Below are 57,671 nucleotides of genomic sequence, written 5' to 3'. Positions count from 1 at the left end.
TTGAGAATAAAAAACTTGCTTTAGTAGATAATATCTATAGCAGTTTGTATCAAAATATTTCAAAAAAAGCAGATAAAAAGACGAAAAAAGATTTTAAAGCTATTTCAAAAAAGATGATTAAAGAAAGAAAAATTTGTATAAAAAATATGCAAAATACAAAAGCAGGGGAAAATCCTATTTTACCTTTACTCAATGCAAGTGATTGCATGCAAGAAGCTTATATTAAGGCTTTATTAGAGCTTATGCAAAGAGCAAAAAAAGATATAAAGACTAAAGAAGTTTTAGAGCAAATTTTTAAAAATAAAGTTGATAAATATGAAAATTTACTCACTCAAAGTTTAAATACCAATAAAGATTTGCAAGATTTTATAGACAGCTTGGCTAAAGAAGATTTGATTGATTCTAGGGCTAAATTTAAGTTTTAGGGCTTAAATTGATTGCAAATTTAGCCGCTTCAAAATAACTTTTAGTGTTGATTTTAGCATTTTTATAGGCCTTGTCAAAGGCCGTGCCATGATCAACACTGACGCGTATGATGGGTAAATTTAAACTCACATTGATGCTTTTATCAAAATACAAGGCCTTTAAAGGAGCAAGGGCAAGATCGTGATACATAGCCACTAAACGATTGCAGTTTTTTAAACCAGCCTTAGTAAAAGCAGTATCAGCTACTAAAGGATAGGGTAGATAAACACCCTTGCCTTTAAAATTTAAAAGCAATTCTTTTTGCAAATTTTCATCTTTTAAGGCTTTTTTGAAAAATTTTTCATCTTTTTTAGAGTGTAAAAAGGCATTAACAAAGGCTATAGCTTTTTCCATGATCTTTTCTTCTTTTCCGCCTATAACTCCATAATCTCCAGCGTGAGGGTTAAAACCTAAAAGCCCCATTTTTTTAAAATGCGTTTCTTTGTAAAAATCTTTTAAAAAGATACTTAAATTTTTAAAAGTGATTTTTTTACTCACCTTAGCTAAAGGTATATGTTCGCTAAAAAGCCCTACAAAAAGTTCTTTACAACCTAACATCATAATGGCATTTTTTTTAAAAAAATCCCTTAAAGCATCGGTGTGTCCTTTGTATTTAAGTCCTGCATCTTCCCAAGCTTTTTTGTGTATAGGTAGAGTAAGTAAGGCATGTGCGTGTTTTTCATAGACAAAATAACTTGCCGCCTTAAAGCTTAAAAAACCATAAAGTCCACTTTTTGCATCTATTTCTCCGGCTTGGATTTCAAAATTTTCATCCACTTTAAAGCCTAAAGGAAGGCAAAAAGAGTAAATTTCAAGAGAATTTTCTTTTTTTATAAAATTAAACTCATAGTCTTTGTCATCTTTAAAAGCTACGATTTTTGCATTAAAAAGTTTTAAATTTAAAAGTTTTAAAGCTTTATTAAGCAAGTTTTCGTGGATAAAATAAAAAGGTGTGCAGATTTTGCTTAGTTCTTCATGAGAACGCACTAAAATTTCAAGTCCTATGCTGTTTATATCGCCTATACTAATGGCTAGTTTTTTCATCTTTTAATAAGTTCTTTCATTTCTAAAATAGCGTTTTGAAGTCCTGTAAATACAGATCTTGCTACAATGCTTTGTCCTATATTTAGCTCACAAATTTCTTTAATTTTTACTATGGATTTTACATTTTTGTAATTTAAACCATGTCCTGCAGCTACTTTTAAACCAAGCTCTATGCCTTTTTTGGCACAGAGTTCTAAATTTTGTAATTCTTTTTCAAATTGAGCTTGTAGGTTTTTTTTATCTTGACCAAGTTCTTTTAAGGCAAAAGCAGTATGAGAGATATTACTAAAAAGTGCGTTGTGTAAATTCGCATAATGTCCTGTATGAAGCTCTATGAATTGGGCTTTTAAATTTTTTGATTTTTCTATATCTTCTAAACTAGGATTGATAAAAAGTGAAACTTCAATGTTTGCATTTTGAAGTTTTTCTATGCTTTGTTTTAATTTAGCATGATTTAAACAAAGTCCCCCTTCTGTAGTAAGCTCTTCTCTTTTTTCAGGCACTAAAGTAACACGGTGGGGTTTGAGTTTAAGAGCTAAATTTAAAATTTCATCATTTAAAGCACATTCTAAATTGATAGGGCTTTTGCAAAATTTTATGATATTTTCCAAGTCAAAATCCTGAGCATGACGGCGATCTTCTCTTACATGCAAAGTGATTTGATCTCCGTGTTTAGCTGCTATAAAAGCAGCCTCTAAAAGATCAGGATCATTTACCATTCTAGCTTGTCTTAACACTGCGATATGATCGATATTTACACCTAAAAGCATATTTTTCCTTTAGAACTTTTTTGCTATTATACTATAAAATCAAACAAGGAAAGTCATGTTAGGTATAGATCTTGGTTCAAATACTTTAAGAGCAGTGCAAATAGATGAAAAATTAAATAAATTAAAAGAATATGAATTTGTTATTGGAGCAGCGAAAAATTTAAATCAAAGTGGAGAAATTTCTAAAGAAGCCATACAAAGATTAAAAAATGCTTTGAGTATTTTAGCTAAAGAGCAAGATTTAAGCAAAGCAAGAGCTGTGGCGACTGCAGCTTTTAGAAAAGCAAGCAATACAAATGAAATTTTTGCCCATTTAAAAGAAGAATTTGGGATTGATTTTAAGCTTATAGATGCTAAAAGTGAAGCTAAGATCAGTGTTTTAGGCATGCAATCAGGTTTAAGAAGGCTTAAAATTTGGGGAGAGTTTGCGTATTGTGATTTAGGAGGGGCTTCTTGTGAGCTTTCTTTTAGAAAAAGTTTTAAAAGTTTTGATTTTGGTATTATTAGTTTTTATGAAAAAAATCGCTATTCTTATTGTAAATCTTGTATTTCTTATAAAAAATTGATAAAAAAATATCCTAAATTTATCATCAATATTAAAGATAAAAAACTTAAAATTCATTTTTTAATTGCAAATCCCTATTTAAAGCATCTAGCTTTTAGGGCTTTTGATGAGGTGGTTATGATTAAAAAGGAACTTCGTTCTTTAGGGGTTAAAACGGTGGTTTTAAATTCCGGAGTTCCTACTACACTTGGTGCATTAAAACAAAATATAAGCTATGAAAAGTATGAAGCAAGTAGAGTAAATGGTAAAAAACTTTGCCATAAGGATTTTTTAAATTATGCTATTAAACTTTTTCATATGGAAGAAAAAAAGGCCATAAAAGAAGTAGGCATGATGAGAAAAAATTATTTGAGTGCAGGTTGTTTGCTGTTTTATGCTTTGTTTGATAAACATAAACTTCTAGTCATTGATGAGGGTTTAAGGGAGGGAGTTTGTTTGGCGAGTATGAAAAATATCAAATTTTAATTTTTTTGGAATTCGAAAAAATGAAATTTTTCATCAAAATTAAAAAATAAAATTTTAGCTTGAGATAAAAAACTTTCGTAAGTTTTAATGTTTTTATTTTTTGTGTATTCTAATAAATCTTCAAAACCAAAATCCATTAAAGCAAGACTTTGTTTTTTAAAATTTAAAGGTTTAAAATCATATGCTTTGATGAGTTTTTGAAGATGGGTAAAATTAACATTATAAGTTAGATCGCTTTTGCCGAAAAAATCTTTTAAAGATACTTCAAAAGGGCTAAAAACTTCGTGCTTTTGATAGATTCTTAAGCTAAAATTTTGTACATTAAAAGTTCCATAGTCAAATCCTGCAAATACAAATCTATCGCAAGCTTGATCTAAATCTTTAAAAAAATTTTCAAGTTCTAAGCTGAGTTCGCCTTTTGTAAAATTTAAAGCTTTGCATTTTGTGATTAAATTTTCATCCATATTTTTAAAAATAAGTTTAAAATTTTCTACAAATGCCATTTTATCATGATTTATAAGTTCGCAAGTAAAACTATCAAAAAGTTCATTGCAAAAGAAAAAAGCGTTCTTAAAATGGCATTCTTTAAGGTTATTTTTGTGAGTAAATTCCACTCCTTCTAAAGTGTTTTTTTGTAAAGCTCTTAATTTTTCATGCGGTTCTATGACGAAAAAAGAAATTTGAGAAAAAATTTCAGGTCTTAATTCAAGCAAAGCGGATAAAAAATCACGACTTAAATAGCCTTCATTAGCGCCTATTTCTACAAGTTCTAAAGGGAGTTGTAAAATTTTTTTATCTATTAAATTTAAAAAATGCTTGGCTAAAAGTGTGCCAAAAAGATTTCCTACGCTCACAGCAGTAAAAAAATCTCCGTTTTTTCCTATACTTACAGCATTTTTATAATAGCTCTCATGGAGCCAAGCATGGAAAAAGTCACTAAATTTCATTGAAAAATAGCATTAAATTTGGAGACAAAATCCAAAGGATCGACTTGTTTGCCTCCAGCTAAAATTCCAAAATGCAAATGCGGCCCACTTACCCTACCTGTAGCCCCGCTAAGTCCTATAAGCTCACCTTTTTTTATCTTTTGTCCTACTTTAACATCGATTTTAGAAAGATGATAGTATTGTGAATAAATTCCAAAACCATGATCAATAACTACCGAATTTCCTGCAAAATAACGATCTTTTGCAATTTTTACTATGCCTGAATTGGCTGCATAAATAGGCGTTCCTGTGGCAGCTCTAAAGTCTGTTCCACTGTGATAACTTGCTACTTTTTCATTAAAAGTTCTTGCTTTACCAAAATCACTTGTGATAAAAGATTTTAAAGGTATATTAAAAGCACCGTTAAATAAAGCTTTTGGAGTATAAGAGCTATAAATCGCATTGGCTTCTTTTAATTCTTTAGCGATGCGTTCTTGTACGGTTTTTGGCGGAAAAATCTTTTTGTTTTCAACTTGCAATTTTTCACTTTTATAATTACCTTCTAAAGTTTTTATGAAAATTTCTTCTTTTTTATTTTTATAAAATGCGATAAGTTTTGTATTTTTCGGGGGATTTTTGTAAGGTAAGGAAAAAATAGCTAGAATTTTTTCTTGATTTTTAGGATGTGCAAAGGTGAGAATATTTTTATCATTATTTTTTAAAGATAAAAAATCTTTCTTATCTAGCTCCAAAAATAAAGCTTGACCTTTGATGAGTTCTAAATTTTGAGCTCCAAAAAGCCAAAGAGCAAGGCTTAAAAAAAGCCATAAGGCTTTCATAGGCTTAACTCTTTAAGATCGGCGATTTTTAAAAACTCCGCATAAATTTCATAAACCAAAGCTTGGCGATTATTTTTAAGTTTTTCATCTTCAGCATTAATCATTACTTGATTAAAAAACTCGTCGATAAAAGGCTTGAGTGCAAAAAGATTTTCAAGTTTTTCTTGTAAAGAGTTGGCTTTAGTTTTTTCTTGAAAAGCTTTGTAAAGTTTGCTTTCTACTTCTTGAGTAAAAAGACTTTCATCAACTTTATGAGGATTTTTAGTGGCGATATTGGCCAGTCTTTTAAAGGTTGCAAAATTTTCATTAAAATTATCTTTTTTGCTAAGTTTTATAAGAGCATTTACGCTTTGATTGATATGAATAAGATCTGTATTTTGTGAGCTTAAAACCGCTTTTACAAAAGAAGCATTGACCGTATAAAAAGTATAAAGTCTTTCAAAAATAAAATCTTTTAAAATTTGCATATCAAAGCTTTTATAATGACTTGAAAGTTTTTCTAATAAAATTTGGATATCAAATTCTTTATTTAAATTTAGAGCGATTTTAATGATCCCATTGGCTGCTCTTCTTAAGGCATAAGGATCCTTTGTTCCGCTTGGAATTTTTCCTATACTAAAAAGTCCTATAAGGGTATCAAGCTTGTTTGCAAGGGCTACTATGCTTGAAAATTCTGTGCTTGGAAGTGGAGCTTGTTCAGAATTAGGAAGATATTGTTCTTTGATGGCTAAGCAAATTTCATAATCTAAGCCCATTTTTTGCGCATAATAATTTCCCATAATGCCTTGCAAATCAGTAAATTCATAAACCATTTGTGTGGCTAAGTCAGCTTTAGCATATTTTAGCGCTGTGCTGATATTTTCGATTTTATCATTATGAAGCATTTGACATAAAATTTCAGCAATTTTAATCTCTCTTAAACTTTTATCTTGCATTGTGCCTAAACCTTCAAGATAGGTCATTTTGGCAAGTTTTTCAGGTTTTAAGCCACTTTGTAAATCATTTTGATAAAAAAACATTGCATCGCTAAGTCTTGCACGCAAAACTCTTTCGTTTCCATGTATGATTTTTGAATAATCCTTACATACTGCATTGCTTACTACTATAAAATGATTACTTAAGCCTTTGTCGTTAAAAACCGCAAAATAGCGTTGATTTTCTCTCATTGAAGCGATGATGACTTCGCTAGGAATTTCTAAAAATTCTTCTTCAAAGCTTCCTAAAAGTGCATTAGGATATTCTGTGATAGCAACTACTTCAGCTAAAAGCTCCTCATCTTCTCCAATTTGTATATTTTTTTGACTTTCTATGAGTTTAAATTGTTCAAGTATTTTTTCTTTTCTTTTGATTGGATCAAGGATGATATAGTTTTTTTCTAGTAGTTCAAAATATTCTTTTGCATTGTTAAAATCTTTCAAATCATAACTTACACTTCTGTGAATGAAAGTTTTTTTAGCACTTTTTACCCCATAACTTTGAAAATCAACAAGTTCATCATTTAAAATGCAAGTTATAGAACGGATCGCACGAATGAATTCAAAAGAATTTGCACCCCAACGCATACTTTTGCCAAAACTAAGACTTTTTAGAAATTTTTCTACCATTTCTCCTAAAATTTCTTGACTTTGCAAACCTTTGATAGCTTTTTGATGATATAAAACTTCCTTACCTTTGATTTCTTTAAAAGTGAGTTCATTTTCACTGATCCCTGCTTTTTGCAGGAAGCTTTGTCCCGCAGGAGTTAAAACTCCATCTTTATAAGCAACATTTTTAGGCGCTCCTATAAATTCAGCAAAACTATCTTCTTGTTTGTCTGCAAAATTTTCATGAAAAAAAACTAAACGACGCGGAGTATAATAAAATTTAAAATCACTTACCAAGCGATATTCTTCTAAAACATTTTTCCATTTTTTTTCTATATTAGCTAATTCTTTTAACAAAGGAATAGCAGGTAATTCTTCTGTGCCAATTTCTATTAATAATTCACTCATAATTTACTCTTTTTAAAATTTGTTTCTAATTTTAACTAAAATTTCATTAAAAAACTTATAAATACTTTTGCAAAAAGCCTTTAAGTTCACTAGCGTTGCTAAATTCATTTTCTTTTAAATCTTTTTGATACCATTTGGCATGAAAATAAGGCAAATTGGCATTTTTAGCACATTCTTTATCTTTTTGACTATCTCCTATAAAAACGCTTGTTTTATGTGGAGCCTCGCTTTTTAAAAGCTCTAGCATCATAGGATGAGGTTTGGGTTCTATGCCTAAACTTATGCCTAAAATTTTATCAAAATAAGGAATGATATCGTGTTTTTTAAGTATGCTTGAAAGTGAGCTTTGAGGGGCGTTAGTGGCAATAGCTAAAAAACAATTTTTGCTTTTTAAAAATTCTAAAAGTTCCTTCACTCCTTCAAAAAGCACCACGCTTTGTTCATAGTGTTTGACAAAATATTTTTCATAGCCTTCTTTAAAACTAGAATGATGGAAATTTTCTATATTATAAAGTTCTTTTGCCCAGTCAATATTGGGAGTATTGATGGTTTGCATAATGATTTCTCTTGAAAGTGGGGCTAGGTTTAAATCCTGCCTTATTTCATTAACTGCACAAGAAATGGCATTTGCACTATCGATTAAAGTTCCATCCATATCAAAAAATATATTAATCATTCATAATCCTTTAAATAATTTTTATGTTTTTCTTTTTTCTCACCTTGTTTTTTTTGCTTATCTAAAGCATTGGCAAGATTTAAAAGTTCGCTTTTTTCTTTGGAAAAATCTAAACAGGAATTGACAAAAAATTCAAGATTTTTTGCGTAGGTTGAGTTAAGATTTACCGCGGGATTTTTTTCAAAAAATTTAGCATTTTTTAACATTCTTTCTTCAAATTTAGTTTTATCAAAATCTTCTTTTTTAAGTGCAGATATAGCGCCATTGAAAAATTTTTCAAGATTTCTTAGGTATTTTACGCGTAAGGCTTTTTCTTCGTTTTTTGTCAAAATTCTTCCTTAGGTATTTTTATGAATGCGGCATTCTAGTGCTTCTTGAACTAAATTTCTAGCGATTACTTTTTCAGAGCGAATGATGCGTATATTTTCATCTATGCTAGAAAAAAGCATCTTTTTCAAAGTTCCATTTACATGAATGATAGTATCTATAGGTTTTGGATAATTAGCTAGCACTTGACATAAAATTTCAAGTTTAGCTTCATTTGTAACTGTGATAATAGCTACGGCACATTCTTCTATATTGGCAATTTTTAAGGTTTCTTCTTGAGTAGCATTAGCAAAAACGACATTTTCACCTCGACTAACTCCAAGTTCTACTAAATTTAAATCACTTTCTAAAACAAGGTAAGGTACACCTGTGTTTTTGATTTTTTGTACGACTTCTTGACCTAAACGTCCGTAGCCAAAAACAACAAGATGATTTTTAAGCTTGATATTGCTGTCAATATTTTGCACGGCGTTGGTATTAAGCGCTATATCTTCTACAGCATTGGTAATTTTTCTTATATTGTTTAAAATAAAAGGCGTGATAATCATGGTTAAAATAGAAACAACAATTAAAATTTGTGAAGTTTTGATATCAAGCATATTTTTTGCTTGCAAAAGAGAAAAAATTGCTAGCGCAAATTCGCCAATTTGCGCTATGGCAAAAGCTGTTTTAAGCGCTACTCTTTTTTTGGTGTAAAGAAATAAAAAGCCAAAAACTATGCCAAATTTTAAAGCCATTACAAGAAGGGTTAAAACTATGATTAAAAACCAATTTTGCGCCACTACATCAAGTTGAATTTGCATGCCTACAGTTATGAAAAAAAGCCCTAAAAGCAAATCTCTAAATGGGATTAAGTCTGCTTCTATTTTGTGTTTATATTTTGTTTCTGCTATCAAAGCACCTGCTATAAAAGCACCCAAAGAATAAGAAAATCCGAAATAATTTGCTAAAAAACTTGCTCCAATAACCATAAATAAAACAGTACTAATAAAAATTTCTTGAGAAGAAGTGTGGATAATGAGTCTAAAAATTCTATCCACTAAATATTTACCTATGAAAAATAATAAAGTGATTAAAATAAGTGCTGAAATTAAAGTGGTAAAAAGGAGTTTTTCTATGTTTTGATTGTTGGATGAAAAAATATCTACAAGCAAAAGCAAAGGAATAACGGCTATATCTTGAAAAAGCAAAATTCCCAATGCTTTTCTGCCATATTGCTCATTTATATCGCCATTATCATTTAAAATTTTAAGCACCACTGCGGTTGAAGAAAGTGCTAGTGCAAAGCCTGCTATGGTAGCGCTTTTATCTCCAAGTCCCAAAATTCCTATAGCAAGTAGCATAAAAACAAAGCCACAAGTAAGCATCTGCAAAGAGCCGTTTAAAAAAACTTCTTGTTTCATTGCCATTAAATGCTTAAAAGAAAATTCAAGTCCTATGGTAAACATTAAAAACACTATACCAAATTCGGCTATATGGGTAATTTCGCCTTTGCCACTTAAATGATAAATTTCAGAAATGATTTCTCCAGCAGCTATATATCCAATGATAGTTGGAATTTCAAATTTTTTAAATATGACATTTAAAACTATAGCTATAGCAACGGTGATTAAAAAAATTTCTAAAAAATTATCCATTATTTTTTATTTTTTCTCATAAAAAATCAAATCAAAGCTATTTTTATGCTTGACAACGGCTTTACTAGCCGCTTCTTTATCTTGTTGTTTGCTTAATTCTAAGCGTAGTTCATCAATTAAATTTTCAAATTCGTGAAGTTGGTTTTTCAATTTTAAGATAACATCTACCCCAGCAAGATTGATTCCCATGTCTCTTGTTAAACGCAATATAAGTTTAATACGGTCAATATCTCTTTGAGAATAAAGTCTTATTTTGCCATCGGTTCTACTTGGTTCTATCAATCCTTCTCTTTCGTATTGCCTTAAGGTTTGTGGATGTATGCTTAAAACTTTAGCCACAACACTGATTAAATATACAGGTTCATCATAATGGTGTTCCATATTTTATTCCTTCTTTAAGGTAATTTTTCTTTTAGGAGTTCTATAAATTTTTCATCAAGAGCATCTAAATTTGGCAAAACAACATTTAAAATCAAATACATATCCCCATAAATATCACTTTTTCTATTTTGCACCCCATAACCTTTTAAACGAATTTTTTGGTTATTTTTTGAATTAGGTGTTATGTTAATTGTCGCTTCTTCCTTGCCTTCTTTGAGTGTTTTTATATTTATTTTTCCACCAAAAAGTGCAGTTTTTAGAGAAATATCAACCTTTTGATATAAATCATCATCTTCTCTTGTGTAAATAGGACTTTCTTCTATTTTTACAATAATGATTAAATCGCCTCTAGTTCCATTTCTGCTTTGTTTTCCTTTAGAGCGAATTCTTAGTTTCTCGCCTTCTTTTATACCGTGTGGAATTTTAAATTTAATGGTTTCGCCTTGAAAATTAAAACTATATTCCCCGCCTTTAACAGCTTTTTCAAAAGGAATGTGAAGCTCTAGATTGCTGTCTAAATTTTCTTCTTCAAAACCTCCAAATCCTCCAAAACCACTGCTAAAGCCTTTTGAAGAAAAGCCGTTAAAACCCCCTCTTGAGCGTCCACCAAAGCCTCCTCCAAAGAGATCTTTTAAAATATCGTCTAAATTTACCCCACCAGTATTTCTTGAAAAATCATGAAAACTTTGTCCACCAAACATAGAATCGCCGTATTGGTCATACTGAGCTCGTTTTTTTTCGTCACTTAAAATTTCATAAGCAGCATTAATTTCTTTAAATTTTTCTTCTGCACCTTTTTCTTTGTTGATATCAGGATGGTATTTTCTAGCTAGGCGACGGTAAGCTTTTTTTATTTCATCTGCACTAGCGTTTTTGCTAACTCCAAGAGTTTCGTATAAACTATTCATGTTATATTTCCTTAAAAATTTTTACTTGATTATATAAAGGATTAAATTATAACATAAACTTTAGCCTAAGTCAATCAAGTTTTATAAATTTTTATCACTCAAGGTTTTATTTACAATTTTGTAAATTTTCGGTTTTATACTATGAAGACAGTAAAATATTTTACGAGATAATTTATCTTTAAGAATAAAAGGAAATGAAATGAAAAAGATTTTTTTATCATTAAGTTTAGCGAGTGCTTTATTTGCTGCAAGTATTAATTTTAACGAATCAACTACAACGGCTAATCGTGTAAACCCTGCTGCTGGAAATGCAGTGCTTTCTTATCATGATTCTATTAAAGATGCAAAAAAATCAGTGGTTAATATTTCTACCTCAAAAACTATTACAAGAGCGAATCGTCCAAGCCCTTTGGATGATTTTTTTAATGATCCTTATTTTAAACAATTTTTTGATTTTGATTTTCCTCAAAGAAAAGGAAAAAATGATAAAGAAGTGGTGAGTTCTTTGGGATCAGGGGTGATTATTTCAAAAGATGGTTATATAGTAACAAATAATCACGTTGTAGATGATGCTGATACGATTACAGTAAATTTACCAGGAAGTGATACAGAATATAAAGCAAAACTTATAGGTAAAGATCCAAAAACAGATTTGGCTGTTATAAAAATAGAGGCTAATAATCTTTCAGCTATTACTTTCACAAATTCTGATGATTTAATGGAAGGAGATGTTGTTTTTGCACTTGGAAATCCTTTTGGAGTCGGTTTTAGTGTTACAAGTGGGATAATATCTGCTTTAAATAAAGACAATATAGGTTTAAATCAATATGAAAATTTTATACAAACAGATGCTTCTATTAATCCGGGAAATTCAGGTGGAGCTTTGGTGGATAGTCGTGGATATTTAGTAGGTATTAATTCAGCTATTCTTTCTCGCGGAGGTGGAAACAACGGCATAGGTTTTGCTATACCTTCAAATATGGTTAAAGATATAGCTAAAAAACTTATTGAAAAAGGCAAGATTGATAGAGGATTTTTAGGTGTGACTATTTCAGCTTTGCAAGGTGATACTAAAAAAGCTTACAAAAATCAAGAAGGAGCTTTGATTACTGATGTTCAAAAAGGTTCAAGTGCTGATGAAGCAGGGCTTAAGCGTGGAGATTTAGTTACTAAAGTTAATGATAAGGTTATAAAAAGTCCTATTGATCTTAAAAATTATATAGGAACTTTAGAGATTGGTCAAAAAATTTCATTAAGTTACGAAAGAGATGGAGAAAATAAGCAAACAAGTTTTACTCTTAAAGGTGAAAAAGAAAATCCTAAAGGCGTACAAAGCGATTTGATTGATGGTTTGAGTTTGAGAAATTTAGATCCAAGACTTAAGGATCGTTTGCAAATTCCAAAAGATGTTAATGGTGTTTTGGTTGATAGTGTTAAAGAAAAGAGCAAAGGAAAAAATTCTGGTTTCCAAGAGGGTGATATTATCATAGGTGTTGGACAAAGTGAAATTAAAAATTTAAAAGATTTAGAACAAGCCTTAAAACAAGTTAGTAAAAAAGAATTTACTAAAGTTTGGGTATACCGCAATGGTTTTGCGACTTTGCTTGTGCTTAAATAAAAATAACGGAAGGATTTTCCTTTCGTTATAAATTTTAGTTTAAAATTAAAATTAAGTTTAAAATAAAGGAAAACTATGACAAATATTCTTATGATAGAAGACGATTTAGAATTAGCGGAAATTACAGCTGAATATTTGGAAAAATTTGATATGAAAGTTGATATAGCTCATGAGCCTTATATAGGTCTTTCTAAGCTCGCATTAAAAGAGTATCAGCTTATCATTTTAGACCTTTCTTTGCCAGGGCTTGATGGGCTTGAAGTGTGTGAAGAGATTCGTAAAAAGTATGATACACCTATTATTATTTCAAGTGCAAGACATGATATTACAGATAAGGTTAATGCTTTAGAGCTTGGAGCAGATGATTATCTACCAAAACCTTATAATCCAAAAGAATTACAAGCACGTATTAAAAGTCATTTAAGACGTATTTCAAATACAAAAAGCGCCATAGCAAAAAGTGTAAAAGATCTTGTTTATGATCAATATAAGCATATTATTACCATGAAAGGACAAGAGCTTACTTTAACTAATGCTGAATTTGATATTTTAAGCTATTTGATTAAAAAAGAGGGTGGAGTGGTAAGTCGTGAAGAGCTTGTTTATAATTGTTCTTCTATTAGTGAGGATTCTAGCAATAAAAGTATAGACGTTATTATCAGCAGAATTCGTCAAAAGATGGGAGATGATCCAAAAACTCCAAAATATATTCACTCTATACGTGGAATAGGTTATAAGCTTACTCAATGAACAAATCTTCGATTTTCTATACTATAACTTTTATTTTTATTTTTGCTGGGGTTAGTGTTATACTTGGCTTTTTGTGGCTTATAGAATACGATCAGCAAAATTATACTAGAGAATTAAATACAAAATATTCTTTAATAGCTAATGCAAGGCTCTTAAATTTTGCAGGAGTTATCAGTGAAAAAGAATTTGAAGAGCAGACAAAAAATTATAATAAAATGGATGAGATAACAGAAGCAAAGCAGATCCGTAAAATTCTTTTTAGAGGTGATGTTTTAGCTAGAGTTGAGGTTAATAATGGCTTAATCGAGATTATTTCTTATAATAGACAGGTGTATTTAAATATTATTTATGATGGAAAGGTTTATCTTTATAAGGATCAAGATTATCAAACCTATAGGTATTTTATTATCAAAGCTATAGCTGTAGCTGTGATTTGTATTCTTGTATTACTTTATATTTATATATTTAAAAAATTAAAACCACTCAAAAGACTTAAAAAACAAATTGATAAATTTGCCCAAGGAAAGCTTAGTGATATAGAAGATGTAAGCACTGGGGTGGATGAAATTTCACAAGTAAGTGAAGCTTTTTATCAAGCCATTGTTCAAATTCGAAAGCTAAACCAATCTCGTCAGTTTTTTTTAAGAAATATTATGCATGAACTCAAAACTCCTATTACTAAGGGGCTTTTAACTTTAGAAATGATAGAAGATAATAAATATAAAGAGCGCTTAAATGGGGTTTTTACTAGACTTGAAATTTTAATTAATGAATTTGCTGCTATTGAGCAAATTACTTCAGGGGCTGCTTTTATAAATAGAAAAAAATACAATATTTTAGATGTTTTAGATGAAGCCAAAGAAATTGCAATGCGAGATGATAGCAATATACGTATTTTTATGGAAGAAAGTTTTTTTGTAAATGTGGATTTTAAACTTTTTACTACGGCGATTAAAAATATGATAGATAATGGTATTAAACATTCTGAAGATGGGTTTGTGCAAATTGATATTATAGACGATTATATTTGTTTTAAAAATCGTGGTCCTGAGCTTAACAATACTTTAGAATATTATACTCAAGCTTTTACTCAAGGATCAAAACAAAAATCAAGTTTTGGATTAGGGCTTTATATTGTAAATACTATTTTAGAAACACATGGAATGAAGCTTGATTATTTATATGAAGATGGGGTAAATTTGTTTTATTTTAGAAATTTAAAAAGTGTTATTGTTAAGGAGTAAATTAATTTTTTGTATAAAAAATGCATTTTTGTGTAAAAACCCTTGACAAAGTTTTTTAATTTCACTATAATTACATTTTACTTTTAAATATTCCGGATTAGCTCAGCGGTAGAGTAGTCGGCTGTTAACCGATTGGTCGTAGGTTCGAATCCTACATCCGGAGCCACTTTTTAACTCCATTTTAATATTCGTAAATGTATTTTAACATAAAAAATTAATAAGTCTTTATCACAAAAAATTGTGATAAAGTTTTTATTTTGTTTGTTTAAGATTTTTGACAATTTTATCTATTTTTTTACTCGCCTTTTGATAATCCCCATCTTTAAGTTCTTCTAAAGCTTCAATAGCAAAATCAAAATCACCAAGTTCGTTATCATTAGAATTTTCTTGAAGATTTTTGACAATTTTATCTATTTTTTTACTCGCCTTTCGATAATCCCCATCTTTAAGTTCTTCTAGGGCATTAACAGCAAAAGAAAAATCTTCAACTTCATTAAGATAAGCTTCTATAGCTTCTTTTATTATAGCTGATTTTGGCTTAGAAAGATTTTTACTTAAATTATCCAAACGCTCCTTAAGCTCTAAAGGCATTCTAAAAGAATAAGTTTTTACATTGTGTTTCATTTTATCCTCCTTAAGAATGTTTTTTGTAAAATTTTATAATTTGCTTACAAGTTTTGCAGGTAAATTTGTGACCTTGTAGTTCTATTTTTTGATGAATGTTATAAGGAACATCGTGAATTTTACCAGGACAATTACAGATATAAAGATAAAATTGTGGATGCTCATTATCTTCATCTTCTGCTGCTTCAAAGCTAATATCACTGCCATCATCTGTAGATAAAGAAGAACTTCTCCATTTTTCAACTTTCATGTCTTCGTATAGTATGTGTTCTAAAAGCCACTTTTTAGCCACTATATAAAGTTTTTCTTTAAGATCATTGGTTGATTTGATATCTTTGATTAAATTAATCATGGTTTGGATGATTTCTTTATGTATTTTTCGATGTTCTTCTAAATTTGGATAGCCTATTAGCTGCATGTATTTTTCTTCATCATTAAAGTGATCTTTCATATAATTAAAAAATTCAGCCAAAAGTTCTTTGACTTCATTTTTACTTACAGATCTATCTGATACAACTTCAACTTTTGCAGCAAGTTCAAAAAGCTTTTTATGTTGCTCGTCAATTTTAGCATTGTGCACACTATAGCTATTATCCCATTTTGGAAGCATTTTAACTCCTTAAGGAAAAATTTATTTATATAAAAGGATTATAGATAAAAATAAATTAAATAAAAATGAAATTTTATTAAATAATTGATAGGAATTTTGATACAATGATATATATTTTAAGAGATTTGAAATTAGAAAGATTTAAATTATGGCTGCTAAAATTTTACTTTTAGAAGATGATTTGAGTTTGAGTGAGATCATTGAAGAGTTTTTAAATGATGAAGGATATGAAGTATTTTTATGCAATAATGCGCAAGAAGCTTTAGATATAGCTTATGAAAGATATTTTGATCTTTGGATTTTAGATGTAAAAGTTCCTTTAGGAGATGGATTTTCATTGCTTAAAGAATTAAGAAAAAGCGGAAAGCAAACCCCAGCAATTTTCATGACTTCTTTAAACACAACAAACGATTTAAAACAAGGCTTTGATGCAGGTTGTGATGATTATATAAAAAAACCTTTTGAACTTGCTGAGCTATCTATTAGGGTTAAAGCTTTGCTTAAAAGAGCTTTTTCACATAAAAATGAAGATTTTGAAGATTTAGAGGATGGATTTAGATTTGAATTTACTACACAAATTCTTTACTATAATAATAAAGCCTTGACTTTACCGAGTAAAGAAATTAAGCTTTTGTCTTTATTACTTAAAAATAAAAACAACTTTTTAAGCACAGAGAGAATTTTTGAAGAACTCTGGGATTATGATGAAGAGCCTAGTGAGCTAAGTTTAAGGGCTTATGTGAAAAATTTACGTAAAATTTTAGGAAAAGAAAAAATTATAAATCAAAGAGGCAGGGGATATTGCTATGGCTAAAAAAGTCATTAGGCAAATTTTATTAATCTATCTAACAACTACAGGTATTTTTTTAACTATTTTTTTTGCATTATGGTATCAAAAATTATATGAAGAATTGGTTGTTTTAAAGGGTGCCACTTTGAGGGAAAATCATAGAAATATTGTTATAAGCATCTTAAATTCTCGTTTTACCCCTATAGATATAAGTGCAAAAAATATTGCTCAAAGCACAGCACTAAAATTTGCTATATTTGATGCTAAAAAGATTGTTTTTAGTAATATAGATTTTGATTTAAGAAAGGCAAAGATAGAGCTTAAAGGTGGAGGTATTTGTGATAATAAGGTTTTTTTCCTTGCTCCTATGAGTGCGGATCATTATTTTTTAAGACATGCTAGCAATGAAGAAGTAAATACTAACGATGGTTTGCAAATTTTAATACAGGGTGAAGATGTTGGTAAAGATCTTTTTTGGATTAGAACGAAAGTTTTTGGTTTTGCTATTATGGCTTTTTGCATATTGGGCTTAATATCTTATATTCTAGTAAAAATTGCTCTAAAGCCTTTAGAGGATAAAATCAGCACACTAAATCGTTTTATTAAAGATTCAACTCATGAACTCAATACTCCATTAAGTGTTATTTTGATGAGTATAGAACAACTTGAGCATCAAAATTTAGGAGATAATGCTAAATTTACAAGGATTAAGCTTGCTGCAAAAAGTTTGTCTCAAGTGTATTCTGATCTTGTTTTTTATAATTTTCCTAATACCTTAGAAACAGAAAAACAAAAATTTGATTTAAGAATGCTACTTGAAGAAAGATTGGAATATTTTAAAGTATTTTTTGAGCAAAAAAAAATTACACTAAAGCTTGATTTAAATCAAGCAAATATTTTTGCCCCTAAAAATCAAATTTCTAAATTGATTGATAATCTTATAAGCAATGCTATTAAATACAATAAAAAAGGTGGAGTAATTTCTATAATTTTGAAAGCCAATTTTTTAAGTATTGCGGATACAGGTTGTGGAATTTCAAAGTCAAATTTAAATCAAATTTTTGATAGATATACAAGATTTAATACCGATCAAGGAGGATTTGGTATAGGGCTTTCTTTGGTAAAAAAAGTTTGTGATGATAATGATATTAAGATTATTTGCGAATCTGTAGAAAATCAAGGGAGTGTTTTTAAATTAAATTGGTAATCAGCAAGAATTTTTCTTGCTGATTAGAGGTTAGAGCAGATATTACATCATTCCGCCCATTCCTCCCATTCCTCCCATACCGCTCATATCTGGCATAGCAGGTTTATCTTCTTTAATTTCACTAATTGTTGCTTCTGTGGTTAAAAGCATACTAGCTACAGAAACTGCGTTAAGTAAAGCTACTCTTTCTACTTTAACAGGGTCGATAATTCCACTTTCAAGCATATTGACATATTCACCTTTTGCAGCATCAAATCCTGTGTTTTCATCTTTAGCATTTTCTACACTATTTACAACCACACCTGCATCAAATCCTGCATTTTCAGCAATTTGTCTTAAAGGTGCTCTTAAAGCTCTTTCAACGATAGCTGCACCAATTGCTTCATCACCTTTTAAATCAAGTTTGATTTTAGCTTTTGCTTTGATAAGTGCTGCACCACCACCGATTACTATACCTTCTTCCACTGCTGCTTTGGTAGCACTTAAAGCATCATCAACGCGATCTTTTTTCTCTTTCATTTCAGTTTCAGTTGCTGCGCCTACTTTAATAACTGCAACACCGCCACTTAATTTTGCAAGTCTTTCTTGCAATTTTTCTCTGTCATAATCTGAAGTTGTTTCAGCAATTTGTGCTTTGATTTGATTTACTCTTGCATCGATATTTGCTTTTTCACCTGCGCCATTTACTATGATTGTATTGTCTTTATCGATAATTACGCTAGAAGCTTGTCCAAGATCTTGTATGGTCGCACTTTCAAGAGTTCTTCCAAGTTCTTCAGAAATCACTTCTCCGCCTGTTAAAATTGCTATATCTTCAAGCATAGCTTTCCTTCTATCGCCAAAACCTGGAGCTTTTACGGCTGAAATATTAAGAACACCGCGAAGTTTATTTACAACTAAAGTTGCAAGCGCTTCACCTTCAATATCTTCAGCAATAATTAAAAGTGGTTTGCCTGTTTTTTGAATTTGTTCTAAAACCGGTAATAAATCTTTTAAATTTGCAATTTTTTTATCAAAAAGCAGGATATAAGGGCTTGAAAGCTCTACGGTCATTTTTTCTGCATTAGTGATAAAATAAGGGCTTAAATAACCTCTGTCAAATTGCATACCTTCAACTACATTTAATTCATCATTGATTGATTTTGCCTCTTCAACAGTGATAACACCATCTTTGCCCACTTTTTCCATAGCATCAGCGATTAAATTTCCGATTTTTTCATCAGAGTTGGCTGAGATTGTAGCAACTTGTGCAATTTCTTTTTTATCTTTTACTTCGCGAGAAAGTTTTTTAAGTTCGCCTACTATAGCTTCGCAAGCCTTATCCATACCGCGTTTTACTTCAATAGGATTTGCGCCTGCTGTGATATTTCTTAAACCTTCTTTGAAAATTGCATGAGCTAAAACCGTTGCAGTAGTTGTTCCATCCCCTGCTTGATCAGCTGTTTTGCTTGCTACTTCTCTTACAAGTGAAGCACCCATATTTTCAAGACTGTCTTTAAGTTCTACTTCTTTAGCAACACTTACGCCATCTTTAGTAATGCTTGGAGCACCAAAGCTTTTTTGGATTAAAACATTGCGTCCTCTTGGCCCCATAGTTACTTTTACCGCGTCATTAAGTTTTTTAACGCCCTCATAAAGTTTATTTCTTGCTTCATCTGAAAAAATAATTTCTTTTGCCATTTTTTATCCTTTTTATAAATTATTTTAAAATTCCTAAGATATCATCTAAATTTAAAACTAAATATTCATTATTATCAAGTTTAATTTCTGTTCCACCGTATTTAGCAAACACGATTTTATCACCATTTGCAATATCAGTGATTTCTTTACTTACTGCCACTACTTCACCCATTAAAGGCTTTTCTTTAGCATTATCTGGTATAATTATGCCTGAGGCTGTTGTTTTGGTTTCTTCAACGCGTTTAACTAGAACACGCTTTCCTAAAGGTTGAAAATTCATTTTTGTCCATCCTTAAAAATATTGATTTTAGCACTCTTTTATTTAGAGTGATAAAATCATACTATAAAAAATGAATTTTGTCAATACTTTAAATTAAAATATTTATAAAAGTTTAGTTTTATAGACTAAAGTTATTTTATAAAATAAACTAAAGGATAAAAATGAAAAAGATTTTTTATGGAGTTATAGCTTTTGTTGTTGTGCTTTTAATTGCTATTTATACCATACTTTTCACAAGTTTTGGTAATAATATAGTGGTAAATATAGCGCAAAAAAAGATCAAAGAAAGTGCGGGATTAGATGTAAATATCACGCATTTTAATTTACGTTTTTCAAGTCTTGAATTGCAAGCAAATATCGCAAATATGGCAGATTTTAATCTTAAGGGAGCTTTGAGTCCTTTTAAGCTTGGATTTGATCTTGACTATCTTATTTCTTTAAATCAAAATTATGCTAAAAATTTAGGTTTAAATTTAAATCAAAACCTTTCTTTTGGCGGTAAGATTCAAGGTAAAGCAAGTGATTTTACTTTAGATGGAAAAGGTTATTTATTAGGTTCAAATGTACTTTTAAATGCAAGAATGTATAATTACAGCCCTATTGCTTTAAATTTAGATGCGCAAAATCTTAAGATAGAAGAAATACTTCATCTTTTATCTTACCCTAGTTACGCTAAAGGTTTTTTAAATGCTCAAGCAAAAATTTCAGCACAGAATTTAAAACCTGATGGAAATATTATCATAAAACTTGATACAAGTTATATAAACTATGAGGCGATAAAAAAAGATTTTTCTTTAGACTTGCCTTTAAATTCTAATCCTAAAGCAGAAATTTTGGCCAATGTTAAAGAAGATAAGATTTATGCTGTAAGTAAAATTTACAATGATTATCTTAACTTACAAACCCAAAAAACTCTTTATGATATTAGCAAGAATGCTTTAAGTACTGATTTTAGTTTAAGTATTCCTTCTCTTGCAAAGCTTGAAAAGCTTACAAAAACTAGACTAAATGGTAGTTTGGGTGTGATAGGTCAAATAAGTGTTGTAAATAATATTTTATCAAGTTTAAATGCTCAAGTTATTGGACTTGGTGGAGAAGTAAAGGCAAGTTTGAAAAATAATAAAATTTTTGCAGATATTAATGAAGCAAGCTTGGAAAAATTATTAGCTCTTGCAGGATATGGAGCTTTGGTTTCTGGAAATTTAAATGCTAAACTTCTAAATGCAGATTTGGATTTTTCTAATTTTGATCTTGAAGCAAAAATAAACAATGCAAAACTTAACACCAATGAGCTTAAAAAAATAGCTAAAATAGAGCTTCCAAATACAATTTTTAGTTTTGATGCTAAAGCAAATGCAAAAAATAGTAATATTTCTTACAATGCTTTACTTGCTTCAAATTTGCTTAATATTAAAAAACTTCAAGGAACTTATAATTTAAAAAATAGTGAGTTAAATACAGATTTAAATGCTTTTATTGATGACTTGTCTCAGTTTAGTACTATAGCAGGACAAAAATTACAAGGTAAGGCAGATCTTACTGCAAAAGCTCATATTATAGGCACTCGAATACAAAATTTAAATGCAAATGCAAATTTGGCAGATGGTGTAATCAAGGCTGATTCAAATGGTAAAAAACTTGATTTAAACATTGATAAACTTGATTTATCTAAACTTTTTGTTATAGCAGGTATGCCAAATTATGCCAGTGGGATTGTTAATGCAAAAGTTAATTTAGATAATATCGATTTTAACAACCTTAATGGTAAAGCAAATTTAGAAGCTAAAGGTATTTTAAATGCTACAACTTTAAGTAACATTTTAAATAAAAATTTTCCAAACAATACAAGTTATGATTTAAATACCAAAATTAATTTTAAAAACAATATCGCTCAATTTGATTCCGTTTTAAATTCATCTTTAGCTGATCTTACAAAACTACAAGGAAGTTTTGATATAGGCAAAATGCTTTTAAATTCGGATTTTAGTCTAAAGATAAATGATTTTTCAAAACTAGGCTTTTTGTTGGATAGAAAACTTAAAGGTAAGGCAGAATTTAATGGAAAGGTAGGTTTTGATAAGAGTTTAAATTTTGTTGTAAATAGTCCAAATTTATTTGAAGGGAAGCTTCAAAGCACACTTAAAAATAACCTTTTGCTTGCTGATTTAAATGGAGTGGATTTAAGTAGTCTAGCTCAAAGTTTGGACTTTATGGATGTTTATCAAGGTAAGGCAGATGTGAAGGCAAATTACAATCTTTTAAGCGAAGAAGGCGAGGTTAATTTGGACATGAAAGAGGGTAAATTAAAACCAAATCTTATTACCAATGCTTTAAAAATTTTAACGCTAAAAGATATTACAAATGATGTTTATCGCACTGTTAATGCTAAAGCTTTGATTAAAAAAGAAAATATCAAACTTGATCTTAATATGCAAGCAGATCGTTCTTATATTTTAGTACAATCAGGAGCTTTAAATTCTAAAAGCGGAGCTTTAAATTTGCCTTTTGATATTAAACTCGATAGAGCCAATTTTAAAGGAAGTATTACAGGAACTACGGAAAATCCTAAAGTGAATTTAAATGCAGGAAGTGTGTTAAATTCTATTAAAAATGTAGTAGGTGGCGGTGTGAGTGATGGTGCTAAAAGTACGGGCGATAAAGTTGATAAAGCGGTGAATAAATTATTAAATAAGATTTTTTAAGGTAAAAAATGTTTAATGGACTCATAAGAGAAATTGCTAAAGTTCAATCTTATCAAAACAATACTTTAAGTTTAAAAGCAAAATATCGCCCAAATCTTGGCGATAGTATAGCTGTGAATGGAGCTTGTTTGAGTGTGACAAAACTTTATGAGGGAGGTTTTGAAGTGGAGCTTTCTCGCGAAAGTCGCACTCATATAGCTATAGAAAATTTAAAAGATAAAGTTCATATAGAATCTGCTTTAAGATACGGTGATAGAATTGATGGACATCTTATGCAAGGACATATTGATTTTATCGGCATGCTTGAAAAAATTCAAAAAGATGAAAATGGAGTAGATTTTCATATATCTTTACCTAAAGAAGCTATGAAATTTATGGCAGAAAAAGGAAGTATAGGTGTTGATGGAGTAAGTCTTACTATCAATGAAATTTTAAAAAATGGTATTAGGCTTACTATTATTCCTATTACCTTTAAAGAAACGCTTTTTAAAGACTATCAAGTAGGTAGAAAAATCAACATAGAAAGTGATTTGCTTGCTCGTTATATTTATGCACAATTACAAGGTAAAAACAAAGGATTATCATGGGAAGAAGTGGAAAGAATTTCTTATCTTTATTAGAAAATGATAAAGTCGGTATTTTTTGTGCTTTTGATAAGGATTATAATGTTTTTAGGGCTAAAATTCATAATGAGAATTTATTTTCTCATTTAGGTTTTAAAGACATTGAAAAATGTGTTTTTATGGATCAAATTCACTCCCATAAAGTTATTATTTATGATAAAAATTTAAAAAATCTCAGTTGTGATGGGCTTATAAGCAAGGAAAAAAATACTGCTCTTTGTGTTTTAAGTGCGGATTGTTTGCCTTTAATTTTATATCATGAAAGTGGCATTATAGCAGCTTTGCATTCAGGTAGAAAAGGAAGCTTTGAAAATATCCTAAAAGAATGCGTTGATCAAATTGCTATGCAAAATTCACATTTAGATAAAAATAAATTTCATCTTTTTATCCTGCCTGGAATTTGTGCTAAAAATTATGAAATAGATGGAGAAATTTTAGAATTTGCTAAAAAAGAATTTAAAGAATTTGTTCAAGACGATAAACTTGATTTAAAAGCTTTAGTAAAATTTCAAGCGCAAAATTTAGGCATTGAAAATATTAAAGATTGTGGAATTTGTAGCTTTGATGATGAGAGTTTTTTTTCTTATCGTCGAGATAAAACGACTAAGCGTTTTGTGAGTGTGGTTTATTTAAAGGATTAAAATGTACGAAAGAAAAGATTTAAGAGTGTTAAAAATCATTCAAAAAGCTAGAGAATTTGGCGATGGGGATTTGCTAAATGAAGCTTTGGTGAAACAATTGATTGATGCGGATTTTTGTGAAATTAATGAAAAAGAAAAAGAAGAGCTTGCAACTCTTCTAAATTCTTTAATCAATGCAAAAGATAAAGCGTTGTTGAGTAATTAAAATTCTATATAGTTTTCAAAATCTTCTTCTTTTGGAGGATTGGGTTGATTTGAAGCTAGGGCTTCTTTAACAACCTGCTCGTATCCAGCTATGATATGTTTAAAATTCTCTTTCGCTTTTCCACTAAGTTCTGATTTGGCGATTTTTACAACAGATGCAGGATTTATAGCTTTATTATTTAAATATACTCCAAAATGCAAATGAGGACCTGTGCTCATACCAGTTGAACCAACATATGCAATTACTTGTCCTTGATTTACCTTTTGTCCGTTTTTAATTTTTGCAAAACGACTAAGATGAGCATATAAAGTCATATAACCTGAGTCATGCTTGATTTGAATTACATTTCCATAACCACCTTTTGTGCCTATAAAGGTTACTACTCCTTTGCCAGCACTTTTCACGGGGGTTCCGGTAGGTGCAGCATAGTCTATACCAAGATGGGCGCGATAGCGTTTTAATATAGGATGATATCTTGCTGTTGTAAAAGGAGAAGAAATTCTAGTGTAATTCACAGGTTTTGTAAGCAAAAAAGATTCCAATTCTTTGCCATCACGATCATAGAATATATCATTATAAGAAAAGACTTCTCTTGCGCTTTTATTGATTTCTACCATTGCCATTTTTATATTTATATCACCCCAAAGTTTACCCATGCGTCTTTTTTGTTCATAATATAGGGTTACTTCATCACCTTTTTGGATATTGCGAAAATTTATACTTCCTCGAAAAGCACGAACCATAGCACGAGCTAAAGTGCTGCTACCACTTTCTTCATAGACATCTTGATAAGCAGAGCTTTTAATGGTTAAATGTAAAATTCTATCTTCTTTTTGATAAGATACAGGAGTAAAAGCAAGAGTGTATTGTCCACCTTTATCTTTATAGATATGAATTTGTAAATCATCACTAATTGGAATTAAAACTTGTTCTATGTTGTTGTTTTCATCTTTTAAAACTTGATATTTTATTTTGTAGGCTATATCAGAAGCAAGCTCTTGATCTTCTCTATCAAGTCCATAATAAAGCGACATAGGTATGGAATTTCTTTGTAAGAATTTAAGTAAGGTATCTCCATTATCCCAAGTTAGCTCTTCAACACTTAAAGCTGCAAAACTTTGAATAACAAAAATAAATAAAAGTAATAATTTTTTCATGAGATAACCTTAATTGCTAAAAGAATTTTGAAATTTGAAAGCTATATTTTACTTTATTTTTCTTACAATTGCTTAACAAAAAAGGATTATAATTCTATAAATTTTTATTTAAGGAGTAAATTTGTTTAAAACTATAGTGTGTTTTTTAGCTTTAAACCTTAGCCTCTTTGCGGTTGGATTTGATTTAAAACCTATAAAAAGTAAACTTGTAAAAGTTGATGATATTTATGGTTATATTAAAGATAGTGATGATATAAAACTTTATTCAAGCGGTGTAGTAGTGCAACATTTTAGCAATTCGCAAAGTATCATCGCTAGAGCAAGTGTTATAGATAAAAAAAATGGTTTGGCAAAATTAGAATTTAGTGTTTTTTCAGCTCTTAAGCAAGATGCTTTGCCTTTACCAAATGTTTTACCTAAAGTAGGTGATGAGGTTGTTTTAAATTTTCTTTATGATAGAGGATTGGTAATTGCTCCTGATGAACAAACTTATAATGAACTTGTTAGAGAATTTCCGCAGATATATTTTACCCATATTGACATTTTTGGAGCACAATTAATTAGAACAGCCACTCTTTCTCCTAAGCGTTCAGATTTTAGGCAATTTTGTGATGATAATGCGGTTGGCATTTTGGTTGTGGCTTTGGAAAACCAAGCAGAAGTTGTGGATTGTCAAGATTTTAATAAGCTTTATGAAGTGCCTATAAGCAAGCCAACTAGCGTTCAGGTCCCTTTTTATTCTCGTATGGGTGGATATAAAAGTAATTTTTTTGATTTTAACTCTCAAGAAATAGGAAATTATTATAGGTATTATGATGCTTTGATTAATCTTCCTAAGGTGCAATAAACATGAAAAAAGAATTTGAACAATATTTTAAACGATTTTTAGGAGAAGAAAACGCTTATTTTGATGAAATTCACAAAAGAGCTTATAGCTATGATGCGACAAAAAAGCATTATTTACCCGATGGGGTTCTTTTTCCAAGAAATGAAGAAGATATTGCTCAAATTTTAAAATTTTGCAATGAAAATAATATCATAGTCATACCACGAGGCTCAGGATCTGGTTTTACAGGAGGAGCTTTAGCTGTTAATGGCGGTGTGGTGCTTGCTTTTGAAAAGCATATGAATAAAATTTTAGAAATTGATCTTGAAAATTTAGTGGCTGTTGTGCAACCTGGGGTTATTAATATACATTTACAAAAAGAAGTGGCTAAATACGGACTTTTTTACCCACCTGATCCTGCTAGCATGGAATATTCTAGCTTAGGGGGTAATGTAAGCGAAAATGCTGGGGGAATGAGAGCTGCAAAATATGGCATTACAAAAGATTATGTGATGGCTTTAAGGGCTGTTTTGCCTAGCGGAGAAATCATTCGTGCAGGAAAACGCACTATTAAAGATGTGGCAGGTTATAATTTGGCAGGAATTTTAATCGCTAGTGAAGGTTCTTTAGCAGTTTTAAGTGAGCTTACTTTAAAATTAATACCTTTACCTAAATTCAAAAAAACTGCTTTTGCTATTTTTCCAAGTGTAAAAAGTGCTATGAATGCGGTTTATAAAAGTCTTGCTAGCGGTGTAAGTCCTGTATCTATGGAATTTTTAGACAATCTTAGCATTAGAGCGGTTGAGAGTAAATTTAATAAAGGTTTGCCTATAGAAGCGGGTGCTATTTTGATTGCTGATGTGGATGGTAATGTTAAAGAAGCTATTGATGAGGATTTAAGAAATTTAGAATATTATTTTTTAGAAGCTGGAGCTAGTGAATTTAAAATAGCAAAAGATGAACAAGAAGCCGCAGATATTTGGTTTGCTAGAAGGAATTGTTCTCAAAGTATTGCCATGTATGGGGCTTTAAAACTTAATGAAGATATTACAGTTCCGCGTTCTAAACTACCTGCTTTGCTTGAAGGTATAGATGAGATTTCTAAAAGATATGGTTTTAAAATTCCTTGTTTTGGACATACAGGGGATGGAAATGTGCATACTAATGTTATGATTCCTGATAAAAATGATAAAGAGCAGGTGAAAAAAGGCTACGAAGCTGTAGAAGAGATTTTTAAATTAACAGTGAAACTTGGAGGAACTTTAAGCGGAGAGCATGGTATCGGACTCTCTAAAGCACCTTTTATGAATTTAGCTTTTTCTGAAGCCGAAATGAATTTAATGAGAAATATTAAAAAAGCTTTTGATCCAAATAATATATTAAATCCTTTTAAAATGGGACTTTAGAAGGTGAAAAATTTTTTTACTATTTTGCTAAATTTGCGTGATAAGGAAATTTTAAATTATGCAGCAGCGCTTAGTTTTTATACTGTATTATCTTTAATACCTATTTTATTTGTATGTTTTTCTGTTTTTACGCAAATTTCCAGTTTTAAAGCTTATTATGAAAAAGCAAAGCAAGTAATTTTTGCTTTTTTAATACCAACGCAACAAGATATTGTTGCTACTTACATCGATACTTTTTTAAAAAATAGTGTAAATTTGGGTATTGTAGGTCTTATTGCTATGGCATTTACTTCTTTAGCTTTTTTTTCAGGCTATGATTTTGTAATCAATCGCATTACTAAAAATGAACCTAAAGGACTTTGGCAAAGCATTAGTTCTTATTGGACTCTTTTGACTCTTGTTCCTTTAGGGCTTGGGCTTAGTTTTTATATTTCAGGTTTTATCCAACAAACTTTAGATGATTATAAAATAGGGTTTAATTTTTTTGAAATTTTACCCTTTGTAATTATTTGGGGTTTATTTTTTATATCTTATTCAAGTTCTGTTCATAAGGGAACTCTTAAAAGTTTAGCTTTAGTATCTTTTGGAGTGGGTGCTATTTGGTATATAGGAAAAAATTTATTTGTATATTATGTGGTATATAATAAAACATACGCTAGTGTTTATGGATCTTTTTCTACTATTTTATTCTTTTTTATTTGGATTTATATTTCTTGGATTATTTATCTTTTTGGGCTTAAACTCTATTATTTTCTAAATCACAATCATAATGAAGGGAATAAAATTCGCAAAAATACAAAGAAAAGCTAGATATTTAAATCGCACAGAGATTAAAGAAGCAATAAGATAACTTATAAAAATCCAAAACGGGATATGGATATTAGTTCCATAAATTTTAAATTTAAAAAATTCATCCAAGATAAAATTGAGCAAATCTCCATAGTTTATAAGATGCAAAAATAATACTAAAGGATAAAATATTACAAAAATTCCACTCAAAATAATACCTAAAATTTGTTGGTAGCTTATAAGTGGAAAAAAATAAAGCACAGGTAAAACCATAGCAAAAAAAGTCCAAATATTAAGCAAAATAATATTTATAAGATTATTAAATTTATTTGCAAAATGATGCATATATAAAAAAATATAAAAAACACCTAAAATAGAAAATAAAAATCCAATACTAAATAAAAGTCTAGGGTAAAGAGAAATGCACAATAAAATACTACAAAAAAGTGTAAAGAAATTAATAATTTTTATATTTTTACACAATAGATAAAAAACCCAAAAAGCCATAATCAAGGAGCGCACAAAAGAAGGGACAAACCCTATTAAACAAGCATAAGCTAAAAGTAGTGTAAAAATTAAAATACTTAAATCTAAACGTAAATTTCTATAAGGAAAATATCTTTTTTGGAAAAAACTATAAATTGGAGCTAAAATAAAGAAAACTAAGCTAAAAAGTAAGCCTATGTGATAACCGCTAATTGCTATAAGGTGTGCTATGCCGTAGTAATTTACATCGTTTCTAAGCTCTAAAGATATGGGCAGTGCAAAAAATAAAGCACCATAAAATTCTTTAATTTTTTCATTTGTATGTTGATTTAAGAAGTAAGATATAATGGGATTGTATTCTTTTTCTTTTAATTTTTTAAAATCATAAGAAGGTGCATAAAAACTTTTGCTCAGATAGTCTTTAAAGTTAATATTATGGGTGATAATTCTAAGGCTTAAAAGTTGATTCTTGCTTAAATTTAAATCCTTAAAACTTGTAGTATAAAAAGTGAAGTTTTCAGTTTGTAGCTTTAAAACCCAGTATTTTTTATTTTTTTTATTATATTTTATATATTGGTGCGTTAATAGAGCGTTACTTATAAAGTAATGTTTTTGGTTTTTAAAGTTTAAAAAATTATTATATTCTAAAAGGATATTAAAAATAAAAATAATAACAACAGATAAAAATAAATAATGAAATTCTTTAAAAGAGTAAAAAAAAGAATTCCATAGAGACATTATTTTTTGGAAAATTTACTTAAATAAAACCAAATTATTCCAGCTAAAAATAATAAAAATAAAGGAGCAGCATAAGGATATAAACTCAGTTTATCAAAAATTGCTTCAATAATATACCCAAAAGTATAAGCAGTAAAACCTAGAACAATAGCCCATGACAAACTAGCTAGAGTATTGATAATAAAAAATTTAATAAAATTATATTTTGCCATACCTGCAGCTATAGGAATGAAAGTTTTTAAACCATAAATAAATTTTTGAGTTACAAATAAAATAATTCCGTGTTGTTTTGTTTTCATCATAGCAAGGGCTAGCTTGCGTCGGTGTTTTTTAAAATAAGGCATAATATCTTTTTTATAATATTTTCCAAGTATAAAAAGCAAAGTTGAACCTATGGTATTAGCAATAAAAGCAAGAGCAATGCAAAAACTAAGATCCATTTTTCCTTGAGAACTTAAAACTCCTGCAGCTAAAATTCCAACCATTCCACCTCCTAAAGAGTAAAAGAATAAAACAATATAACCATATTTTATTAAAGTATCAATCATATCTTGCATAATAAACCTTATTTAGCGTATTCTACAGCTCTAAGTTCACGTATAACATTGACTTTAATTTCACCAGGATATTGCATTTTTTCTTGAATTTCAGCTGCTATTTCCTTAGCTAAAAGTACACTTTCATCATCATTAACAAGCTGAGCATTGGCTATGACGCGAATCTCTCTTCCGGCATTGATTGCATAGGCATTTTTAATTCCTTCTTTACTTTTAGCGATATCTTCTAGCTCACTGACTCTTTTTAAGAAAGCTTCTAACACTTCTCTTCTAGCTCCAGGTCGTGCAGCACTTAAAGTATCTGCTGCACAAACAGCTGCTGATTCTATGCTTGTAGCTTCTTCGTGTCCATGATGTGCGTAAATAGCATTGATTACTACAGGATGCTCTTTGTAGCGTTTGCAAAGTTCTGCACCTAAATCCACATGAGATCCTTCAAAATCATGGGTTAATGCTTTTCCTATATCATGTAAAATTCCCGCACGACGTGCTAAATTCTCATCTCCACCACACTCAGCAGCAATGATTCCTGCAAGGTGAGCCACTTCCAAAGAATGTGCTAAAGCGTTTTGTCCATAGCTTGCTCGGTATTTGAGTTTTCCTATGAGTTTTACAATTTCAGGGTGTATTTTATTTAAACCTAGATCCATAACTATGGTTTCGCCTTCTTCTAGAATGGCACTATCAAATTCTTTACACACTTTTTCGTGAATTTCTTCTATGCGCGCGGGTTGAATTCTGCCATCTTCAACTAAAAGTTCTATAACTTTTGTAGCAATAGCACGGCGATAAAGATTAAAACAACTTACTATAATAGCACCTGGTGTATCATCGATGATAATATCAACACCTAAAACCATTTCCAAGGTTTTAACATTGCGTCCTTCTTTACCAATGATACGTCCTTTAAGTTCATCGTTTTTAATGTTAATAACATTGATAAGTCTTTCAGCCGCAAATTCACCTGCAAAACGAGAGGTAGCTTGAGCAATGATGAAATTAGCTTTTCTTTTGGCTTCATTTTTTGCTTCTTCTTCATATTTTCTTACTATATGTGCAATTTGCTCGCGAGAATTTTCTTCTACTTTTTTAAGAATGATTGCTTTAGCTTCATTTTGTGTAAGTCCTGTAGAATGTTCTAAAATTTTTAAAACATCGTCAAGTTTTTCTTGATATTTATTTTTTAATTTATCAACATCAGATTGTAAGTCTTGAATGTGTTTTTGTGACTTACAAAGGTATTCTTTATCTTCTTTTAGTTTTTCTTCTTCTTGCTGAAGTTTTTGTTCTTTTTTAGAAAGATCATCAAATTTTTGATTAAAATCTTTTTGAATTTTGTGAGTTTTTTCTTCATATTTTTTTTTAACTTCTAATTCTGCATTAAGAATTGAATTTTTTGCATCTTTTAAAATAAGCTCTGCTTCGTATTCTATAGCTTTGGCTTTAGCTTTAGCTTGCTCTACGAAAATTTCATATTTGGCATCATTGATTTTTTTTGCAACTAAATATCCTATACCGAGTCCGACTATAGCGGCTATAAATGCGATAAGTGATTCTATCATTTTTTCTTTCTTTCTTGTAATATTTTTTATAAGGGTTTATGTATAATTTTCCTGAAATATCATGCTTTTGTGTTAGATTATTTTGACTTAAAGCATCTATACTTTGGACAAATATTATATGAGGTTTGTAATTTAAATTTTCAAAAAATCTATCATAAAAACCTTGCCCATGTCCTATTCTTTTTAAATTTTTATCGACGCCAATTACAGGCACAATAGCTAAATCAATTTTTGCTTTAAAAAAAGAATCTATAGGCTCTAAAACCCCAAACCTTTTTTTAATAAAAGGCAATCTTAATTTTACAATTTTTAAACTTTTATCTTGCATAAATGGAACAAAAAGTTTGTAATTTTTATTAAGAATATGGCGAAATTTTATTAAGTTTGGTTCATAATGCAAGGGAATAAAAATTAAAATATTTTTAGCTTTAAATAGTTTTATTATTTTAAGACATTCTTTAAATATTTTATAATCTTGTTTGAAATTTAGTTTTGAATGTTTGAAAAGGCGTATTTTTTGCAATGCCCTAAAATCTGTTTTTTCCATTAATATGCCTTTAAAAAAATATTATCTTATATATGTTATAATTTTAGCATTTTTATAAAGAAGAATAAAGGATTGATAAATAATGAAGATTAAAAAAATACTTTTACTAGTGGTAATATCTTGTTTATTTGTTGCTTGTAGCAATGATAAAGAAAAACAGCAAAATGATGTAAATTTAAGCACCGAGGCAAGTATAAATCAAAGTGATGATATGAATTTTAAACTTAATTTGATTGATGGAGGATCAATTTCAGTAAAAAAAGAAAATGCCGTTTTAAATTTCAACGATGAAGATAAGGCAACTTTGTTTGTATTTTTTACTACTTGGTGTACTCCTTGTATTGCCGAAATTCCTCATCTTAACAAACTGCAAGAAAAGTATAACAATGATTTTAATATAGTTGGAGTTTTATTAGAGGATAAGTCTAATGAGGAGATTCAAAAATTTATAGAACAACATAAAATATCTTATAAAGTCTCTAATGGTGAAAATAACTATCTTTTAGCTAAAGTTTTAGGTGGGGTAAATGGAATTCCTACCATGTTTCTTTACAACAAGCATTCTAAATTGATTAATCAGTATTTAGGGCTTATTCCTGAAGAAATGCTAGAAATCGATATACAAAAGGCTATACTTTAATGTTTAATTTTTTTAAAAAAGGACTTACAAAAACTCTTGAAAATATTATTGGAGTTAAAGGAGAGAATAAAAAGATAACCAAAGATTTGCTTGAAGAAATTTTGCTTGAAGCAGATGTAAGTTATGAAATAGTTGAAGAGATAGTTTATTATTTACCACCTCAAAATGAAGTAAAAAAAGAAGATTTAAAGCGTGTTATGGGTTCTTATTTTCTTTATGAAAAAAAAGAAATCAATCAAGAAAAACCTTTTGTAGAGCTTATTTTAGGAGTAAATGGAGCAGGAAAAACAACAAGTATTGCCAAACTTGCTTATTTATATAAAAACCAAAATCAAAAAGTGATTTTAGGAGCGTGTGATACTTTTAGAGCAGGTGCGATTGAGCAATTAAAACTTTGGGCGCAAAAAGTGGATGTAGATATAGTTTTAACTGCGCAAGGGCATGATCCTTCAGCGGTTGCTTTTGATACCATTTCTAAAGCAAAAGCAAAGGATTTTGATAGGGTTATTATCGATACAGCAGGGCGTTTGCAAAATCAAAAAAATTTAGCTCATGAGCTTGAAAAAATTGTAAGAATTTCAAACAAGGCTTTAGAAGGTGCACCCCATAGAAAAATTTTAGTTTTAGATGGAACACAGGGAAATGCTGGAATTTTACAAGCTAAAGCTTTTAATGAGCTTGTAAAACTTGATGGCGTGATTATCACAAAGCTTGATGGGACTGCTAAAGGGGGTGCGCTTTTTAGCATAGCAAGAGAGCTTGAACTTCCTATTTTTTATGTAGGCGTAGGTGAGCAAATGACGGATTTACAAGAATTTAATGCAAGTGCTTATTTAGATACTTTATTAGATCCTATTTTTGAATAATGGCAAAGAATAAAGCACTTTTTGAATGCCAAGCTTGTGGAAATCAACAAAGCAAATGGCTTGGAAAATGTCCTGATTGTGGAGCTTGGGATAGTTTTATAGAATTAAAAGCGAAGCAAATTAAAGTTTTAAAAGAGCTTACACAAGTTAGTATGAAAACAAGTGAAGCTGTTTGTATTGAAGATGTGGAATTAGAACATTTTACAAGATACAGCACAGATGATAATGAGCTTGATTTGGTTTTAGGCGGAGGGCTTGTTGAAGGTTCTTTAGTGCTTATAGGCGGAAGTCCAGGTGTGGGAAAATCTACGCTTTTGTTAAAAATTGCTTCAAATTTAGCCAAACAGGGTAAAAAAGTGCTTTATGTCAGTGGCGAAGAAAGTAAAGCTCAGATTAAATTAAGAGCTGATCGCCTTGAGGCTAATACTCCGAATTTATTTTTACTTACTGAACTTTGCCTTGAAAATATTTTAGAGGAATTACATAAAAAGGATTATAGTATTCTTATCATTGATTCTATACAAACTCTATATTCAAATAAAGTCACTTCAGCAGCAGGAAGCATCACTCAGGTGCGTGAGATTACTTTTGAACTTATGCGTGTTAGCAAGGCTTATAATATCAGTACTTTTATCATAGGGCATATTACTAAAGAAGGTGCTATAGCAGGGCCTAGGGTTCTTGAGCATATGGTAGATGTGGTGCTTTATTTTGAAGGAGATGCCACTAAAGAAATCAGACTTTTAAGAGGCTTTAAAAATCGTTTTGGTGGAACGAATGAAGTAGGTATTTTTGAGATGACTGCTAAGGGTTTGATTAGCGCAAAAGATTTAGCAAATCGTTTTTTTACTCGTGGAAAGGCTATTTCAGGAAGTGCTTTAGGTGTTGTGATGGAAGGATCTCGTGCCTTGGTTTTAGAAGTTCAAGCTTTAGTGTGTGAAAGTTCTTATCCAAAACGCAGCGCTACAGGATATGAAAAAAATCGCTTAGATATGCTTTTGGCTTTGCTTGAAAGAAAACTTGAAATTCCTTTAGGGCATTATGATGTATTTGTAAATATTAGCGGCGGAGTAAAAGTAAGTGAAACTGCTGCGGATTTGGCTGTGGTTGCAGCTATTATTTCAAGTTTTAAAAATCGCCCTTTGAGCAAAGATAGTATTTTTATAGGGGAGCTTAGTTTAAATGGAGAAATTAGGGAGGTTTATAGTCTTGATATTCGTTTAAAAGAAGCTAAAATGCAAAAATTTAAAAATGCCATTGTTCCTTCTAAGCCTTTGGAAGATATAGGGCTTAAGTGTTTTGTTGCTAAAGAACTTTCACAAGTTTTAGAATGGATGTAAATTTTCATTAAAATATAAGTAAGATTTTGCTAAAATTCCGAGTTTAGAATAAAATTTTTGAGGAAACCATGAAAGATTTATTTTTATTTAGCTCTTTGCTTGATGCAAGTCATACTTTTTCTTATTTTTTTCACATAGGTTTGGTAGCTTTAATTGCTGTTATAGTGGCTATGATGGCTACTCGTTCTATGCAACTTGTTCCACGCGGTATGCAAAATTTAGGCGAGGCTTTTTTAGAGGGAGTTTTATCTATGGGTAGAGATACCATGGGAAGTGAAAAAGGTGCAAGAAAATATCTTCCTTTGGTTGCAACTTTGGGGATTATAGTGTTTTTTAGTAATATCATAGGCATAATACCTGGTTTTCACTCTCCAACTGCAAGTTTAAATTTGACTTTATCCTTGGCTATTATAGTTTTTGTATATTATCATTTTGAGGGTATTAGGGCACAAGGTTTTGTAAAGTATTTTGCTCATTTCATGGGACCTATTAAACTTTTAGCTCCTTTGATGTTTCCTATAGAGGTAGTCTCTCATCTTTCTCGTGTGGTTTCTTTATCCTTCCGTTTGTTTGGAAATATTAAAGGTGACGATTTATTTTTGATGGTAATTTTAGCTTTAGTTCCTTATATAGCTCCACTTCCTGCTTATGTGCTTTTAACTTTTATGGCATTTTTACAAGCTTTTATTTTTATGATTTTAACTTATGTATATTTAGCGGGTGCAACTGTTGTTGAGGAAGGTCATTGATCTATATTTTAGAATTTTTTAAAGGTGCATCTTTAGCTTTAATGCTTTTGTGCACCTTTTTTCTCCTTTTTAAATTTATATCTTATTTTTATCTTGTTTTGGGGTTTATTTTTAGCCTGCTTTTATTTTTGGTTTTTATGTTGTTTATAGAAAACTATGAACTTAAAAATCAGAAAAAATAGTTGTTTTATAATTTCATAATTTTAAAATTAAACAAATACAAATCAAAGTCTAATATTTAAAGCCTTTTCTAAAAGAAAAAAAGATAAAATAAAGCATTTAAAAATTCAAGGAAATTTTATGTTTGAAGTAGTTATAGGTCTTGAAGTTCATACTCAATTAAATACTAAAACAAAAATCTTTTGTTCATGTGCAACTTCTTTTGGAGAAGCTCCAAATACCAATGTTTGTCCCACTTGTTTGGCCTTACCAGGAGCTTTGCCTGTTTTAAATGAAGAGGTTGTAAAAAAAGCTATAGCTTTTGGAAAAGCTGTCAATGCAACAATTAATAAAAAAAGTGTTTTTAATCGTAAGAATTATTTTTATCCAGATTTACCTAAGGCTTATCAAATTTCACAATTTGATATCCCTATAGTAGAAAAGGGTGAGCTTTTTATCAATGTAAAGGGTGAAAATAAACGCATAGGTATTACAAGAGCACACTTAGAAGAAGATGCAGGTAAAAATATCCACGAAAATAATTTTTCTAAAGTGGACTTAAATCGTGCAGGAACTCCTTTGCTTGAGATTGTCAGCGAACCTGAGCTTAGAAGTAGCGATGAGGCAGTAGCTTATCTTAAAAAGCTTCATTCTATCATACGCTTTTTAGACATTTCAGATGCAAATATGCAAGAAGGAAGTTTTAGATGCGATGCAAATGTTAGTATAAGACCTAAGGGTGATACAAAACTTTATACTAGGGTAGAGATTAAAAATCTTAATTCTTTTCGTTTTATCCAAAAAGCTATAGAATATGAGGTAAAAAGACAAAGTGAGGCTTGGGAAGATGGAACTTACGAACAAGAAGTAGTTCAAGAAACCAGACTTTTTGATACAACAAATTTAGTTACAAGAAGTATGCGTGGTAAAGAAGAAGCGGCAGAATATCGCTATTTTCCAGATCCTGATTTATTGCCTATTTTATTAAAAGATGAGTTTTTGGATATTAAAATCCCTGAACTTCCTGATGAGAAGAAAGCACGCTTTATAGACGAGCTTGGTATAAAAGAAAGTGATGCTGAGGTTTTAATCAGTTCTTTAGAAATGAGTCGTTTTTTTGAAAGTCTTATTTCTCAAAATTTAAATCCTAAGCTTTGTGTAAATTGGTTAAATACTGAACTTATGGGACTTTTAAAAGGAGAATTGACTATAGAAAATTCTCCCGTAGATGCTCAAAAGCTTGGAGTTTTAATTAAACGCATAGAAGATGGCACTATCAGTGCAAAAGCGGCTAAAGATGTCTTAGCTTTTGTGTTTGAAAATACTAGCATGGAAATTGATGAAGCTATAGAAAAGCTAGGACTTAAGCAAGTAAGTGATGACTCAGCCATAGAAGCGGTGATTGAACAAATTTTAAATGCAAATGCTGATAAGGTTGCAGAGTATAAAAGTGGTAAAGAGAAGCTTTTTGGATTTTTTGTGGGTCAAGTAATGAAAGAAGGCAAAGGAGCTTTTAATCCTGCAAAAGTAAATGAAATTTTAAAAGCAAAGCTTGGTTGATGCGTATAGCGGTTATTGGTGCGGGAAAATGGGGCAGTGCTTTACATCTAGCCTTAAAAGAAAATCACAATTGCTTTATCAGTTCTTTGCATCAGCGTGATTTAGAAGATTTTGTTAGTATAAAAGAAGCTTTAGAATGTGAATATCTTATTTTTGCTTTAAGTTCTCAAGGAATGCGTGCTTGGCTTAAAGAAAATTTTATCAACAAGGGACAAAAAATTTTAATTGCTTCAAAAGGCATAGAAGATCAAAGTTGTCAATTTTTAGATGAAATTTTTTTAGATTTTGTACCAAAAGAAAATTTTTGTGTTTTAAGTGGTCCTTCTTTTGCTGCTGAAGTAATGCAAAAACTTCCTACTGCTTTGATGATTAGCGGGATAAATCAAGGGCTTTGTAAAAAATTTGCAAGTTTTTTCCCTGATTTTATTAAAACTTATATTGATAATGATGTGCGTGGTGCTGAAATTTGTGGTGCTTATAAGAATGTTTTGGCGATTGCAAGTGGGATTAGTGATGGGTTAAAACTTGGCAATAATGCAAGAGCAGCATTGATTTCAAGAGGACTTATAGAAATGCACCGTTTTGGTAAATTTTTTGGCGCTAAAGAAGAAACTTTTTTAGGGTTAAGTGGAGCAGGGGATTTGTTTTTAACTGCAACGAGTGTTTTATCAAGAAATTATAGAGTGGGTTTAAAACTGGCGCAAAATCAAAAGTTAGATAGTATTTTAGCCGAACTTAATGAAGTAGCAGAAGGTGTAAAAACTGCTTATGCCATAGAAAAATTAGCAAAAATGAAAGGAATTTATACACCTATTGTAAATGAAGTAGTGGCAATTTTTAAGGGTAAAAGCGTGCAAGAAGCAACGCAGAATTTATTAAAGCAAAATGATTAAGGAAAAATCATGATAATTAAAAATGCAAAAATTTATGGAAATTCTTTACAAGATATAGAGATTAAAGAAGGAAAAATTACCAATATTGGTTCTAATTTAAAAGGCGAAGAAATTTTAGATGCTAAAGGTATGACTTTACTTCCATCTTTTGTGGATTTGTGTGTGAGTTTAAAAAACGATAAATTTTCTTTAGCTAATTTAGAGCTTTTGGAAAATGAGTGTCTAAAAGGAGGAATTTCTAGTATAGTTTTGCGTGATTGCATGGATTTTGATGAAGAAAGTTTTGCTTTATTTTTACAAAATTTAGCTCAAAGAAAGATGCAAATTTTTTCAAGTGTGCGGGTTAAGGATACAAACGGCAAGCTTAAAAATTTAGCCACTCTTTTAAATAAAGGTGCTTGTGCTCTAGAACTTGACAGCTCTTTAGATGCAAATACTTTAAAAGTAAGTTCACAATATGCTTTTATGAAAGACTCTCCAATTTTTGTGCGTTGTTATGATAAGGATTTTGATGATAATGGAGTGATGAATGATTGTGAAATGAGTTTTGAGCTAGGGCTTATAGGCATGAGTAAAATCGCTGAAACTAGCCAGATAGCTAAAATGAAAGAATTGGCTAAATTTTATAAAAATAAAGTTATTTTTGATCTTTTAAGTTTGAAAGATTCTTTAGTATTATTAGATGAAAAGGATTTAAAACTTGTAAGCATTCATCATCTTATCAAAGATGATAGTGCTTGTGAAGATTTTAATACTGCTGCGAAACTTATGCCACCTTTAAGAAGCAAAGAAGATGTTTTGGCTTTAAGAGAGGCTTTAAAAGAAGGAAAGATTAGCTTTTTAACTTCCCTACATAGTGCAAAATCAATTTCTTTAAAAGATTTAGCTTTTGATGAAGCGGCTTTTGGAATTCATAGCGTATGCGAATTTATAAGTCTTTGTTATACTTTTTTAATCAAAGAAGGATTTTTAAATTGGCAAGAGCTTTGTCGATTTACAAGTAAAAATCCTAGTAAATTTTTAGGTTTGAATAGTGGAGTTATAGAAGTCGGAAAAGAAGCTAATCTAGTTCTTTTTGATGAGAATGAAGAAATTTTTGCTCCAAAAAGTTCTCTTTATTCTGAGGATAAACTTTTTGGAAAGATTAAAATGCATATAATTAAAGGAAAAAATATTTTAGAAAAATAAGCTTTACTTAAATTCCTAAAGATAGTTTAAATCCTAAAAATACAAGTGCTGCCATAATACCAGCGGCTGGTAAAGTGATAATCCAAGCCAATCCTATAGGCTTCATCATAATCCAATTTGCATTTTTATTATACACTCCTATACCCAAGATAGCACCTATGAGTATATGGGTGGAGCTAACAGGAATTCCAAATTGTGTAGCTAAGAGTATAACTATGCTTGCACCAAGTTCTGCAGAAAATCCAGTAGTAGGGCGTATGGTTGCAAGTTTTGAACCCACTGTGGTAATCACTTCTTTACCTAAAAACCAAAGTCCTACAACTAGAGCAACTCCAAACATAGCTAAAGCAGCAAAAGGTACAGGAGAAGTCGCGTTAATTGTGCCGTTTTTTAAGACATCTAAAATCGCTGCAAAAGGACCTATAGCATTGGCTATATCATTGGCTCCGTGTGAAAATGCAAAACTAGAAGCTGTAAATATTTGAAACCATGAGAAAATTCTATCAGTAGTTTTATTAAGTTCTGTTTTTTTAACGATTTTGACTATAGCAAATGTTACAACATAACTTATAGTTCCTATAATTCCGATAATCCAAAAGTTTTGTAAAATATCCAAAGTGCTAACATTATTTAAACCTTTAAATAAAAACATTGCCGAAATGATAGCAGCAGCAATACAAGCAATGATTGGCATATGAGTTTTTAAAATAGAGTAAATATCTATATCTTTTTCTTGATCCTTAAATTCCTTCATTTTATTTCTATAGAAATTATTTTCTTGTTCTTCTTCATCCAAAGCTATAGCGGAAAGTTCTTTGATTTGTTCTTCTTGGGATTTTGTTTTTAAATTTAAAAAATATTCTTCTTTGAATTTTTTTCTTTCTTTTTTGATATTTTTCAAATCATCATTTAGTTTTTCTGATGGTTTTAAAATTTTCTTATCAATATATGAATAAATAATATAAGCTACAATACCCCCTAAAAGAGGAGAAGCTACCCAAGAAATAGCTATTCTTAAAATTTCACTCCATTTAACCATAGAGAGTGTTTGGATCCCATCAAATTTTAAAAGCCCCATCATAATGCTAGCACCTACAATCCCACCAACTATACTGTGTGTGGTTGATACAGGTAAGCCTTTCTTGGTTGCAATAAAAATCCAAACCCCAGAGCTTAAAAGTGCAGCAAGCATAATGATAACAAAAAGCATAGGATCTAAAGAATTTGGAAAAATAACAATACCGCTGCGTATGGTCTTAGTAACTTCTGCGCCTGCGAAGATTGCCCCGCTTAGCTCAAAAACAGCTGCTATAATTAAAGCTTGTTTAATGGTTACTGTTTTTGCACCAACGCTTGTTCCAAAAGAATTGGCTACATCATTTCCACCTATATTAAATGCCATAAAAATGCCAAATATAGAAGCAAGAATAAAAAGAATGAGTTGATGTTGCGAAATATAACCAAATCCCCAAATAACAAATGCGATGGTGCTAATAATAAAAATAACAAAAGCTATGAGGTTGTCTTTTTGCATTAATAACCCTTTTTTATTTTAATTATACACTTATTTACTTTAAATTTGCTAATTTTAATTTTTAGTCTTTGTGGAATTTTTATTTATATTATTTTTTTATAATAAATACTCAAACAAGAAATAATAAGGAATATAAGAATAATGAGGGGTATTTTTTATATAATAGCATTGTTTTCTTTACTCAATGCCGATGAACTTACAGAGGCTTTAACAAAAAATAATAATCAAAATTCTTGGGAGCACTTTGATTATAAAAATACCAAAGAAGCTCCAAAAATTCAAGAAGAGAATGTGGATTTTAAAAGTGCTTTTGATAGCTTGCTTTCAAAAACTTTAGAAAATAATAATGGTATAGATAAAACAGATGGGAATTTAGATTTTCAAAACGAAAACGCGCAGGTTAAAAATTTAAGTTCTCTTTATGAGGGAGAGAATAATTCTTTGCTTTTTCAAAAAGAACTTTTTGTGGCTCAAGATAATTATAATTACTCAGGGGGCTTAATCAATCGTTATGAAAAAGATGATTTTTTATTTGGAGTTAATGGTTTTATTGACAAACAAAAGGAACAAAAAGATACTAAAAGCTTTGGTGCAGAGTTTGGTTATAGTAAATTTATAAAGGCTTATAGTAATTATTACATACCCAATGAAGCAGAAAAAAATTTACAGCTTGGAATGAGTTTTGTAATTCCAACTTACACCGCTTTTGCTTTTGATATAAGCAAGGATAATGATAAAACTAATTATCAAGTATCTTACTCTCCTTATAGTGTATTTAGTTTAAATTTATTGCGTCGTGATTATAGCGCAAGAGAGACTGTTGATGATACCGTTGTTCAAGTTGGATTTAGTTTTAATTTCAATGAAAGTTTTTTAAAACAATTTAGGAAAAAAGATAATACTTTAGAGGAGGTTAATCGATATGATTTCCTCCAAAGAACCCATTAGTTCATTCCAGCATTATGGAATTTTTCTGGATTATCCATAGCATAGTTGAATTTTTCCCGATCAATTTGTTTATCCCAGATCGCAACGATTAAGGCTGCTACTGAATTTCCACAAAGATTTCCAACAGCCCTCATTTCAGACATAAATTTATCAACACCTAAAAGAACGCCTATAGCAGCTACTGGTAGAACTTGTGCTAAGGTTGCATTTGCTTCTGAAATTTCCATATTTCCTAGAGCCGCAAGCGTACTTCCAAGCACTATAAAACCTGATCCAGTTACACCCACTGCACCTTTTGAAGCTATCATTAATACTATTAAAATACTGATTTCGTGTGTTAAACTTAAATTTACATTAAAAGCTTGTGCTAGAAAGATTAAGCTCATAGCTAGATAAATATTTGTACAATCAAGATTAAAACTATATCCCGTTGGTAAAACAAGTCCGACTGTTGCTTTAGAAAGTCCCGCTTTTTCTAGTTTTCTCATTAAAGGAGCAAGTGCAGACTCGCTTGAACTGGTTGCAAAAACGATCAATACTTCTCTTGAGATAAATCTCATAAATTTGAAGATATTTACTTTTGCAAAATAACAAATCAGACCTAAGATTCCAAATATAAAAACAAGACATGAAATCAGCATCACTAAAAGTAAATATGCTAAGTTGATCAAAGAGCCAATTCCGTATTGAGCTATGAGTGCAGCCATTGCTGAAAAGGCGGCAATAGGACTAAAATACATAATGATTTGTAGAATTTTAAAAACAAAATTTTGCACCACTTCAAAAACTCTTTGAATTGCCTGTTTATCTTCTATTCTCATTAAAGAAATAATCAAAGCAGTAATTATAGCAATAACTAAAACTTGTATGGTTTTTCCTTCTGTAAAAGGCGTGATAATATCAGTAGGCATAGCATCTTTTAAAATATGCATGATCTCAGAGCTTGCGCTTACTTCTGTGGTTTGAGAAATATATTTTTGAACGCTTTTTGTATCAAGTTGACTTGGATCAAGATTCATTCCATGACCTGGTTGCATAACATTTGCCATAAAAATACCTATAGCAAGTGCTAAAGTACTTACAACTTCAAAGTAAATAACCGCTTTAGCACCAATACTACCTACTTTTTTTAAACTTTCAAGACTAATGATACCCAAAACCAAAGTAACAAAAATAATAGGACCTATAAGAACCTTTAAAGCACCTATAAAATAATCAACTCCTGGTTTGCTAGCAATGGCTAATTCTTTATCTGTATAGCCAAGTATAATACCTGTAATAATGCCTATAATCACCCAAAATCCAAGACTTTTTATAATACGTTTATATAAAGGCGGTTTTCTTTCAGCTAAAGTTTGACTTAAAGTTTCCAAGTTTATTCACTCCTTTTGATCTTTTGTGAAATATAATTTTAACAATGCGTATTGTAAATTTTAACAAAAAAACAAATCTAGAAATACTTTCTTTTATATGATATGACAATTTTTTATATAAATGTTACAAAATTTCTCATTATTTACATTATAAAATTTAAAATATTTTTTGAAAATTTTATAATTTAGTATACTTTTTATTGTTTATTATTAGTAATAATTCTATTTTTGATTTATTTGTTTTATTGGGATGTTTTAATTATGAAAGAAATAGTTTTGTCTGAAAATGCTTTAATTACTTCTAAAACAGATCTTAAGGGGAATATCATTTATGCCAATAATGACTTTTTACAATATGCAGGTTATAAAGTCGATGAGCTTTTGTATAAATCTCATAATATAGTAAGACATGAAGATATGCCACGTACTGTATTTAAATGTCTTTGGGATTATATTCAAAAAGGAGAAGAAATTTTTGCATTTGTAAAAAATAAAGCCAAGGATGGTAGTTTTTACTGGGTGTTTGCAAATGTAAGTGCTTCATTTGATGCCAATGGAGATATCATCAACTACTATTCTGTTCGTCGTGCACCCAATAGAAAATCTCTTCCTATAATTGAAGAAGTTTATAAAATTTTACTTGAAAAAGAGCAAAAATCAGGCATTAATGCTGGAGTTTCAGCTTTAATGGATATTGTAAGTTCTTATAAAATGACTTATAATGAACTTGTTTTTAACTTGCAAGAAGATAACTAAATAAGATATATTTAATCTTTTTTATTGTACAATCTTCGCCTAAAAATTTAAAGTAATATATTATTAAAGTATTACTTTAATTTATGACTTCAAAAATTTTTAATAAAGGGGTAAATTTATGGTGAAAAATGGATTATTATTAACTATTTTTCTAAGTATTATCGGTGTTTTAGGTGCCATTTTTATTCATATTTATGTTGGAGTGATAATTTTTATTTTAATCGCTGTTTTAATGATTTATTTGCTTAGACAACACAAAGATGAGCAAATAATGATAGATAAACTTTTGGTTCTTTGTAGAGAGTTAAAAGAAGGAAATTTTGACAATAGAATGATCTATGTAAAAACAAAAAGCAAAAAATTAGCAGAAATAGCAGATAATCTTAACAATACTATTGATGGACTAGAAGCTTATTTAAGGGAAATTAATACTTCTATTTCTTGTTCCCAAAAAGGCGAATTTTATCGTAAGGCTTTGCCTGAAGGTTTAAAAGGAATTTTTGCTCATAATATTGAATTTATAAATAAAGCTTTAGCAAACATAGAAGTGACAGCAAGATCCACTTTTAAAAATGCTTTATCAAGAACTTTAATGGATTTAAGCCTTGGAAATCAAAATAAAGATATGTCTCAAATTTCTAGCTCATTAAATCAAGATATTAGCATGATGAAAAATGTATATGATACAGTTGATGCCATTACTCATACAGCTACAGAAAATGGCTCAGAGGTGGATTCTTTGCAAAGTGCCATGGGTTCTTTAATGGATGTTGTAAATTCGAGCAAGGAAACAGTGCAAACTTTTGTGGCTAATTCCCAAAATATTACTTCAGTGGTTGAAGTAATACGCGATATAGCTGATCAAACCAATCTTCTAGCTTTAAATGCTGCTATTGAAGCTGCACGTGCAGGAGAACATGGTAGGGGCTTTGCGGTTGTGGCTGATGAAGTTAGAAAGTTAGCAGAAAGAACTCAAAGATCTACAAGTGAAATTTCCATTGCAATTCAGACTATGCAACAGGATTTTGTAAATATCCAAAGTGGCAGCGATCAAGTTTTTAACATTGTTAGTGAATCTGAAGAAAGAATTAATAAATTTTCTCAAGCTTTTAAACGTCTAGAAGAAAATAGTAGTGCTCTTGGTGTTAATTTTGGATCCTTTGCAAAGAGATTGATTTTGTCTGTGGTTAAAATCGATCATATTCTTTATAAATCAAATATATATTTAAATTTAAATGGGGCTCAAAATTTCAATCTTGAAAGTGTAGATCCAATTTCTAATCTTTGCCAAGATGAGAGAGCTCAAGGTGTTATTAATGAACTTAGTTCTGAAACTGAGTTAAATTTAGCTAAAGAATTTATAAAAGATAACGCTAAAAAAGCAATAGAAGAATCAAGTCAAGATTATATCGATCAAAAAGCTTATGATGCGATTGTAAATGATATTAAATCACTAGAGCAAAGAAGTGCTGAAATCTTAGCAAAATTAAAAATATAAATTAAGAGGGTGGGGAAATGTCAAGAGAAATTTTTTTACAAGAAGATAGTTTAATTACTTCTAAAACAGATTTAAAAGGTAAAATAGTTTATGCAAATGATGATTTTTTAAAGTATGCAGGTTATACCATGGGTGAAGTTTTAAATAAACCTCATAACATAGTAAGACATGAAGAGATGCCAAAAACTGTTTTTAAATATTTATGGGATTATATGAGAGAGGGTAAGGAAATTTTTGCTTACGTAAAAAACAAAACTAAAGATAACAATTACTACTGGGTTTTTGCAAATGTAACTCCATCAATAGATATTAATAATAATATCATAGGCTATTATTCCGTTCGTCGTATGCCAAATAAAAGCGCTATTTCTACAATAGAAAGCCTTTATAGCGATCTTTTAAGAGTAGAACAGCAACAAGGTTTAAATAAAGGTGTTGAGATGCTTAAAAATTTCTGCAAAGATGCAGATAAAACTTATAATGAGTTAATTTTCTCTCTCCAAGAAGCTAAATAAATTTTTGTTAGGCTTAAAACGAGTTTGTTTTAAGTCTAAATATTATATAATCTTTCTTTTAAAAATTCACATTTTTCAAGGCAAAATATGTTTGATGTCATTGTTATAGGTGGTGGACATGCGGGTGTTGAAGCAAGTGCTGCTGCTGCTAGAATGGGTAAAAAAACCTTACTTTTAACTACATTGATTGAGCAAATAGGAGCAGCAAGTTGTAATCCAGCTATAGGTGGACTTGCAAAAGGGCATTTGGTAAAAGAACTTGATGCCATGGGTGGTCTTATGGGTGAAATCACCGATGAAGCGGGAATACAATTTCGCATTTTAAATGAAAGTAAGGGTGTAGCCGTTCAAGGAAGTAGGGCGCAAATTGATATGGATAAGTACCGTATCATTGCACGTAATAAACTTTTAAAACTTCCAAATTTAGAAATTTCTCAAGAACAAGCGAATGCTTTAATCGTAGAAAATGATGAAGTTAAAGGCGTAAAAACAAATTTAGAAAATACATATTTTGCCAAAAAAGTGATACTTACAACAGGGACTTTTTTAAATGGACTTATTCATATAGGCGAAAATAAACTTCAAGCAGGAAGGGTAGGGGAGCTTGCTTCAGTAAATTTAGGCAATTATCTACAAACTTTGGGTTTAAAAATGGGGCGTTTAAAAACAGGAACTTGCCCAAGAGTAGATGCAAAAAGTATTGATTTTAGCGCACTTGAAATCCAAGATGGCGATGTAAATCCTAAAGCTTTTAGTTTTCGTTCAAGAAATTTTAATCCTACTCAACTTCCTTGTTATATCGCACGCACTAATACAACTACACATGAGATTATTAAGAATAATTTTTATCGTGCCCCACTTTTTACAGGACAGATTGAAGGCGTGGGGCCAAGGTATTGTCCTTCTATAGAAGATAAGATCAATCGTTTTAGCGACAAAGAAAGTCATCATCTTTTTATAGAGCCTCAAACTATCGATGCAACGGAGTATTATATCAATGGTTTTTCTACTTCTTTGCCCTATGAAGTGCAAACTCAAATGCTACGTTCTGTAAAGGGTTTTGAAAATGCTAAAATAACCCGTTTTGGTTATGCTATAGAATATGACTATATAGAGCCAACTGAACTTAAGCATACTTTAGAACTTAAAAAGATTAAAAATCTTTATTGTGCAGGACAGATTAATGGAACTACAGGTTATGAAGAGGCTGCAGCACAAGGCTTTATGGCAGGAATCAATGCAAGTTTAAGCATAGATATGAAAGAGCCTTTGATTTTAAGGCGTGATGAAGCTTATATAGGAGTTTTAATCGATGATTTGGTAGTAAAAGGTACAAAAGAACCTTATAGAATGTTTACTTCAAGAGCGGAATTTAGACTGCTTTTAAGGGAAGAAAATGCTATACTTAGACTTGGAAAATATGGCTATGATTTAGGGCTTTTAAGCGAGCAAGATTTTACTTATATACAAAATATCGCAAACAATCTTCAAAAAGGACTTGAATTTTTACTTTCTAAAGAATTCACGCCTAATAACCAAAATAATGCTTTTTTAGAGAGTTTAGGAGAAGATAAAATTTCTTCTATAGTCAATCTTCAAAAAATTGTTGCAAGAGCAAGTTTTGATATAGAAAAATTAAAAAAACTTGACCCTATGTTTAAAACCATGGATCATTACTCCTTAAGAGAGATTTTAAATGAGGCAAAGTATTATCATTACATTAGTATGCAAAAAGCTCAAGTAGAAAAAATGAAAAATCTTAGCGAGCTTAAAATTCCTGAAAATTTTGATTTTAAAAGTGTAAGTGGTTTGAGTAATGAAGTTGTAGAAAAGCTTAATCATCATAAACCTCCAACTATTTTTGCTGCAAGTCAAATCAGTGGAATCACTCCTGCGGCGTTGGATATTTTGCAAATTTATATCAAAATGCAAAAGAAAAAAGCTTAAATGCTTGCTTTTTTTATTTTTTTATCTACTTTAATTTTACTTTTTTGGCGTCCATGGAATTTACCTATTTGGGTATTTTCTAGCTTGGGAGCTTTTTTTGTTTTTATTTTTCAATTGGTAGATTTTACAGACGCTTATTTTGTTTTTTCTTTAGTTTGGGATAGTTCTTTAACTTTGGTTGGGTTGATTATTCTTTCTTTTAGCTTGGAAGCTTTGGGATTTTTTGATTTTATTGCGAGTAAAATTTTGCATTTTTCTAGAGAGAAAAATCAAGAAAAAATTTATATTAGCACAAAAAAATTGATGTTATTTTTGTTGATTTTTGTCTTTTTTCTTTCTGCATTTTTTGCTAACGATGGAGCGATTTTAATCATTACACCTATTATTATAGCTTTATTTTCAACTCTTAAAGATTGTAAAAATCATGTTTTTATTTTAAGTTCTTTTTTGCTTAGTCTTTCTTTTTTATGTGATGCAAGTTCAAACGCTTTGGTTATTTCAAATTTAACCAATATTATTACAGCAAATTATTTTAAGATAGAATTTTTAGAATTTGCTAAAAATATGTTTTTGCCAAATTTTTTTGTTTTGCTTTCTACTATAGTTATGGTTTTTATGCTTTATGGGAGAGTTTTGCCTAAAAGGCTTGAATTTAAATTAGTCAAAAAAGAGCAAATTTCATTGAAATTGTTTTTTCTTTGCATAGTATTTTTACTTCTTTTTGTGATCAGTTTTTTTATAGGTGAAATTTTTGATATTAAAATAAGTTTTTTTGCTTTGCTTTGGGCGGGAATTTTTTGGCTTATTGTTTTAAAAATTCAAGGTAAAAAAAGTGTTAAAATTCTTTTTGAAGCACCTTATGGAGTTTTGCTTTTTAGTTTTGGGCTTTATATGGTGGTTTTTGCTTTACATAAAATAGGCGTGAGTGAAATTTTGGTTAAAAGCTATGCTTTTTTGATGCAAGATAAGAGTGGAATTTTTGGCATGGCTTTGATTTCAGCTTTTGGATCTTCTGTGTTTAATAATTTGCCTATGGTTTTAATCGGCGATTTGGCATTAAAAGAATATTTTGAGAATTTTTCTTTTGATTCCTTGATGATTTATGCGCATCTTTTGGGGGTAAACATAGGCCCAAAACTTACGCCAATAGGTTCTTTGGCAACTTTGCTTTGGCTTGGAGTTTTGGCTAGAAAAGGCATTAATATTTCTTTTTGGCAATATTCTAAATTTGGCTTTTTGATAACTTTACCTGTGCTTGTTTTTTCTCTTTTTGCTCTTATTGTCTAAATATCAAAATTTGTTAAACAAAGAAAAAATTTATTTTAATTTCGATAAACTTTTAACTTGGTTAAAAAATAAAATCGAAAGGACAAGTTATGGCTACATCTGAGAGTAGACGAAGCTTTATGGGCTTTGCATTTGGAAGCGTAGCTGCTGTAGGCGGTGTTTTCTCGCTTGTTGCGATGAAAAAAACTTGGGATCCACTTCCAAGTGTCAAAGCTGCAGGTTTTACTACAGTAGATTTATCAGGAATGCAAGATGGAGAGCTTAGAACTATAGAATGGCGTAAAAAGCCTATTTTTATATTAAAAAAAGATGCGAGTATGCCAAAAGATGAAAAACGTGATGTTGTGGTAGATAACGCAGCTTATACTGTGGTTATAGGACTTTGTACGCATTTGGGTTGTATACCTGCTTACCAACCAAGCGAGCAATTGTTTAAATGTGCCTGTCATGGTGGAGAATTTGACACAAGTGGAAAAAATGTCTTTGGACCTCCTCCAAAGCCTCTTGAAATTCCTCCTTTTAAGATCGATGGAACCAAACTTGTTTTAGGCGAAGAGGGTCCTGAATATAAAAAAATGATAGCGGAGGCTTAAGATGGCACAAATTAGAAAAGCTAATGGTCTTGTAGATTGGCTTGATCAAAGACTTGCAGTACATAAACTACTTGATGTTTTAATGGTAAAGTATTGGATACCAAAGCAAATTAACTTTCTTTGGGCAATGGGGGTTATTTTAACCACTCTTTTTGCAGTGCTTTTTGTTACAGGACTTTTACTTGTAATGTATTATAAACCAGATACTGCACTTGCTTTTGATAGTGTGAATAAGACTATTATGCAAGAGGTGGATTATGGATGGCTTTGGCGTCACATGCATGGTGTTGCCGCTTCTGTTGTATTTTTGATTATATACATACATATGTTAACAGGAATTTATTACGGTTCTTATAAGAAAGGTCGTGAGATGATTTGGGTTAGCGGTATGCTTTTGTTTGTTGTATTTTCTGCTGAAGCTTTTAGTGGGTATATGCTTCCTTGGGGACAAATGAGTTATTGGGCAGCTCAAGTAATCACTAATCTTTTTGGAGGGATACCATTTATTGGCCCTGAACTTGTGATTTGGATTCGTGGAGATTATGCGGTTTCTGATCCAACTTTAACAAGATTTTTTATGCTTCATGTGTGCTTGCTTCCTATAGTTATCATTGCTATTATAGCATTTCACTTCTATTCTTTAAGAATTCCTCATGTTAATAATGAAATTTCTGAAGAACTTGACTTTGACTTAGAGGCTGAAAAGTACATGGCAGGTGACACAAAGGGTTCTAAAGTGATTCCTTTTTGGCCAGGATTTTTATCAAAAGATTTTATGTATATAAGCTTTTTTATGATTTTCTTCTTTTATTTAGTCTGTTTTAAATTTGAATTTGCAATGGATCCAATTAATTTTGATCCGGCTAATGCGCTTAAAACACCAGCTCATATTTATCCTGAGTGGTATTTCTTATGGAGTTATGAAGTTTTAAGAGGATTTTTCTTTGATATTGCAGGTATTAAAGCTTTTGATATAGGTTTGGCTGCATTTGGTATTGCTCAAGTGATTTTCTTCTTGCTTCCTTGGCTTGATAGAAGTGATGTTGTAAAACCAGCCCATGAAAGACCTTTATTTTTCATTTGGTTTTGGATATTGCTTATTGATTTAATTGTTTTAACAGTTTATGGAAAATTACCTCCAACAGGTGTAAATGCTTGGGTAGGATTTTATGCTTCTATAGTATTTTTACTTTTACTTATTGTAGTTTTACCGGTTATTACTATTATGGAGAGAAAAGGAGCTAAACAATGAGAGAAATAAAAATATTTTTAGTTGTGGTAGTTTTTACTGCGCTTGTATATTGGGGGGTAGAGCCTTATGCTCATTCAGTGATGAAACCTCATGTTGCTCCTGCAAATTTTGATTTTGCTGTTGAAGATACTACTTTTGCAAAAGGTATAGTTGAAGCTAAAGAATTAGCTCTAAAAGATGCACAAGCTTCAGGAGATGCTAAAAGAATAGAGAGTGCAAACAAAGAACTTGAAAAAGCAAAAGAAGAATTAAGCAAAGTTGAAACACTTTGGGCAGATGTTGCAAAGATCGATTTTGCTAAGGGTGATGCAAAAAAAGGTAAAGAATTTTTTGAAAATAACTGTTTTGCATGTCATGGTGTAAAAGAAGATGGAATAGCAGCTAATATCACCGATTCTTCTATGGGAGTAATACCACCTGATCTTAGTGCAGCTGGTGCTATTTTTGATGAAAAATTTTTAGCAGCTTTGATTATGCATCCTGCGCTTGCTTTAAAAGTAGATCATAAATTTGGTGATGCTTTTATTATGACAGCTTACAATAAAGATACTTCAGGAGAAAGTGAAGAAGCTACAAATGCAAATATAGCCAATGTAATTGCTTATCTTAAAGATGTGAGTGTTAAATTTGAAACCAATGAAGATGCTACTATTAAGAAAGATGTTGAGGCAAAATATGCTAAAATGGAAAATAGTGCTCAAAAAGCGGCTTTAATGGAAAAAGATATAAAATTTGCTAAAGATAAAGCAACTTTTATTGAGGCTTGCGGACGTTGTCATGATATGAAATACGATAGCTTTTTTACTCCATCAAATCAAAATGATTTAAAAACTTATTTAGGTTCTGTTCCGCCTGATCTTTCTATGATGATAAGATCTCGTGGTGAGCAATATTTACATGATTTTATTAATAACACTCAAAAACTTCTTCCAGGAACCGCTATGCCAAGAGTAGGTTTAACAGAAGCTGCACAGGCTAAGGTTGTATCTTATATTGATCAAGTGGGTGATAGCAAAAAAGAAGAAAGAAAAACTACAGGAATTTATGTAATGATATTCTTTGTAATTTTAAGTATTTTTGCTATAGGTTGGAAGCGTTCTGTTTGGTCTAAATTACATTAATATTACATTTTTTGCCATTATTTAATGATAATGGCAAAAATCTTATTTTTTCTTCATTTTTATTAATTTTTAATATTTAAAGAGAGATACTTCAAAATATAATTATTTTAGAATTTAGGAGTATTTTATGTTAGAAAAAACTTTAATCAAATCTATTTTAAAAAAATGGGATTATGGGGATTTTAGAGTTGTTTTTTGGGATAAAGAAGAATTTTTTATCGGAAACAAACCTGCTAAATTTTCTTTAATTTTTAAAGAAAAAATTCCTTTTTTGGAGTTATTTGGTGATACAAGTTTGGTTTTTGCAAGACATTATATGCAGGCAAAACTTGACATAGAGGGCGATTATGATGAAATGGCTAGGGTATTATATTATTTTTCTAATCAGCAATTTTTTAAAACCAAAAAAGATGTATTGAGTAAAATAACTCAAAAGCAAGAAAGTAAAAATATCAAAAGTCATTATGATATAGGTAATGATTTTTATAAGCTTTGGCTTGATGATACTATGAGCTATTCTTGCGCTTATTTTAAAGAGCCTAATAATACTCTTTATGAAGCTCAAATTAACAAAATAGAACATACCCTTAAAAAACTTGATTTAAAAGAAGGAGAAAAGCTTTTAGATATAGGTTGTGGCTGGGGTTGGCTTTCTATTATGGCGGCTCAAAAGTATGGAGTTAAGGTTGTTGGAATTACTATTTCAGAGGAGCAGTGTAAAAAAGCTAAGGAAAGAGTAAAAGAACTTGGTCTTGAAGATAAAATAGAAATAAGACTTCAAAATTATCAAGATTTAGAATTTGAAAATTATTTTGATAAAGTTGTTTCTGTGGGTATGTTTGAACATGTAGGTAAAGAGAATTTAGGACTTTATTTCATGAAAGTAAAACAAGTGTTAAAACCTGGAGGTTCTATGCTTTTACATTCTATTTTAGCCATGTTTGAAGGAAAAACAAATGCTTGGATAGATAAATATATTTTTCCAGGAGGATATTTACCTTCTTTAAGAGAGGTTGTAAGTGCTATGAGCGAGTGGGATTTTCATCTTCTTTTAGCAGAAAGTTTAAGAATGCACTATGCAAAAACTTTAGATTTATGGGATGAAAATTTTAACAAAGTATTAGACAAGGTAAGGGAAAAATATGATGAAGAATTTATAAGAATGTGGGATTTGTACCTTCGTTCTTGTGCCTCTGCTTTTCGTGTTGGAAGCGTGGATTTGTTTCAATTTTTAATCACAAAAGAAATCAATAATAATCTAAGTCTTACCAAGGACTATATATATAAGTAAAAACTAAACTTAAATTTGATAAAATCTTAGCTTCATTTCACACACATCAATCCTTTTTAGCTTGTGTAAATTAAGGGATGTGGAGGAATAAAGCTAAATTTATAAGGAGAAACTCATGGTTAGTATGAGAGATTTATTAGAATGCGGTGTGCATTTTGGACACCAAACAAGACGCTGGAATCCAAAGATGAAAAAATTCATTTTTGGCGAGAGAAAAGGTATTTATGTAATTGATTTACAAAAAACTTTAAGATATTTTAGATATACCTATAATATCGTTCGTGACGCTGCTGCTGAAGGAAAAACTATACTTTTTGTTGGGACAAAAAAACAAGCAGGTGGAGCGATTAAAGAATACGCTGAAAAATGCGGTATGCCTTATGTAAATCATAGATGGCTTGGCGGTATGATGACAAATTTTGGTACCATTCGCCAATCAATTAGAAAATTAGAAGTAATTGAAAAAATGGAAGAAGATGGAAGTATTAAACTTTTAACTAAAAAAGAAGCTTTAATGCTTACAAGAAAAAAAGAAAAATTATTAGCTTATTTAGGTGGAATTCGTTATATGAAAACTCAACCTGATATGATTTTTGTTATTGACACAGTAAAAGAAAAAATTGCTGTTCAAGAAGCAAATAGATTAAGAATTCCTGTTGTAGCTCCACTAGATACAAACTGCGATCCTGACTTGGTAACTTATCCTATTCCAGGAAATGATGATGCAATCCGTTCAGTGCAACTTTTCTGCCAAGAAATGGCTGAAGCGATTAATGAAGGAAAAGCTTTAAGAGAACAAGATGGCGAAGCTTTAGCAAATGAAGAAAAAGAAATCACCGATGAAGAGAAAAAAGAAGTTTTAGATGAAGCGATGAGCGAAGAAGACTTCGGTGAGGAGCAAGAATAATGGCTGAAATTACTGCTGCAATGGTAAAAGAACTCCGCGAAAGTACAGGCGCGGGGATGATGGATTGTAAAAATGCTTTGAGTGAAACTAATGGAGATTTTGATAAAGCAGTACAACTTTTAAGAGAAAAAGGTTTAGGTAAGGCTGCTAAAAAAGCAGATAGACTTGCTGCAGAAGGTTTAGTAAGTGTAAAAGTAAGTGATGATTTTACAAGTGCAACTGTAAGTGAGATTAATTCCGAAACAGATTTTGTGGCAAAAAATGATCAGTTTATCGCTTTAACAAAAGATACCACAGCCCATATTCAAAGTAATAGCTTACAAAGTGTGGAAGAACTTCATTCAAGCATAATCAATGGCGTAAAATTTGAAGAATATTTAAAAAGTCAAATTGCAACTATAGGAGAAAACTTAGTTGTAAGAAGATTTGCAACTTTAAAAGCAGGTGCTAACGGCGTTGTAAATGGTTATATCCATACAAATGGCCGTGTTGGTGTTGTGATTGCTGCAGCTTGCGATAGCGCTGAAGTGGCTTCAAAATCAAGAGATTTGTTAAGACAAATTTGTATGCATATTGCAGCAATGAGACCAAGTTATTTAAGTTATGAAGATTTGGATATGACTTTTGTTGAAAATGAATACAAAGCCTTGGTTGCTGAACTTGAAAAAGAAAATGAAGAAAGACGCAGACTTAAAGATCCAAATAAACCTGAACATAAAATTCCTCAATTTGCAAGTCGCAAACAATTAAGCGATGCAATTTTAAAAGAAGCTGAAGAAAAAATCAAAGAAGAGCTTAAAGCTCAAGGTAAACCTGAAAAAATTTGGGACAATATTATCCCAGGTAAAATGAATAGCTTTATAGCAGATAATTCTCAACTTGATAGCAAACTTACTTTAATGGGTCAGTTTTATGTAATGGATGATAAAAAAACCGTAGAACAAGTAATTGCCGAAAAAGAAAAAGAATTTGGCGGAAAAATTAAAATTGTCGAATTTATTTGCTTTGAAGTTGGCGAAGGTTTAGAAAAGAAAACTGAAGATTTTGCGGCTGAAGTTGCTGCACAACTTTAAAAACGGTTAATAATGGAACTCTTAAGAGCGGAAAATTTAAGCCATAGTTTTGATTATCCGCTTTTTGAGGGTTTAAATCTTGCTTTAAATACTAAAGATTGCATTGCTATTCAAGGGAGTAGCGGTTGTGGCAAATCTACTCTTTTGCATATACTTTCTTCCTTATTAATTCCAAAAAAAGGTGAAGTTTTTTTTAAAGGTTCTAGTCTTTATCAGATAGATGAAAACGAAAGATTAAAAATTCGCCGTTATGATTTTGGTATTATTTTTCAGACACATTATCTTTTTAAAGGTTTTTCAGCTTTAGAAAATATCGAACTTGCTAGTGTTTTATCGGGTCAAAATTTAGATGAGAAAATTTTAAAAAGATTAGGTATTGATACGCTTTTACATCAAAAAATAGGAAAGCTTAGCGGCGGACAACAACAGCGTGTGAGTATCGCGCGCGTGCTTTGTAAAAAACCAAAGATTATTTTTGCTGATGAAGCAACTGGAAATTTGGATTTTGATAATGCTAAAAATGTTATCGAACTTTTAATTTCCTATGTTAAAGAAAATGATGCAGCTTTATTTTTTGTAACTCACGATAGCAAGCTTGCAAGTTTTTGTGATAAAACTTATACTATAAACGCCAATGGAATTTGTTAATTATTTAGGCGATAAAAATGTTGTAACTTTTATGTTGCTTCTTGCTAGAATGAGTGGTCTTATAGTTTTTTTTCCTTTTTTTTCACATAATTCTATTCCTATGGTGATAAAAAGTACTATAGTTTTATTTTTGACTATGTATTTATATCCTTTGGCTAGATTAGAATCTTTGCATTTAGATAGTTTTTTTGTTTTACAGCTTATTAGTGAAGTGATTTTTGGAATGATAGCAGGATTAATGCTTCAAATTATTTTTGCTATTATTATGATGGCAGGTGAGCAGATTGCTTTTACTATGGGATTTACTATGGCAAGTATATTAGATCCAAGTTCTGGAACGAGTATGCCTATTACGGCACAAATTTTAAATTTGCTTGCTTTGATGTTTTTTCTTGCTTTTGATGGTCATCATTTAATGCTTTTGTTTTTAAGTCATTCTTTGGGTTATATTAGTTTAGGTGGATTTTATCCGCATGAGAATTTAATGCATTATCTAAATATGGGTATGTTTAATATTTTCATCATAGGTTTTACTATGAGCTTTCCCATACTTGGAATTTCACTTTTAGCCGATGTTATTTTTGGACTTTTGATGAAAACAATGCCACAATTTAATCTTTTAGTTATTGGCTATCCTATAAAGATAGCTTTAGGCTTTGTAGTTTTGATTGCTATTTTACTAGTTATGATGCAATATTTTAAAAATTTAATTTTAGAACTTTTTACTCATATGCAAACTCTTTTTTTCTCCTAAGGAAAGGATAAATGAAATTATCGTAAAATAGTGATTATTTTTTAAGGATTAAAGTGATGAAAATTTTACTTTTAAATGAAAACCCTGTAGTTTCAAGACTTGTAAGCCTTAGTGCTAAAAAAATGTCTTATAATTTTGAAGAACTTAATGCTTATAGTGAAAATTTGGGTAATTATGATGTGATTGTTGTAGATAGCGATACTCCAGCACCTTTAAAAATTCTTAAAGAAAAATGTGATAGATTGATTTTTTTAGCTCCGCGAAACCAAAATGTAGAAGATATAGATGCGCAAATTTTACAAAAACCTTTTTTACCTACAGATTTTTTAAATTTACTTAATAATAAAGATACAAACAAACATACATCTATTGATTTGCCAATGTTAAGCAATGATGAAAATCCTTACGCTGATATAAGCTTGGATTTAGATAATTTAAATTTAGATGATTTGCCTGATGAAAATTCTTTAGATATAAATTCAGATGGAATGGAAGATTTGAGTTTTGATGATGATGCGCAAGATGATAATGCAAACGAAACTTTAGAAACTCAAAATTTAGAAGATGAAAATTTAGAACAAGAAACAACTAAAGAACAGAATCAAGAAGACATTCAAACTGATTTAGATTTAACTTTGGAAGATGGCGGAAGCGAAAAAGAAGACTTAAGCCAAGAACATACAGCTTTGGATACTGAGCCTAGTTTAGATGAACTAGATGATAAAAATGATGAAGATTTAGAA

At 30.3% G+C, this 57,671-nt stretch carries 56 protein-coding genes, 1 tRNA gene and 3 pseudogenes (1 of these 60 running past the window's edge); 38 read left to right on the top strand and 22 right to left on the bottom strand.

The features are described 5' to 3' along the window. On the top strand, positions 1-425 hold the 3' portion of the coding sequence (locus AJN64_RS02815; protein ID WP_044779048.1) for a hypothetical protein. 178 nt of this gene lie to the left of the window's left edge; 425 of the gene's 603 nt are visible here — the last part of the coding sequence; the start codon falls outside the window, past its left edge; its stop codon occupies positions 423-425. Here the strand turns inward: AJN64_RS02815 and pdxA are convergent. Together pdxA and AJN64_RS02805 are read right to left on the bottom strand one after the other, a co-directional pair. Further along, positions 415-1,509 carry a 4-hydroxythreonine-4-phosphate dehydrogenase gene (gene pdxA, locus AJN64_RS02810; protein ID WP_004305609.1) on the bottom strand — a complete coding sequence of 365 codons (1,095 nt, stop codon included), beginning with the start codon at positions 1,507-1,509 and terminating at the stop codon, positions 415-417. The two genes, AJN64_RS02815 and pdxA, sit on opposite strands and share 11 nt — an antisense overlap. Then, positions 1,506-2,279 carry a pyridoxine 5'-phosphate synthase gene (locus tag AJN64_RS02805; protein WP_004305608.1) on the bottom strand — a complete coding sequence of 258 codons (774 nt, stop codon included), beginning with the start codon at positions 2,277-2,279 and terminating at the stop codon, positions 1,506-1,508. The genes pdxA and AJN64_RS02805 overlap by 4 nt, the downstream gene beginning before the upstream one ends. A 55-nt stretch (positions 2,280-2,334) precedes the next feature. On the opposite strand from AJN64_RS02805, the gene AJN64_RS02800 reads away from it, so the two are divergent. Then, on the top strand, positions 2,335-3,309 hold the full coding sequence (locus AJN64_RS02800; RefSeq protein ID WP_070292637.1) for an exopolyphosphatase: 975 nt from the start codon (positions 2,335-2,337) through the stop codon (positions 3,307-3,309). Here AJN64_RS02800 and AJN64_RS02795 read toward each other — a convergent pair. The 8 genes from AJN64_RS02795 to AJN64_RS02760 are packed head-to-tail and all read right to left on the bottom strand — an operon-like array spanning position 3,306 to position 10,994. Continuing rightward, the gene (locus AJN64_RS02795; RefSeq protein ID WP_002870996.1) at positions 3,306-4,256 is read right to left on the bottom strand and encodes an SAM-dependent methyltransferase; all 951 of its coding nucleotides are present in this window, start codon (positions 4,254-4,256) and stop codon (positions 3,306-3,308) included. The genes AJN64_RS02800 and AJN64_RS02795 overlap by 4 nt on opposite strands. Next, positions 4,253-5,074 carry a M23 family metallopeptidase gene (locus AJN64_RS02790; RefSeq protein ID WP_053872291.1) on the bottom strand — a complete coding sequence of 274 codons (822 nt, stop codon included), beginning with the start codon at positions 5,072-5,074 and terminating at the stop codon, positions 4,253-4,255. The genes AJN64_RS02795 and AJN64_RS02790 overlap by 4 nt, the downstream gene beginning before the upstream one ends. Beyond that, positions 5,071-7,065: a glycine--tRNA ligase subunit beta gene (glyS, locus tag AJN64_RS02785; RefSeq protein ID WP_053872290.1), complete on the bottom strand. Its 1,995-nt coding sequence runs from the start codon at positions 7,063-7,065 to the stop codon at positions 5,071-5,073. The genes AJN64_RS02790 and glyS overlap by 4 nt, the downstream gene beginning before the upstream one ends. A 55-nt stretch (positions 7,066-7,120) precedes the next feature. Continuing rightward, positions 7,121-7,741 carry an HAD family hydrolase gene (locus AJN64_RS02780; protein ID WP_053872289.1) on the bottom strand — a complete coding sequence of 207 codons (621 nt, stop codon included), beginning with the start codon at positions 7,739-7,741 and terminating at the stop codon, positions 7,121-7,123. After that, positions 7,738-8,070 (bottom strand): hypothetical protein, encoded by a 333-nt coding sequence (locus AJN64_RS02775; RefSeq protein WP_044306143.1) that lies wholly within the window; start codon positions 8,068-8,070, stop codon positions 7,738-7,740. The genes AJN64_RS02780 and AJN64_RS02775 overlap by 4 nt, the downstream gene beginning before the upstream one ends. 9 nt (positions 8,071-8,079) lie before the next feature. Next, positions 8,080-9,705 (bottom strand): cation:proton antiporter, encoded by a 1,626-nt coding sequence (locus AJN64_RS02770; RefSeq protein WP_070292636.1) that lies wholly within the window; start codon positions 9,703-9,705, stop codon positions 8,080-8,082. 6 nt (positions 9,706-9,711) lie between these two features. Then, positions 9,712-10,086 (bottom strand): heat shock transcriptional regulator HspR, encoded by a 375-nt coding sequence (gene hspR, locus AJN64_RS02765; protein WP_002861924.1) that lies wholly within the window; start codon positions 10,084-10,086, stop codon positions 9,712-9,714. A 14-nt stretch (positions 10,087-10,100) separates the two neighbouring features. Next, positions 10,101-10,994, bottom strand: a complete 894-nt coding sequence (locus AJN64_RS02760) for a DnaJ family protein (RefSeq protein WP_053872287.1) — start codon at positions 10,992-10,994, stop codon at positions 10,101-10,103. Positions 10,995-11,193: 199 nt separating this feature from the next. On the opposite strand from AJN64_RS02760, the gene htrA reads away from it, so the two are divergent. The 4 genes from htrA (at position 11,194) to AJN64_RS02740 (ending at position 14,772) form a co-directional block, all read left to right on the top strand. Next, complete coding sequence (gene htrA / locus AJN64_RS02755) at positions 11,194-12,612, top strand: serine protease HtrA (protein ID WP_053872286.1); 1,419 nt, start codon at positions 11,194-11,196, stop codon at positions 12,610-12,612. A gap of 75 nt (positions 12,613-12,687) precedes the next feature. Then, complete coding sequence (locus AJN64_RS02750; protein WP_002777451.1) at positions 12,688-13,362, top strand: response regulator transcription factor; 675 nt, start codon at positions 12,688-12,690, stop codon at positions 13,360-13,362. Next, positions 13,359-14,606 carry an ArsS family sensor histidine kinase gene (locus AJN64_RS02745; protein ID WP_004305599.1) on the top strand — a complete coding sequence of 416 codons (1,248 nt, stop codon included), beginning with the start codon at positions 13,359-13,361 and terminating at the stop codon, positions 14,604-14,606. Before AJN64_RS02750 ends, AJN64_RS02745 begins: the two co-directional genes overlap by 4 nt. Before the next feature lie 91 nt (positions 14,607-14,697). Continuing rightward, positions 14,698-14,772: transfer RNA gene (locus AJN64_RS02740), tRNA-Asn, on the top strand. Between the two features lie 86 nt (positions 14,773-14,858). Here the strand turns inward: AJN64_RS02740 and AJN64_RS09925 are convergent. The 3 genes and pseudogenes from AJN64_RS09925 to AJN64_RS02730 all read right to left on the bottom strand — a co-directional run. Next, positions 14,859-14,945 (bottom strand): annotated as a pseudogene (locus AJN64_RS09925) (CopG family transcriptional regulator); the annotation flags it as partial. A 45-nt stretch (positions 14,946-14,990) separates the two neighbouring features. Then, positions 14,991-15,230, bottom strand: a pseudogene (locus tag AJN64_RS09725) (ribbon-helix-helix domain-containing protein); the annotation flags it as partial. Between the two features lie 10 nt (positions 15,231-15,240). Then, a complete protein-coding gene (locus AJN64_RS02730) occupies positions 15,241-15,840 on the bottom strand; it encodes a bacteriohemerythrin (protein ID WP_002861919.1) in 600 nt (199 codons plus the stop codon). Positions 15,841-15,988: 148 nt separating this feature from the next. Here AJN64_RS02730 and dccR point away from each other — a divergent pair, with 148 nt between their 5' ends. Both dccR and dccS read left to right on the top strand, forming a co-directional pair. Further along, on the top strand, positions 15,989-16,654 hold the full coding sequence (gene dccR / locus AJN64_RS02725; protein WP_070292635.1) for a two-component system response regulator DccR: 666 nt from the start codon (positions 15,989-15,991) through the stop codon (positions 16,652-16,654). Next, positions 16,647-17,837 carry a two-component system sensor histidine kinase DccS gene (dccS, locus tag AJN64_RS02720; RefSeq protein WP_070248815.1) on the top strand — a complete coding sequence of 397 codons (1,191 nt, stop codon included), beginning with the start codon at positions 16,647-16,649 and terminating at the stop codon, positions 17,835-17,837. The genes dccR and dccS overlap by 8 nt, the downstream gene beginning before the upstream one ends. Before the next feature lie 42 nt (positions 17,838-17,879). Here the strand turns inward: dccS and groL are convergent, their stop codons facing one another. Further along, positions 17,880-19,517, bottom strand: a complete 1,638-nt coding sequence (gene groL / locus AJN64_RS02715; protein ID WP_070292634.1) for a chaperonin GroEL — start codon at positions 19,515-19,517, stop codon at positions 17,880-17,882. Positions 19,518-19,536: 19 nt separating this feature from the next. Next, a complete protein-coding gene (gene groES / locus AJN64_RS02710) occupies positions 19,537-19,797 on the bottom strand; it encodes a co-chaperone GroES (protein ID WP_002825273.1) in 261 nt (86 codons plus the stop codon). Positions 19,798-19,958: 161 nt separating this feature from the next. Between groES and AJN64_RS02705 the strand changes: the two genes are divergently transcribed. The 4 genes from AJN64_RS02705 to AJN64_RS02690 are packed head-to-tail and all read left to right on the top strand — an operon-like array spanning position 19,959 to position 23,968. Then, on the top strand, positions 19,959-22,499 hold the full coding sequence (locus tag AJN64_RS02705) for a hypothetical protein (RefSeq protein ID WP_070292633.1): 2,541 nt from the start codon (positions 19,959-19,961) through the stop codon (positions 22,497-22,499). A gap of 8 nt (positions 22,500-22,507) precedes the next feature. After that, positions 22,508-23,119: a riboflavin synthase gene (locus AJN64_RS02700; protein WP_070292632.1), complete on the top strand. Its 612-nt coding sequence runs from the start codon at positions 22,508-22,510 to the stop codon at positions 23,117-23,119. Further along, positions 23,083-23,763 (top strand): polyphenol oxidase family protein, encoded by a 681-nt coding sequence (locus AJN64_RS02695; RefSeq protein ID WP_002880585.1) that lies wholly within the window; start codon positions 23,083-23,085, stop codon positions 23,761-23,763. The genes AJN64_RS02700 and AJN64_RS02695 overlap by 37 nt, the downstream gene beginning before the upstream one ends. Position 23,764: 1 nt before the next feature. Continuing rightward, positions 23,765-23,968, top strand: a complete 204-nt coding sequence (locus AJN64_RS02690) for a hypothetical protein (protein ID WP_002853612.1) — start codon at positions 23,765-23,767, stop codon at positions 23,966-23,968. Here the strand turns inward: AJN64_RS02690 and AJN64_RS02685 are convergent. Next, the gene (locus AJN64_RS02685) at positions 23,965-25,125 is read right to left on the bottom strand and encodes a M23 family metallopeptidase (RefSeq protein WP_044779066.1); all 1,161 of its coding nucleotides are present in this window, start codon (positions 25,123-25,125) and stop codon (positions 23,965-23,967) included. The genes AJN64_RS02690 and AJN64_RS02685 overlap by 4 nt on opposite strands. Positions 25,126-25,246: 121 nt before the next feature. Here AJN64_RS02685 and AJN64_RS02680 point away from each other — a divergent pair, with 121 nt between their 5' ends. The 3 genes from AJN64_RS02680 to AJN64_RS02670 are packed head-to-tail and all read left to right on the top strand — an operon-like array spanning position 25,247 to position 28,167. Beyond that, the gene (locus AJN64_RS02680) at positions 25,247-25,972 is read left to right on the top strand and encodes a plasminogen-binding N-terminal domain-containing protein (RefSeq protein WP_053872361.1); all 726 of its coding nucleotides are present in this window, start codon (positions 25,247-25,249) and stop codon (positions 25,970-25,972) included. A gap of 2 nt (positions 25,973-25,974) precedes the next feature. Then, positions 25,975-27,357, top strand: a complete 1,383-nt coding sequence (locus AJN64_RS02675) for an FAD-linked oxidase C-terminal domain-containing protein (protein WP_053872362.1) — start codon at positions 25,975-25,977, stop codon at positions 27,355-27,357. A 3-nt stretch (positions 27,358-27,360) separates the two neighbouring features. Then, positions 27,361-28,167: a YihY/virulence factor BrkB family protein gene (locus AJN64_RS02670; RefSeq protein WP_053872363.1), complete on the top strand. Its 807-nt coding sequence runs from the start codon at positions 27,361-27,363 to the stop codon at positions 28,165-28,167. Here the strand turns inward: AJN64_RS02670 and AJN64_RS02665 are convergent. Genes AJN64_RS02665 through AJN64_RS02650 form a run of 4 tightly spaced genes read right to left on the bottom strand, consistent with a single transcriptional unit; the run spans position 28,111 to position 32,036 of the window. After that, the gene (locus AJN64_RS02665) at positions 28,111-29,370 is read right to left on the bottom strand and encodes a ComEC/Rec2 family competence protein (protein ID WP_044780092.1); all 1,260 of its coding nucleotides are present in this window, start codon (positions 29,368-29,370) and stop codon (positions 28,111-28,113) included. The genes AJN64_RS02670 and AJN64_RS02665 overlap by 57 nt on opposite strands. Next, positions 29,370-29,927 carry a DedA family protein gene (locus AJN64_RS02660; RefSeq protein ID WP_053872364.1) on the bottom strand — a complete coding sequence of 186 codons (558 nt, stop codon included), beginning with the start codon at positions 29,925-29,927 and terminating at the stop codon, positions 29,370-29,372. The genes AJN64_RS02665 and AJN64_RS02660 overlap by 1 nt, the downstream gene beginning before the upstream one ends. A gap of 8 nt (positions 29,928-29,935) precedes the next feature. Beyond that, complete coding sequence (gene rny / locus AJN64_RS02655; protein ID WP_052857493.1) at positions 29,936-31,489, bottom strand: ribonuclease Y; 1,554 nt, start codon at positions 31,487-31,489, stop codon at positions 29,936-29,938. Then, complete coding sequence (locus AJN64_RS02650; RefSeq protein ID WP_044779072.1) at positions 31,410-32,036, bottom strand: 5-formyltetrahydrofolate cyclo-ligase; 627 nt, start codon at positions 32,034-32,036, stop codon at positions 31,410-31,412. Before AJN64_RS02650 ends, rny begins: the two co-directional genes overlap by 80 nt. Before the next feature lie 82 nt (positions 32,037-32,118). Here AJN64_RS02650 and AJN64_RS02645 point away from each other — a divergent pair, with 82 nt between their 5' ends. The 8 genes from AJN64_RS02645 to AJN64_RS02610 all read left to right on the top strand — a co-directional run bounded on the left by AJN64_RS02645 (position 32,119) and on the right by AJN64_RS02610 (position 39,431). Then, on the top strand, positions 32,119-32,676 hold the full coding sequence (locus tag AJN64_RS02645) for a TlpA family protein disulfide reductase (RefSeq protein WP_070240410.1): 558 nt from the start codon (positions 32,119-32,121) through the stop codon (positions 32,674-32,676). Beyond that, positions 32,676-33,542, top strand: coding sequence for a signal recognition particle-docking protein FtsY (gene ftsY / locus AJN64_RS02640; protein ID WP_044779074.1), 867 nt, complete (start codon positions 32,676-32,678; stop codon positions 33,540-33,542). The genes AJN64_RS02645 and ftsY overlap by 1 nt, the downstream gene beginning before the upstream one ends. Beyond that, positions 33,542-34,882, top strand: a complete 1,341-nt coding sequence (radA, locus tag AJN64_RS02635) for a DNA repair protein RadA (protein WP_070292631.1) — start codon at positions 33,542-33,544, stop codon at positions 34,880-34,882. The genes ftsY and radA overlap by 1 nt, the downstream gene beginning before the upstream one ends. Before the next feature lie 68 nt (positions 34,883-34,950). Next, the gene (locus tag AJN64_RS02630; RefSeq protein WP_070292630.1) at positions 34,951-35,631 is read left to right on the top strand and encodes a F0F1 ATP synthase subunit A; all 681 of its coding nucleotides are present in this window, start codon (positions 34,951-34,953) and stop codon (positions 35,629-35,631) included. Further along, the gene (locus AJN64_RS09720; protein WP_044779077.1) at positions 35,628-35,813 is read left to right on the top strand and encodes a hypothetical protein; all 186 of its coding nucleotides are present in this window, start codon (positions 35,628-35,630) and stop codon (positions 35,811-35,813) included. The genes AJN64_RS02630 and AJN64_RS09720 overlap by 4 nt, the downstream gene beginning before the upstream one ends. Positions 35,814-35,931: 118 nt before the next feature. Further along, a complete protein-coding gene (gene gatB, locus AJN64_RS02620; protein WP_070292629.1) occupies positions 35,932-37,350 on the top strand; it encodes an Asp-tRNA(Asn)/Glu-tRNA(Gln) amidotransferase subunit GatB in 1,419 nt (472 codons plus the stop codon). Then, positions 37,347-38,243, top strand: a complete 897-nt coding sequence (locus tag AJN64_RS02615) for an NAD(P)H-dependent glycerol-3-phosphate dehydrogenase (RefSeq protein WP_079396983.1) — start codon at positions 37,347-37,349, stop codon at positions 38,241-38,243. The genes gatB and AJN64_RS02615 overlap by 4 nt, the downstream gene beginning before the upstream one ends. Positions 38,244-38,252: 9 nt before the next feature. Continuing rightward, complete coding sequence (locus tag AJN64_RS02610) at positions 38,253-39,431, top strand: metal-dependent hydrolase (RefSeq protein WP_044779080.1); 1,179 nt, start codon at positions 38,253-38,255, stop codon at positions 39,429-39,431. Between the two features lie 7 nt (positions 39,432-39,438). Here the strand turns inward: AJN64_RS02610 and AJN64_RS02605 are convergent, their stop codons facing one another. Next, the gene (locus tag AJN64_RS02605; protein WP_002852729.1) at positions 39,439-40,965 is read right to left on the bottom strand and encodes an inorganic phosphate transporter; all 1,527 of its coding nucleotides are present in this window, start codon (positions 40,963-40,965) and stop codon (positions 39,439-39,441) included. A gap of 141 nt (positions 40,966-41,106) precedes the next feature. On the opposite strand from AJN64_RS02605, the gene AJN64_RS02600 reads away from it, so the two are divergent. Beyond that, positions 41,107-41,913 (top strand): inverse autotransporter beta domain-containing protein, encoded by an 807-nt coding sequence (locus AJN64_RS02600; RefSeq protein ID WP_002880571.1) that lies wholly within the window; start codon positions 41,107-41,109, stop codon positions 41,911-41,913. Here AJN64_RS02600 and AJN64_RS02595 read toward each other — a convergent pair. Continuing rightward, positions 41,910-43,286 carry a cation:dicarboxylate symporter family transporter gene (locus tag AJN64_RS02595; RefSeq protein ID WP_070292628.1) on the bottom strand — a complete coding sequence of 459 codons (1,377 nt, stop codon included), beginning with the start codon at positions 43,284-43,286 and terminating at the stop codon, positions 41,910-41,912. The genes AJN64_RS02600 and AJN64_RS02595 overlap by 4 nt on opposite strands. A 261-nt stretch (positions 43,287-43,547) precedes the next feature. On the opposite strand from AJN64_RS02595, the gene cetC reads away from it, so the two are divergent. The 14 genes and pseudogenes from cetC to AJN64_RS02525 all read left to right on the top strand — a co-directional run. Beyond that, the gene (gene cetC / locus AJN64_RS02590) at positions 43,548-44,042 is read left to right on the top strand and encodes an energy taxis response protein CetC (protein WP_002861899.1); all 495 of its coding nucleotides are present in this window, start codon (positions 43,548-43,550) and stop codon (positions 44,040-44,042) included. A gap of 118 nt (positions 44,043-44,160) precedes the next feature. Further along, positions 44,161-45,540: a bipartate energy taxis response protein CetA gene (gene cetA, locus AJN64_RS02585; protein WP_002861898.1), complete on the top strand. Its 1,380-nt coding sequence runs from the start codon at positions 44,161-44,163 to the stop codon at positions 45,538-45,540. A 17-nt stretch (positions 45,541-45,557) separates the two neighbouring features. Beyond that, positions 45,558-46,055, top strand: coding sequence for a bipartate energy taxis response protein CetB (cetB, locus tag AJN64_RS02580; protein WP_002861897.1), 498 nt, complete (start codon positions 45,558-45,560; stop codon positions 46,053-46,055). Positions 46,056-46,142: 87 nt separating this feature from the next. Further along, positions 46,143-48,002 carry a tRNA uridine-5-carboxymethylaminomethyl(34) synthesis enzyme MnmG gene (gene mnmG, locus AJN64_RS02575; RefSeq protein ID WP_052949273.1) on the top strand — a complete coding sequence of 620 codons (1,860 nt, stop codon included), beginning with the start codon at positions 46,143-46,145 and terminating at the stop codon, positions 48,000-48,002. Then, positions 48,003-49,289, top strand: coding sequence for an arsenic transporter (locus AJN64_RS02570; RefSeq protein WP_070240415.1), 1,287 nt, complete (start codon positions 48,003-48,005; stop codon positions 49,287-49,289). It begins immediately after the preceding gene. An 89-nt stretch (positions 49,290-49,378) separates the two neighbouring features. Then, the gene (gene petA / locus AJN64_RS02565; RefSeq protein WP_002852880.1) at positions 49,379-49,882 is read left to right on the top strand and encodes a ubiquinol-cytochrome c reductase iron-sulfur subunit; all 504 of its coding nucleotides are present in this window, start codon (positions 49,379-49,381) and stop codon (positions 49,880-49,882) included. A gap of 1 nt (position 49,883) precedes the next feature. Continuing rightward, positions 49,884-51,134: a cytochrome b gene (locus AJN64_RS02560; protein WP_002852758.1), complete on the top strand. Its 1,251-nt coding sequence runs from the start codon at positions 49,884-49,886 to the stop codon at positions 51,132-51,134. Then, a complete protein-coding gene (locus tag AJN64_RS02555) occupies positions 51,131-52,255 on the top strand; it encodes a cytochrome c1 (RefSeq protein ID WP_053872767.1) in 1,125 nt (374 codons plus the stop codon). The genes AJN64_RS02560 and AJN64_RS02555 overlap by 4 nt, the downstream gene beginning before the upstream one ends. Before the next feature lie 127 nt (positions 52,256-52,382). Further along, positions 52,383-53,546 carry an SAM-dependent methyltransferase gene (locus tag AJN64_RS02550; RefSeq protein ID WP_002861892.1) on the top strand — a complete coding sequence of 388 codons (1,164 nt, stop codon included), beginning with the start codon at positions 52,383-52,385 and terminating at the stop codon, positions 53,544-53,546. A 115-nt stretch (positions 53,547-53,661) separates the two neighbouring features. After that, a complete protein-coding gene (rpsB, locus tag AJN64_RS02545) occupies positions 53,662-54,453 on the top strand; it encodes a 30S ribosomal protein S2 (protein WP_002853455.1) in 792 nt (263 codons plus the stop codon). Continuing rightward, the gene (tsf, locus tag AJN64_RS02540; protein ID WP_002866193.1) at positions 54,453-55,526 is read left to right on the top strand and encodes a translation elongation factor Ts; all 1,074 of its coding nucleotides are present in this window, start codon (positions 54,453-54,455) and stop codon (positions 55,524-55,526) included. Before rpsB ends, tsf begins: the two co-directional genes overlap by 1 nt. 12 nt (positions 55,527-55,538) lie before the next feature. Continuing rightward, positions 55,539-56,174, top strand: coding sequence for an ABC transporter ATP-binding protein (locus AJN64_RS02535; protein ID WP_002870701.1), 636 nt, complete (start codon positions 55,539-55,541; stop codon positions 56,172-56,174). Continuing rightward, complete coding sequence (gene fliR, locus AJN64_RS02530) at positions 56,161-56,928, top strand: flagellar biosynthetic protein FliR (protein WP_002859266.1); 768 nt, start codon at positions 56,161-56,163, stop codon at positions 56,926-56,928. The genes AJN64_RS02535 and fliR overlap by 14 nt, the downstream gene beginning before the upstream one ends. 56 nt (positions 56,929-56,984) lie before the next feature. Further along, positions 56,985-57,671: pseudogene (locus AJN64_RS02525) on the top strand (highly acidic protein); the annotation flags it as partial.

It is taken from the genome of Campylobacter sp. BCW_4332, from assembly GCF_001763175.1.
Taxonomy (GTDB): domain Bacteria; phylum Campylobacterota; class Campylobacteria; order Campylobacterales; family Campylobacteraceae; genus Campylobacter_D; species Campylobacter_D jejuni.
This window is presented reverse-complemented; position numbering and strand designations above follow the sequence as displayed.

Bases quoted from the DNA above. Each gene is read 5' to 3' on its own strand.
- pdxA (WP_004305609.1), bottom strand. From the start codon at position 1,509: ATGAAAAAACTAGCCATTAGTATAGGCGATATAAACAGCATAGGACTT.
- AJN64_RS02805 (WP_004305608.1), bottom strand. From the start codon at position 2,279: ATGCTTTTAGGTGTAAATATCGATCATATCGCAGTGTTAAGACAAGCT.
- AJN64_RS02800 (WP_070292637.1), top strand. From the start codon at position 2,335: ATGTTAGGTATAGATCTTGGTTCAAATACTTTAAGAGCAGTGCAAATA.
- AJN64_RS02795 (WP_002870996.1), bottom strand. From the start codon at position 4,256: ATGAAATTTAGTGACTTTTTCCATGCTTGGCTCCATGAGAGCTATTAT.
- AJN64_RS02790 (WP_053872291.1), bottom strand. From the start codon at position 5,074: ATGAAAGCCTTATGGCTTTTTTTAAGCCTTGCTCTTTGGCTTTTTGGA.
- glyS (WP_053872290.1), bottom strand. From the start codon at position 7,065: ATGAGTGAATTATTAATAGAAATTGGCACAGAAGAATTACCTGCTATT.
- AJN64_RS02780 (WP_053872289.1), bottom strand. From the start codon at position 7,741: ATGATTAATATATTTTTTGATATGGATGGAACTTTAATCGATAGTGCA.
- AJN64_RS02770 (WP_070292636.1), bottom strand. From the start codon at position 9,705: ATGGATAATTTTTTAGAAATTTTTTTAATCACCGTTGCTATAGCTATA.
- hspR (WP_002861924.1), bottom strand. From the start codon at position 10,086: ATGGAACACCATTATGATGAACCTGTATATTTAATCAGTGTTGTGGCT.
- AJN64_RS02760 (WP_053872287.1), bottom strand. From the start codon at position 10,994: ATGAATAGTTTATACGAAACTCTTGGAGTTAGCAAAAACGCTAGTGCA.
- htrA (WP_053872286.1), top strand. From the start codon at position 11,194: ATGAAAAAGATTTTTTTATCATTAAGTTTAGCGAGTGCTTTATTTGCT.
- AJN64_RS02750 (WP_002777451.1), top strand. From the start codon at position 12,688: ATGACAAATATTCTTATGATAGAAGACGATTTAGAATTAGCGGAAATT.
- AJN64_RS02745 (WP_004305599.1), top strand. From the start codon at position 13,359: ATGAACAAATCTTCGATTTTCTATACTATAACTTTTATTTTTATTTTT.
- AJN64_RS02730 (WP_002861919.1), bottom strand. From the start codon at position 15,840: ATGCTTCCAAAATGGGATAATAGCTATAGTGTGCACAATGCTAAAATT.
- dccR (WP_070292635.1), top strand. From the start codon at position 15,989: ATGGCTGCTAAAATTTTACTTTTAGAAGATGATTTGAGTTTGAGTGAG.
- dccS (WP_070248815.1), top strand. From the start codon at position 16,647: ATGGCTAAAAAAGTCATTAGGCAAATTTTATTAATCTATCTAACAACT.
- groL (WP_070292634.1), bottom strand. From the start codon at position 19,517: ATGGCAAAAGAAATTATTTTTTCAGATGAAGCAAGAAATAAACTTTAT.
- groES (WP_002825273.1), bottom strand. From the start codon at position 19,797: ATGAATTTTCAACCTTTAGGAAAGCGTGTTCTAGTTAAACGCGTTGAA.
- AJN64_RS02705 (WP_070292633.1), top strand. From the start codon at position 19,959: ATGAAAAAGATTTTTTATGGAGTTATAGCTTTTGTTGTTGTGCTTTTA.
- AJN64_RS02700 (WP_070292632.1), top strand. From the start codon at position 22,508: ATGTTTAATGGACTCATAAGAGAAATTGCTAAAGTTCAATCTTATCAA.
- AJN64_RS02695 (WP_002880585.1), top strand. From the start codon at position 23,083: ATGGGAAGAAGTGGAAAGAATTTCTTATCTTTATTAGAAAATGATAAA.
- AJN64_RS02690 (WP_002853612.1), top strand. From the start codon at position 23,765: ATGTACGAAAGAAAAGATTTAAGAGTGTTAAAAATCATTCAAAAAGCT.
- AJN64_RS02685 (WP_044779066.1), bottom strand. From the start codon at position 25,125: ATGAAAAAATTATTACTTTTATTTATTTTTGTTATTCAAAGTTTTGCA.
- AJN64_RS02675 (WP_053872362.1), top strand. From the start codon at position 25,975: ATGAAAAAAGAATTTGAACAATATTTTAAACGATTTTTAGGAGAAGAA.
- AJN64_RS02665 (WP_044780092.1), bottom strand. From the start codon at position 29,370: ATGTCTCTATGGAATTCTTTTTTTTACTCTTTTAAAGAATTTCATTAT.
- AJN64_RS02660 (WP_053872364.1), bottom strand. From the start codon at position 29,927: ATGCAAGATATGATTGATACTTTAATAAAATATGGTTATATTGTTTTA.
- rny (WP_052857493.1), bottom strand. From the start codon at position 31,489: ATGATAGAATCACTTATCGCATTTATAGCCGCTATAGTCGGACTCGGT.
- AJN64_RS02650 (WP_044779072.1), bottom strand. From the start codon at position 32,036: ATGGAAAAAACAGATTTTAGGGCATTGCAAAAAATACGCCTTTTCAAA.
- AJN64_RS02645 (WP_070240410.1), top strand. From the start codon at position 32,119: ATGAAGATTAAAAAAATACTTTTACTAGTGGTAATATCTTGTTTATTT.
- ftsY (WP_044779074.1), top strand. From the start codon at position 32,676: ATGTTTAATTTTTTTAAAAAAGGACTTACAAAAACTCTTGAAAATATT.
- radA (WP_070292631.1), top strand. From the start codon at position 33,542: ATGGCAAAGAATAAAGCACTTTTTGAATGCCAAGCTTGTGGAAATCAA.
- AJN64_RS02630 (WP_070292630.1), top strand. From the start codon at position 34,951: ATGAAAGATTTATTTTTATTTAGCTCTTTGCTTGATGCAAGTCATACT.
- gatB (WP_070292629.1), top strand. From the start codon at position 35,932: ATGTTTGAAGTAGTTATAGGTCTTGAAGTTCATACTCAATTAAATACT.
- AJN64_RS02610 (WP_044779080.1), top strand. From the start codon at position 38,253: ATGATAATTAAAAATGCAAAAATTTATGGAAATTCTTTACAAGATATA.
- AJN64_RS02605 (WP_002852729.1), bottom strand. From the start codon at position 40,965: ATGCAAAAAGACAACCTCATAGCTTTTGTTATTTTTATTATTAGCACC.
- AJN64_RS02600 (WP_002880571.1), top strand. From the start codon at position 41,107: ATGAGGGGTATTTTTTATATAATAGCATTGTTTTCTTTACTCAATGCC.
- cetC (WP_002861899.1), top strand. From the start codon at position 43,548: ATGAAAGAAATAGTTTTGTCTGAAAATGCTTTAATTACTTCTAAAACA.
- cetA (WP_002861898.1), top strand. From the start codon at position 44,161: ATGGTGAAAAATGGATTATTATTAACTATTTTTCTAAGTATTATCGGT.
- cetB (WP_002861897.1), top strand. From the start codon at position 45,558: ATGTCAAGAGAAATTTTTTTACAAGAAGATAGTTTAATTACTTCTAAA.
- mnmG (WP_052949273.1), top strand. From the start codon at position 46,143: ATGTTTGATGTCATTGTTATAGGTGGTGGACATGCGGGTGTTGAAGCA.
- AJN64_RS02570 (WP_070240415.1), top strand. From the start codon at position 48,003: ATGCTTGCTTTTTTTATTTTTTTATCTACTTTAATTTTACTTTTTTGG.
- petA (WP_002852880.1), top strand. From the start codon at position 49,379: ATGGCTACATCTGAGAGTAGACGAAGCTTTATGGGCTTTGCATTTGGA.
- AJN64_RS02560 (WP_002852758.1), top strand. From the start codon at position 49,884: ATGGCACAAATTAGAAAAGCTAATGGTCTTGTAGATTGGCTTGATCAA.
- AJN64_RS02555 (WP_053872767.1), top strand. From the start codon at position 51,131: ATGAGAGAAATAAAAATATTTTTAGTTGTGGTAGTTTTTACTGCGCTT.
- AJN64_RS02550 (WP_002861892.1), top strand. From the start codon at position 52,383: ATGTTAGAAAAAACTTTAATCAAATCTATTTTAAAAAAATGGGATTAT.
- rpsB (WP_002853455.1), top strand. From the start codon at position 53,662: ATGGTTAGTATGAGAGATTTATTAGAATGCGGTGTGCATTTTGGACAC.
- tsf (WP_002866193.1), top strand. From the start codon at position 54,453: ATGGCTGAAATTACTGCTGCAATGGTAAAAGAACTCCGCGAAAGTACA.
- AJN64_RS02535 (WP_002870701.1), top strand. From the start codon at position 55,539: ATGGAACTCTTAAGAGCGGAAAATTTAAGCCATAGTTTTGATTATCCG.
- fliR (WP_002859266.1), top strand. From the start codon at position 56,161: ATGGAATTTGTTAATTATTTAGGCGATAAAAATGTTGTAACTTTTATG.